The organism is Frateuria sp. sgz306004, from assembly GCF_057750885.1.
On the sequence record NZ_JBYLFE010000003.1, the window covers coordinates 514053 to 571723 of the forward strand.

Genomic DNA, 57671 nt, shown 5'->3' on the forward strand with positions numbered 1-57671 from the left:
CCAGCGCCACCACGGCCAGCACCAACGAGGCGGCCAGGGTGCGCAGCTCGGGCAGATGCCATTCGCGGCGCAGGCTGCGCAGCGACAGTCGCAACAGTTTCATGGCTGCGTCTCCGTCACGGCGTGGCAAGGCTGCGCGAAGCGGAGGCAGCCAGTACGCGGCCGTTGTCCAGCTCCACCTGGCGCGTGCAGCGCGCGGCCAGCCTGGGGTCGTGGGTGACCAATACCAGGGTGGTGCGATGGTCGTGGTTGAGCGCGAACATCAGGTCGCTGATGTGGTGGCCGGTGCGTTGGTCCAGGTTGCCGGTGGGCTCGTCCGCAAACAGCAGGCGCGGGCTGTGCACGAAGGCGCGTGCGATGGCGACGCGTTGTTGTTCGCCACCTGATAGTTGCGCCGGGTAATGGCGGCGGCGCGCGGACAGCTCGACCGCCTCCAGGGCTTCGCGGGCGCGGGCGCGCGCATCGTCGCGCCCTTCCAGCTCCAGCGGCAGCATTACGTTTTCCTCGGCGGTGAGGGCCGGCAGCAAGTGGAAGGACTGAAACACGAACCCCACCAACCGCCGCCGAAGGTCGGCGCGCGCTTCCTCGTCCAGGCTTTCCAGCGCGTGGCCGTCCAGCGCGATATGGCCCTGGCTGGGCGTATCCAGCCCTGCCAGCAGCCCGAGCAGGGTGGTCTTGCCCGAGCCGGACGCACCCACGATGGCGAAGCTCTCCCCCTCATGCACCTGCAACGACACGCCGCTGAGGATGTCCAGCCGCCCCTCGGGCCCTTGCACGGACTTGCTAACATCGACCGCATTCAAAAGTACATGGCTGGATAAAGCGGAGGCATTGCCACTCATGCGTCGTTTCCTGTGCTGGCCGGTGGTACTGGCCTGGGTCTTGTGGGGCGCCTTCGGTACCGCCCAGGCGGCTACGCCGAAAACCGTACTGGTGCTGGGCGACTCGCTCTCGGCCGCGCACAACATCCCCGTCGCTGCGGGCTGGGTAAGCCTGCTGGGGGATCGTCTTGCCAAGATGGAGCCGCCCTGGGCGGTGGTCAATGCCAGTATCAGCGGAGAAACCTCGCTGAGCGGGCGCAACCGGCTGCCCGAGCTGCTGGACAAGACCCGGCCGGCCGTTCTGGTGATCGAGCTGGGCGCCAATGACGGCTTGCGCGGGCTGCCGCTGCCGGCGCTGCACGACAACCTGGCGGCCATGGTCAGCGTGGCGCAGCAACGCAAGGTGCGCGTGCTGCTGGTGGGTATCGAATTGCCGGTGAACTATGGGCCGCAGTATCGGGACGGTCTGCGCGCCGTCTATGCCGACCTGGCGCGGGACAAGAAAGCCGCCCTGGTGCCCTTTCTGCTCGATGGCGTGGCACTCAAGCCGGAGCTGATGCAGGCCGATGGGCTGCACCCGGTGGCCTCCGCGCAACCCAAAGTGCTCGATACCGTGTGGAAGGGCTTGCAGCCACTGTTGCACTAGCGTGAATATCGCCCCAACCCATCGTGAATCCGGTCGTGAAATTTCACGCGATCCTCACGATGTGGGTCGTTAGCTGTTCACCTTTGTGAAGTCAGCTTCTGGAGGTAGGGATGAGCTCTCGAGACGAACAGGCAGGACTGATTCTTCTGGTCGAGGACAACCGCCAGATCGCAGAGATGGTAGGGGAGTTCCTGGAGCGGCGCGGTTACTCGGTGGATTACGCCGCCGATGGCGTTAGCGGCCTCCATCTGGCCGTTTCCAACAGTTACGACGTGGTGGTGCTGGACCTGATGCTGCCGGGCATGGATGGCCTGGACGTTTGCCGCAAGCTGCGCCGCGATGCCAAGAAATCCACACCCGTGCTCATGCTGACCGCCCGCGACACGCTGGAGGACAAGCTGGTGGGTCTGGAAGCGGGTGCGGATGATTACCTGGTGAAACCCTTTGAGGTGCGCGAACTGGAGGCGCGTCTTCGTGCGCTCATCCGCCGCGACCGCCGGCAGGTGTCCACCGAGGTGCTCACCGTGGGCGACATGACGCTGGATACCGCCACCTTGCGTTTGGTGCGCGGTGGTCAGGAGCTCACCGTATCGCCAATCGGCTTGAAGCTGCTGGCGATCCTCATGCGCGAATCGCCGCGCGTGGTCAGTCGCCGCGATATCGAGCGCGAGATCTGGGGTGACACGCTGCCCGACTCGGACACGTTGCGCTCGCATCTCTACAACCTGCGTCGGGTGATCGACAAACCGTTCGACCGCCCGTTGCTCCACACCATCCATTCCGCCGGTTACCGCCTTGCCGATCTCGAATCGGAGGTGGCCTCGGCCTCCCTGCCGGCGTAGTGGCGCACGTGATGAATTGATTATGTCCAGCAGGGGTAGCGCACAGTCCGCGCGGTTGTTGGGGCGCGGACTGTTTCATCGACGCTTGGCGATCATTTTTGGGCTGCAGCTGACGGCCATTGTGGTCGTGTGCCTGATGGGTTACTTCGACATCGCACCGGTGGGTGCGGTGATCCTGCTCATTGTCATCATCAGCATGCTGGCGTGGTTGGCGGCGCGTAAGCAGTGGGCGCCAGTGAGCCAGTTGGCGCGCGTGGTCAGCGATTGGGACGAGCAGTCGCTCGATCTCAACGGTTGGGGGCCTGAGCAGTTGCCCCGTCGCACCGACGCCGACGTCGCCACCCTGGCTAGCAGCCTCTACGGCTTTGCCAACCGCATTGCCGGCTACAACCAGCGCGAACGCAACTTTACCCGCGACGCCAGCCATGAGCTGCGCAGCCCGCTCACCGTCATCAAGATGTCGGCGGACATGCTGGCGGACGATCCGTCGCTGGGCGAGTTCGGCCAGCGTTCCGTGCAGCGCATCAAGCGTTCCACGCGCGAGATGGAGGCGCTGGTGGAGGCCTTGTTGATCCTTGCCCGTGAATCGGACAACGGCCTCACCGAGGAAGACTTCGTCGTCAACGACGTGCTGCGCCACGAGCTGCCCGATGTGCTGGACATGCTGGAGGGGCGGCCGATCAACCTGAAGCTGGATGAGCCCGCGCGCTTCACCCTGCACGGCTCGCCGCGCGTGTTCGCGGTGTTGTGCTGGCAGCTGATCCGTAATGCCTGCCAGCAGGCGGAAAGTGGCACGGTGGTGGTGACGGTGATGCCGGGCATGGTGACGGTGACACATCGTGCGGACACGTCGGCGGCCAGTGCCACCAATCGCCACGGCTTTGAGCTGGCGATTGCCCAGCGCATCAGCGAACGCTTCGCTTGGCCGCTGGAATTGCAGACGCGCGATGGCGATCACCATATCGCGCGTATCCGCTTTCCCGAAACGCATCTCGTGCCGGGCTGACGATACCCGCGCAGGTCGGTGTGAACGAGTGATGGCCGCGAGGGAGGACCCTCAGTGCGGCCTTACTGCGCGGTAGTGCTCACTACAAGCCGTATCCCCATCAATGCGGGGATACGGCAGCAGTGACTCTGTCGAGGCTCAGGCCTTCAGCGAATCGCTCACGGCGAAAGCGCAGCCGGTCTTGGACGTCACCTCATCCAGCGTCACGCCATCGTGCAGCTCGATCAGGGTGAGGCCCTTGCCCTTTTCCACGCTGAACACGCACAGGTCGGTGATGATCAAGTCCACGCACTCCTTGCCCGTGATGGGCAGGTCGCACTCGTTCTTGATCTTGGGCGTGCCGTCCTTCGCGGTGTGCTCCATCAGCACTACCACGCGCTTCACGCCGCTCACCAGGTCCATGGCGCCGCCCGGGCCCTTGACCATCTTGCCGGGCACCATCCAGTTGGCGAGATCGCCGGTGCAGGACACCTCCAGACCGCCAAGGATCGACAAGTCGATATGCCCGCCGCGAATCATCGCGAAGGATTCGGCGCTGGAGAAGAAACTGGAGCCGGGCAGGGTGGTGATGGTCTGCTTGCCGGCGTTGATCAGGTCCGGGTCAACGTGCGCATCGTCCGGGAACGGGCCGATGCCGAGCAGGCCGTTCTCCGATTGCAGGGTCACGTCCATGCCCGGCGGAATGAAGTTGGCCACCAGGGTGGGAATGCCGATGCCCAGGTTCACGTAGAAGCCGTCACGCAACTCCTTCGCCGCGCGCTGGGCCATGGCAGTACGCAGCGGGCTTTCCTTGCCGGTGTTGGCGCCGGCCACGGTGCGGAATTCGATGCGCTTTTCGTAGGACGGACCCTGGATGATGCGGTCCACATAGATGCCCGGCACATGGATGTTGTCCGGGTCGAGCGTGCCCACGTCCACCAGCTCTTCCACTTCGGCCACGCAGATCTTGCCGCAGGTGGCGATCATGGGGTTGAAGTTGCGCGCGGTCTTGCGGAACACCAGGTTGCCCAGGCGATCGCCCTTCCATGCCTTGACGATGGAGACGTCGGCGTGGATGGCTTCCTCCAGCACGTACTCCTTGCCGTCGAACACCTTGGTTTCCTTGCCCTCGGCCAGCTTGGTGCCAAAGGCCGTGCGGGTATAGAAGCCGGGAATGCCCGCGCCGCCGGCGCGCAGCTTCTCGGCCAGCGTGCCTTGCGGCACCAGGTGCAGCTCCAGTTCGCCGGCCAGCACCTGGCGTTCGAACTCCTTGTTCTCGCCCACGTAGGAGGCATACACGCGTTTGACCTGGCGCGTCTTGAGCAGCGGGCCCATGCCGAAGTCATCCACGCCGGCGTTGTTGCCGACGATGGTGAGCCCCTTGGTGCCGGCCGCCAGCAGCGCGGCGATCAGGTTCTCGGGAATGCCGCACAGGCCGAAGCCGCCCGCGGCGATGGTCATGTCGTCGAACAGCAGCCCATCGAGAGCTTGTGCCGCGCCTGCATAAACCTTGTCCATTGCGATGCCTTCTTACAGGGAGAGCCAGCTGCCTAGGATACGACGGAATGGTGACCGCTCATGCTGTACGAAGGTCGCAACGCGCCTTGACAGGGCCACAAACACCATCCGGATGAGCATGGAGGGCGGGCTGGCTATACTTTCCCTCAGTTTGCTGGGGAGTGCTCTTTGTGAAGTCCATCCGTCTTGTCGCCGCTGTGGCGGCGCTGGGGATCGTGTCCATGAGCCATGCGGCATCGCCTGTGCTGGTGATCCATGGAGGGGCTGGGGTCATCAAGCGGGAAATGAGCCCGGCCCGCGAAAAGGCCGTGCGTGCTGCGCTGACGCAAGCGCTGAAGGACGGTTACGCCCAGCTCAAGGCGGGCAAGACGGCTGTGGATGCCGTGGCCGCGGCCATCGTGGTGCTGGAGGACGACCCCAACTTCAACGCCGGCAAGGGCTCGGTGTTCACTCATGACGGCAAGAACGAGCTGGACGCCGCGATCATGGATGGCGCCACGCTGGACGCCGGCTCGGTGGCTGGCGTGCATCGGATCAAGAACCCGATCCTGCTGGCGCGGGCGGTGATGGAAAAGTCATCGCATGTGATGCTGGTGGGCGATGGAGCGGAAGAGTTCGCCAAGTCCGTGGGAATCGATTTTGTCGATCCCGCCTATTTCCGTACGGAAGAGCGTTGGCAGCAGCTTCAAAAGGCACTGAAGGAAGATGCCGAGCATGCCAAGCATTCGGACGTCGAGACGGCCAAACACTTTGGCACCGTGGGTGCGGTGGCGCTGGATGCGCAAGGCCATCTGGCGGCAGGCACCTCCACGGGCGGCATGACGGACAAGCGCTGGGGGCGCGTGGGCGACTCCCCCATCATCGGTGCAGGGACTTATGCCAATTCCGGCTGCGCCGTATCCGGCACGGGCTGGGGTGAGTTCTATATGCGCACGGTGGCCGCGCACGAAATCTGCATGCGCGTGACGCAGATGCGCGTGCCGTTGCGCCGCGCGGCGGCCGAAGTGATCAACCAGGAAATTCCGTCCATGGGCGGCAATGGGGGCGCCATTGCACTGGATGGCGAGGGGCATGTCACGATGCCCTTCAACACCGATGGCATGTATCGCGGCTGGATCGGTGCGGACGGCGTGCCGCATGTGGCGATCTATGGCGACGAGAACGACGGTACGGGCGAGCCGCTGCCGGCAGCCGCCGACAGCGCTTCACAACCCTGAGATTTGCAAACCGGCGCCAGGTCAACCTGAAAGGTCGGCCTGGTGCGGTGGCGCTCAATCGTCGCCGTCGGGACGCTCGCGCACCGGATGCTTGCTCAGCTTTCGCTGCAAGGTACGGCGGTGCATGCCCAGGCGGCGGGCCGTTTCGGAGATGTTGCCGTCACACTCGGTGAGTACGCGCTGGATGTGTTCCCACTCCAGGCGACGCAGCGCCAACGGGGCTTCCGGCGCATCCAGCACTTCGTCATCGGCGGCATGGGTATCCCCGTCGAGCAGGGCGCGCACTACGGCGTCGGCGTCCACCGGCTTGGCCAGGTAGTCGTGGGCGCCGCGCTTGATGGCTTCCACCGCGGTAGCGATGGAGGCGTAGCCGGTCAGCAGTAGCACGCGGATTTCCGGCACCAAGGCTTGCAGCTCGGGGATCAAGCGCAGGCCGTTCTCTTCGCCCAGCTTGAGGTCGAGCACGCAGTAGCGTGGCTGGTGGCGGCGAGTGAGGGCGCGGGCCTCGTCGGCGTTGCTGGCGGTGATTACCTCGAATCCGCGTGAACCCAGGGCGCGGGCGAGCACGCGGGCGAAGGTGGCATCGTCATCGACGATCAGGAGTTGCTGGTCACTCATGGGGTTCTCCAACGGCACGGAGCCGACTGCCGATATTGTCGCTTGGTGCGACAAAGCATGCACATGTGGCCTTCTGCCACAGGGGCCCTTCGCCACAGTGGCGCGCCGGTTCACGAACCCTTGCCGGCTCGCGCACGCCGCATCCACGCCCTCAGCCGGCGGCGATCACCGCCAGTGGCAGGCGCAGGATCATCATGGCGCCATTGCCGGTGTTGTCGGCGGTCAACTGCCCCTCCAGTCGTTCGGCGGTGGCTTCCGCCAGCGCCAGGCCAATGCCCAGGCCAGTCTGCTTCTGTGACTGGCCCAGCACGGCAAGTTCGCCCGTCGGTGTAAACCCCGGGCCGTAGTCGCGCACGATCAGCTCCAGCCACCCTTGGTCGCAGCGCGCGGTGAGCGACACGGCCTGGGACTGGTTGAGCGCGGAGGCATCCACGGCATTGTTCAGCAGGTTAATGAGCGCATGGCGCAGGCCGCGCGGCGTGCGCAGTTGCGTGCGCGCGTCGGCCTCGGTCATGACTAGCTCCAGGTCGGCCTCTGGGCGCAACAGCTGAAAGCGCTCTAGGCATCCATGGATGAAACTTGCCAGGGTGATTTGCTCGGGCACCTGCGAAAGCTGGGCTTTGCCGAAGGCCACCATTTCGCGAAGGATGGTGCGGCAACGATCCACCTGGCCTTCGAGCAGGGCCAGGTCGTCGGCCAGCGCGGCATCGTCAGCGTGTTCGCGACGCAGCTCCGGCAGCAGGGTGCGCATGGTCGCCAGGGGCGTATTGAGTTCGTGCGCGGCACCGGCCGCCTGGGTGGCGATGGCGAGAATGCCTTCATCGCGCAGGGCGCGTTCGCGCACACGCTGCATGTCGAGTTGCTGCAGGCGCACGGCGCGAGCGAGTCGATTGATGAAGAAGCCCAGCAACACCGCCATGATCACGAAGTTCACGCCCATGCCCAGCACGTGCAGCGAGAAGCCGCCGGTGGCCGATGCTGGGATGGGTGTTACGGGCAGGGGCACGTACCAGAACAGCAGCACGAGGTACGCCAAACCGACCAGCGCGGCAACGGCCAGCACCGCCCCAACGGATAGCGCCGCCGCGCTCAGCGCGATGGGAATGAGCAATAGCGTGATGAATGGGTTGCTGGCGCCCCCGGTGAAATGCAGCAGGTAGCCCAGTACCAGCGTATCCACACCCACATGCAGAATCGTCTCCCACTGCTTGATGGGCCAGGGCTGGGTGAGGCGCCATGCGGCGAACACCGCAAACACGGCGAGCAACCCGATGCCCACCATCAACGGCAGCAGCGGGATGTTCAGCTCCATCCATAGGGCGCACACCAGCACAGCGGTGCTTTGGCCGGCGATGGCACAGATGCGCAGCCAGGCCAGGCTGCGGAAGAGGGTGCGTGGGCCAATGCGTTGGCGACTGGTCGATGCTTTCATGGCCGCGATGCTAGCGGATTCGGGCACCTGAAATGCAGCGGGCCGGAGATCACGAGGATGCTCCGGCCCGCGAGTGCGCCACCTGAATCGGCGGCGCGGCGACACGATCGATCAGACTTCTTCGCTGTGCACGGCCGGCAGCGGCGTGTGCGCCTCAGCATGGCTGCGCGAGAGGCGGTTCATCAGCGGCAACATCACCAAGGCGATGACGGTGCAGGCAATGCCGACGAAGCCCAGCTTGTCGAACAGTCCCACGTAGATGTTGAGCGACTCGACCGGGCTGGAGATGTTCTCCGGCATGGCGGCGAAGTTCGCCACCACGCTGCCCAGGTACTGCGAAATGCCCACGGCCACGTAGTAGGCGCCCATCATGAAGCCGCCCATGCGAGCCGGCACGTAGCGGGCAATCATCGCGAGCCCCAAGCCGCTTACCAGCAGCTCACCCAGCGAGTAAAGGCCGTAGCCCCAGATCATGGTCCACGATGAAACCTGACCGTTCACGGCGCTCATCGCGCCAAAGCCGTACATGAAAAAGCCCAGCGCCACGGCGGCAAAACCCAGGGCGAACTTGGCGGCGACCGACGGGTCCTTGCCCACGCGGCCCAGGCCGTTGTAGATCGCTACCAGCACGGGGCTGAGGATCACGATCCAGATCGCATTGAGGTTCTGGTATTGCTCGGGAATCCAGGTGATGTGGAACTGGGTGAAGCCCAGGTTGAAGTCCTGTTGCAGATTCACGTTCTTCTGCGCGAACAGATTCAGCGAGGTCGCCATCTGCGCGTAGAAGATGAAAAAGAAGATCGTTTGCACGGTAAGCACCAGCGCGGCGATAAGGCCGGCGCGCTCGCTCTTTTCCGCGTTGCGGATCAAGTGCACGAAGATGCCGAGGATCACCACGCCTGCCAGATACACGCAAATCTTGGCGGCGAGCAGGCTCTGCAGGATAAAGGCGGCAACGGCAACGATCACCAGCGAAGCGACCACGAGTGCCAGCACGCGCTTGGCCTGGACAGGCTGCTCGTCCGGCGCCGAGCCGATGTGCGCCAGCGTGCGGTGCATCAGCGAATAATTGACCAGGCCCAGTACCAAGCCTACGGCGCAGGCGCCGAAGGCGGTATGCCAGCCCATTGCATCGCCGTAGTGGGCGCCCACGTAGTTGCGAATCCACGGCGTGGCGGTCATGGAGACCATCGAGCCGATGTTCACCGCCATGTAGTAAATGGTGAATGCGCTGTCGATGCGGGTGTCGTCACCCTCGTAGATCTTGCGCACGAGGTTGCCGGCGTTGGGCTTGAAGAAGCCGTTGCCCACGATGATCACGCCAAGCGCGGTGTACAGCAGTGTGGGGTTGTTGGAGGGAATCCACAGCATCGCATAGCCCAGGGCCAGCACCACGGCACCGACAACCATGGTGCGACGGGTACCGATGAGCTTGTCGCCGACCCAGCCGCCAATGGCGGGCGTGGCGTAGATCAGGGCGGCCGCTGCGCCCCACACCAGGTTGGCCTTGGTATCGATGAAGCCAAGCTTCTTCATCATGTAGGTGACCATCAACACCTGCATGCCGTAGAAGCCGAAGCGCTCCCACATCTCGATCAGGAACACCGTGCTGAACGAGCGGGTCTGGGAGACCGGTGGATTCTGAATTGCCATTCGATTGTCCGTACTGCGGTTCTGACAACGGCCGCGTTTGGCGACCGGCGGGTGCAACCCGGAACCGGGTCACAAAGTGGGCAAGGGTAACCCATCTGTCATTCAGGTGCCGTTGCACCGCCGCACGCAGGATCCTGCGCCTGCGGTGCTTGTGGCATCATGCGCGGCTTGTGCCCGCGGCCTTGAAGCCAAGTGGCTGGGCAGCGCGAACGAGGACACATCCATGGCCGCAACAGGCTTCCGCGGACCCCGACAAATCTGGAATGCCTTCAAGTGGTCGATGAAGGGGCTGCGCGCCGGCTGGCGCCACGAGGCCTCGTTCCGGCTGGAGGTATGCATCGCCGTGGTGCTGGTGCCGCTGGGGCTGTGGCTGGGCAATGGCCCGCTGGAAAAGATTGCCCTGGTGCTGCCGCCGGTGCTGGTGCTCTCGGCCGAACTGCTCAATTCGGCGGTGGAAGCCGTGGTGGACAAGGTCAGCCCGGAATTCCACGAACTCGCTGGCCGCGCCAAGGACATGGGGTCGGCGGCCGTGTTCCTGCTCTTGATGCTCACCGGCCTTACGTGGGGCCTGATCCTCTGGCCGCGCTGGTTCTGAGCGCCACCCCTTTCGCAAGATTGCGCCGGTAGCGGCGGAATGCTGCAATGGTGGCTCCACTGGATCGGAGCACCCCCATGAAACTTCTTCGTAACCTCGCATTGCTGCTGGTCGCTGCGGCGCTATCGGGCTGCGGCTACAACGCCATTCAGCGCCAGGACGAGGCGGTCAAGGCGGCCTGGTCCGAAGTGATCAACCAATACCAGCGCCGCGCCGACTTGGTGCCCAACCTGGTCAACACCGTGAAGGGTTACACCCAGCACGAGGAAAAGGTGCTCACCGAAGTGACCAACGCGCGTGCCAAGGTGGGCACGATGCAGTTGTCGCCCGACGCGCTGAACGATCCGCAGAAGCTGCAGGAGTTCCAGCAGGCGCAGGGTCAGTTGTCCAGCGCGCTCTCGCGCCTGATGGTGGTGAGCGAGAACTACCCCCAGCTCAAGGCGGACGGCCTGTTCCAGAACCTGCAGGCACAGCTGGAAGGCACCGAGAACCGCATTACCGTGGCGCGTAATCGCTACGTGCAGGCGGTGCAGCAGTACAACAGCATGATCCGCACCTTCCCGAACAATCTCACCGCCAAGATCTTCGGCTACCAGGTCAAGCCGAACTTTACGGTGGAGAACGAGAAGGCCATTTCCACGGCGCCGACAGTGAACTTCGGTGGCGCGCCAGCAGCGCCTGCCTCGGCACACTGACATGATGCGGCGCGTGGTGCGCCCGTGGCTGGTGTTGGCGATAGCGTTGCTGTCGTCAACATGGCTGCATGCGGCAGATGACACGCCGGCCGTGCCCACGCTCACGCGGCACGTTACCGACCTAACCGGCACCTTCACGCCACAACAGATCGATCAGCTCGATGCCCAGCTGGTGTCCCTGGAGAAAGCCAAGGGCGCGCAGTTGGTGGTGCTGATGGTGCCGACGACGCAGCCGGAAGACATCGCCGAGTACTCACTGGCGGTGGCCGAGGCCAACAAGATCGGCCGCAAGGGCACGGACGACGGCCTCTTGCTGCTGGTGGCCAAGAACGATCGGCGCGTGCGCATCGAGGTGGGTTACGGCCTGGAGGGCGCGGTACCCGACGCGGCCACGGCGCGCATCATCCGCGAGTACATCGCCCCCAAGTTCCGAACCAATGATTACTACGGCGGTGTCAGCGACGCCGTGGGTGCGCTGACGCAGCTGGTCAATGGTGAGTCGCTGCCGCCGCCGGTGGAGGGCGCGAGCCGCCGGCGTTCGGGCTTCCCGTTTGGCCAGGTGGTGCTGGTGGCGATCTTTGTCGGCATCTTCCTGCGCAGCATCTTCGGCAGTACCACGGTGTGGCTGCGCACGCCATTTGGTGCGGTCATTACCGGTGGCCTGATCTGGTTGCTCGCGGCGTCGACAGGGGCGGGCATCTTCGGCGCGTTGATCGGCGGCGTGATGATGCTGCTGCCGGGTGGCGGCGGTCGGTCGATTGGTGGCGGAGGCTGGGGCGGTTTTGGCGGCTTCGGCGGCGGTGGGTTTGGAGGCTGGGGCGGCGGTGGAGGCGGCGGCTTCGGCGGTGGTGGTGGATTCAGCGGTGGCGGCGGCAGCTTCGGCGGCGGCGGTTCATCGGGGAGCTGGTGACATGGCGCGCATGCAACGACTGCTGATGAACCTGTTCGACGGCTGGTTCCAGATGCGGCGCCGATTTCCCAAGGCTCTGCTGGATGACATGACGCAGGCCATCGCCAAGGGTGAGCGCGAGCATCGTGGCGAAATCTGCTTTGCCATGGAGTCGCGCTTGGCGCCCGGCGTGGTGCTGGCGGGCATGGATGCACCACGACGCGCCCGCCAAGTGTTCGCCCAGTTGCACGTATGGGATACCGAGCACAACAGTGGCGTGCTGTTCTACCTGCTGATGGCCGAGCACCGCGTGGTGATCGTCGCCGATCGCGGCATTGCAGCCGTGGTGGAACAAGCTGAGTGGGATGCGATTCGCGACCATATGCTCGCCCATTTCGCGCGAGGCGAGTGGCGCGAGGGTTGCCTGGAGGGCATTGCCGAAGCGCATGCCCTACTCAAGCGCCATTTCCCCGGCAACGACAAGGCCAATCCCGACGAGTTGCCGGATCGGCCAGTGTTGCTGTAATAACCACTGCGCCCGGCGATGTTCTACGCGCCGGGCGCAGTCAAAGCGCTCTATCAGGCTTGGCCGCGCACTTTCTTCGGCGCGCGGCGCCGGAGTATCCATCCGGCCAATACAACCAAGCCAGCCATGCTTACTTGTGCAGCCAGCGTGGCGACCTCTTCGCGTGGCGCGAACCACGGACGCACGGCGCCATCGTTCACCATCAAGCCGCCCGCAATCCAGCCAAGCAACGCTGCGCACAGCCCGACAATGGCGGGCAGGCGGTCCATCACGTAGAGCACCAGGCGACTGCCGTAGACAATGATGGGGATGCTGACCAGCAGGCCGAAGGTAACCAACGGAATGTGATGGCTGGTACTCGCCGACTGCGCGGCACCGGCCACCGCAATCACGTTGTCCAGGCTCATGACCACGTCGGCGATGACGATGGTCTTGATCGCCTGCAGCAGTTGCTTGGAACCCTGCACATCTTGTGCGTCGTCGTCCCCGGGTGCCAGCAGCTTGATGCCGATCCACGCCAACAGAAGGCCGCCGACCAGCTTGATGCCGGCGACATCCATCAGTACGACGGCGACCGACACCATCGCGAGTCGCAAAACGATCGCACCGGCGGTGCCCCATGCGATGGCGCGATTGCGCTGCGCCGCCGGAAGATTCCGGCAGGCCAGTGCAATCACCACCGCGTTGTCGCCGCCTAACAGTAGATCGATCAGGATGATCTGAAAGAGAGCACCCCAGGGTAGGGCGGCGAGCATTTCGATCATGTCAGTGGCCCTTCATCCAACGGACTAGCTCGCCCGCGCTCGCATACTCGCGGAACACGGCCTGATAACCATCGAAGCGGCTCTGCACTTCGCTCATACGGTTACCGTAGTACTCGCTTTCGGCAATGAGCACGTCCAGCAACGTGCGACGACCCAGGTGATACCACTGGTCAAAGAACGCCTTGCGCACCGTATCGGTTTCGGTGGACAAGTTGGCGTAGAGGCTCGCGCGGCCGAGCAGCGACTTGGCGTCGTCATGCGCGGCGCGGATTGCGGTTTCGATATCGAGACGCTGTTGGTCCAGCTTGTGCTCGCTGGCCTCGGCGTGCTGAATGGCCGCCAGATGCGCCGCGCGCGCCGAGCCACCCTGGAATGCGTTCCAGTTGAGCGTGAGCATCGTCTGCACGCCTTGTTGGCGACCATAGATATCCCGGCCGGTAGCCTTGCTTACCTGCCAGTTCAACGCGGGGAGTGCTGCAGCCTTGACCGCTCCGGCATACAGGCGCGCAGACTCGGCTTCGGCGTGAGCCTGCAGCAGAGAGGGGTGGTCGTCCATCTTGCCCAGCAAGCTATCCACAGGCGCCTGGGTGACATTCCACACCGTGGATGCGGGCAGCGAAAGCGGGCGGTCGCCGATCAGCTTGCGCAGGTTGATCTCGACATTGCGAGCCTTGGCCTGCGCGTCATCGCGCATCGCCTCGGCCTGCAGCAGACGTGCCTTGGCTTGGGTCAATTCGCTCGCGCGACCCTTGTCGACCTGCACGATATCGCCGAGCATCCTCACCAGCTCAGTCATGCGGGTGACATATTCTTCGCTGATCGACACGAGTTGGCGCTGCTTGGCCAAGTCGGTCATGTACGAAGCCACCTGATATGCCGTGTTGTCCATCTCGGCGTTGTAGTGCTGAAGACCAGCCTCCACGAGCTGCGAGCGGCTGCCTACCAGTTTGCTCACGCGCCCCCAGTCGTACACATTGGTATTGATATTGATGGCCATCTGGCCGCGGTTGCTGGCTGTATCGTCCTTGGGGCCGCCCACGGTGACGGCGTTCGTCTGAGAGCTGATCTGTACTTGCGGCCAGCGCTGGCCCTTCACTTCGCTCACGTCCGCCTTGGCGGCGCGGTATTCCGCATCGGCCTGAAGCAGGCCAGGGCTGCGACCGATGGCGGCCTCCATGGCGCTAAGCAGCGCCGGGCGAGGATCGACGGCGACGACGTTGCCCGTTGCCGAAGTGGCAAGAGGCATGCGGGCGGTTAGTGAATTGCGCGCAGCGGACGCCGGGACTTTGGTGTTGAGTGGTGCAGCGCCGGCGGGTGCGCCTTGGCTCGGTTTGGTTTGCGCACTGGCCGAGGCGGTAGCCAGGGCAATGGAGAGTCCGATGATTGCAGTGAGCGGGCGCTTGATGAATGCAATTTTGGTGGAGGCGTTGCCACGCTTAGGCGTAGCGCGAAGGGACGGCATGGTGTGCATGACTGAAACCATCAAAGGGCAATTGAAAAATTAAACGGGCCAGCATGGCGCTGAATGCGCGCATCGTGCTGTCCGTGTGGGGCGCCAATGATGGGTTGGATAGTCAGACCACTCTGTCAGACAAGGATGAAATAGTTCGGTACCTTGTCGCATTCATTGCGTCGTGTCTTGACCCGCAATGTCGAGAGAGCGCGGAGCATGACGGGCATCGCGACCTGGCGGTGGCGATAGCGACATTTGGCTGGCGACAAAGGTCAGCGATTAATCCCGTGACCTCTTCTCTGTATGTCGATCATGTCTCAATTGATCAAGTGCCAGCGAAATCTCACATTTCTTCAGGCCATATCCTTCACTTGGATCGCCGTGCGGTGACGCGCAAGCAGGCGGAAGGTTGATCGGGAAGTGCCCGATACTGCAACAGTGGCCGCTGTAGCCCCGGTCCCATGTCGAGTGATTTAAGAAAGTTCTTGCTCGCCTTACCGGCAAGTGAGCGCCATTCATGCTCAGGCAAAGACCAAGAATTCTCCGATGGAGATCGCTCTTCGCTGCGAGCAAGATCGCGGCCCGCGGTTGCTGTGAGTTGTCATGTTCGCAAGGCCCGCCGTGTTTATAACGCTGGTTGGCCTGCCCTTTGAGGAGTAAGACAAAGCTCGTTGAAATGTCAGACCTGTCCTACTGGCGATGCGCCGATTGGCTAGAAAAATCGCAGCTTCGACAAACCCGTACAACTCGTTTCGTCCTGGTTGGGCGTGACGAAAAGCAATGCTTGTTTCATCGCGGCAGTGCGTTTGGCTCAAGAACACGGGCACACGCTCGGCCTTGAGATAACCAAAAAACCTATGGCTATGGCGTCCTTCTCGATCTCGTCGATGGTCTGTGTGTAATGAAAAGAATTGCAAAGGTGGTGAGTCACGGCGACGGCTGTCCGGCACGTGAGCATCCCAGTAACAGGAGCGACGCATGGGTCAGGGGGCTCATGTGTCGCTTTATCTGTAGTTCGGGATTGGAGTTCAACCCGGTTTGCTTAGAGCAAGAGCTGATGTTGTAACCGATTTTGTCGGCGCAGCGTTTGATCGCAATGCGCCGTTTCCGCATTTGAAAACAGACGGGGATGTCGCCCGTCATCGAAATTATCCCCTTCAGGAAAGACCCTCGTGATCGATCAGACCGTAAAGCTCGTTGTCGTTGACGGCCAGCGTGTAGTTCAAACCCTCGACCTCCGCGCCGGCAAGCCGGGGCAGCCCGTGCACTTGAAGGCACTTGCTCATGGCAAGTACGTGCTGATGGCCGGTGAGCATGGCTTTGGCCCCCAGAACATTACGGTCAAGCGTGTGGGCAAGGATCTTCATGTGATCCTGGAGGGCGGTTCGGTCGATGATCCCGAACTCGTCATCGACGGCTACTACGAAACCAACGACGAGCAGCTGATCGGTCTGGGCGAAGACGGCCAGTACCACGCCTACGTAGCGAGCGATGCGGAAGATTCGCACCAGATTGCTGCGCTGCTGAACGACGTGGACGCAGCGCAGGTATTGGGGCGCGATGCGGTAGCTGGCGTGCCGCTGGCCCTGCTCGGTGGCGCGATGGCGGGTGGCATGAACATGCTGGGTCTCGGCGTGATCGGGCTGGGGGCACTGGGTAGCGTTGGCGCTGGCTTGATCCAGGGTGGCCATGGCGGCGTGAAGCCCAAGCCGCAACCTCTGCCGCCGGCCAAGGAAGTCGAGAATGAGGTACAGCAGCCGAGCATCAACCAGATCATCGACAACGTTGGCGACAAAACCGGATTGGTCGAAAACGGCCACTCCACGGACGATACCCGGCCAACCCTGGGCGGCAAGGGCAACCCGGGCGACACCATCACCATCATCGATAACGGCAACGTTATCGGTAGCACGGTGGTGGACGAGAACGGCAACTGGACGTTCAGGCCGGAAGAGCCGCTCACCGAGGGCGAGCACAAGCTCGAAGTGATCGAAACCGATCCGAACGGCAACAAGAGCGAGCCAAGCGAGCCGATCATCATCATCGTGGACACCACGCCGCCGGCCAAGCCGGAAATCGGCGAGGTGATCGATCACGTGGGCGACAAGACGGGTCCGCTCACCAACGGTGAAGCAACCGACGACAACAAGCCCACGATCAATGGCAAGGGCGACCCGGGCGACACCATCACCATCATCGACAACGGCAACGTGATCGGCACCACGATCGTGGACAAAAACGGCAACTGGACATTCACGCCGGAAACGCCGCTGCCCGATGGCGAGCACAAGCTGGAAGTGATCGAGACCGATCCGGCGGGCAACAAGAGCGAGCCGAGCGAGCCGATCATCATCATCGTGGACACCACGCCGCCGGCCAAGCCGGAAATCGGCGAGGTGATCGATCACGTGGGCGACAAGACGGGTCCGCTCACCAACGGTGACGCAACCGACGACAACAAGCCCACGATCAATGGCAAGGGCGACCCCGGCGACACCATCACCATCATCGACAACGGCAACGTGATCGGCACCACCGTGGTNCAACAAGCCCACGATCAATGGCAAGGGCGACCCCGGCGACACCATCACCATCATCGACAACGGCAACGTGATCGGCACCACCGTGGTGGACGAAAACGGCAACTGGACGTTCACGCCGGAAACTGGGCTCCCCGATGGCGAACACAAGCTGGAAGTGATCGAGACCGATCCGGCGGGCAACGAGAGCGATCCGAGCGATCCGATCATCATCATCGTGGACACCACACCGCCGGCCAAGCCGAGCATCGACGTGGTGACCGACAACGTGGGCGACAAGACTGGCCCGCTCAACCGTGGCGATGTGACCGATGATGCCCGTCCGGTGATCAGCGGCAAGGCGGACCCCGGCTCGACGGTGAACGTGTACGACAACGGCAAGCTGATCGGTTCGACCACGGCCGGTCCGGACGGTACCTGGACGCTGCAGCCGAGCACGCCGCTGAGCAACGGTGGTCACGAACTGACGGTGACGGCGACCGATGCGGCCGGTAACAAGAGCGATCCGAGCGATCCGTTCGACTTCACGCTGGATGCGGGTGGCGTGCCGAGCGCGCCGGCCATCACCGGTGTGATCGACCACGTGGGTGCGATCACCGGCAACATCATGCCCAACGGCGTGACCGACGACGCACGTCCGGAGATCCAGGGCACGGCGAAGCCGGGCCAGACCATCTACGTGTACGACAACGGCGACAAGCTGCTGGGCACCGCCACGGTGGGCCCGGATGGCAAGTGGAGCGTCATCCCGACCGAAAAGCTGACCGACGGCCAGCACACGATTACGGCGCAGGCCGAAGACGCCACGGGCAACAAGAGCGTGCCGTCCGGTGGGCACCCGTTTGTGGTGGACACCGTGGCACCGGATGCGCCGAGCATCACCGATGTGATCGACGCCGTCGGCCAGGTTACCGGCCCGCTGCACAAGAACGATACGACGGACGATGCCAACCCGACCCTCTCGGGCAAGGCGGAGCCGGGCTCGACAGTGACGGTGTACGACAACGGCGAGCCGATCGGCTCGACCACCGCCGACAAGGACGGCAACTGGACGCTGCGTCCAGCAAAGCCGCTGACCGATGGCAACCATAATCTGGAAGTGACGGCGACCGACGCAGCCGGTAACGAGAGCGAGAAGAGTGCGCCGTTCCCGCTGGTGGTGGACACCTCCGGCGTGGCGATTGCGCTGAACCAGGTCGTGGACCATGTGGGCTCGGTCACGGGTGCGCTGATCTCGGGGCAGAGCACGGATGACAAGCGTCCGGAAATCACCGGCAAGGCCACGCCGAACGGCACGGTGACCGTGTACGTGGACGGCCAGTCGGTCGGCTCGGTCGTGGCCGGCGCCGATGGCAAGTGGAGCCTCACGCCGAACGTCGACCTGACCGAAGGCAAGCACACCATCACGGCAACGGTGACCACCCCGGTGTCGGGCGAGAGCGCACCGACGGCAGGCTTCGAGCTGGTGATCGATACCACCGCCCCGAGCCAGCCGCATATCGGCGACATCCTCGACAACGTGGGCGACAAGCAGGGCTCGATCCCCGATGGCAACTCCACCGACGACACCACGCCGGTGCTGGTCGGCAAGGGTGAGCCGGGCGACCTCATCACCATCATCGATAACGGCAATCCGATCGGTAGCGTAGTGGTCGACGGCTCGGGCGAGTGGTCGTTCAAGCCGACCACCCCGCTGCCGGATGGTCCGCATAAGTTCGAGGTGACCGAAACCGACCCGGCCGGCAACGTGAGCGAGAAGAGCAAGCCGTGGCTCGTGATCGTGGACACGGTGCAGCCGGCGAAGCCGGAAGGCGTCGAGGTCATCGACAACGTGGGCGACGTGACCGGCCCGGTCGGCAATGGCGAATCCACCGACGACAACACCCCGACCTTGAATGGCAAGGGCGACCCGGGCGACACCATCACCATCATCGACAACGGCGAGATACTCGGCACTACCGTGGTCGACGAAAACGGCAACTGGACGTTCACGCCGGAAACTGGGCTCCCCGATGGCGAACACAAGCTGGAAGTGATCGAGACCGATCCGGCGGGCAACGAGAGCGATCCGAGCGATCCGATCATCATCATCGTGGACACCACACCGCCGGCCAAGCCGAGCATCGACGTGGTGACCGACAACGTGGGCGACAAGACCGGCCCGCTGAACCGTGGCGATGTGACCGATGATGCCCATCCGGTGATCAGCGGCAAGGCCGAAGCCGGCTCGACGGTGAAGGTGTACGACAGTGGCGAGCTGATCGGTTCGACCACAGCCGATCGGGACGGTTCCTGGACGCTGCAGCCGAGCGAGCCGCTGAGCAACGGTGGTCATGAGCTGACCGTGACGGCGACCGACAAGGCGGGCAACGTCAGCCCCGAGAGTACCCCTCCGTTCAATTTCACGTTGGATGCGGGCGGCGCGGTCCTGCCGGTCATCATTGAGGTGATGGACGCCGTCGGATCGGTAACGGGCCCGCTGAAGGACGGCGCGACTACTGACGACACCAAGCCGACCCTCTCGGGTACTGGTAAGGTCGGTGCCACGGTGAGCGTGTTCGACGGCAAAACGCTGGTGGGCTCGGCCATCGTCGATGGCAATGGCCAATGGACAGTGTATCCGAGCGATCCGCTGGCCGATGGCCCCCACACGCTGAGCGTGCAGCAGGAGGACTTGGCAGGTAACACGCAGAGCGGCAACAGTTGGAACCTCACCGTGGAATCGGTGATAACCACTACCGCCCTGATCGACACCATTGGCAAGGACAGCGGTCTCTCCTCCACCGACTTGTTGACCAACGACGGTTCGGCCGGGCGTCTGATCACTGGCCACTTGTCGCGCAGCCCGCAGGCAGGCGACAGGGTGCAGGTGAGCACCGACGGTGGTACGACGTGGGTGAATGCCACGGTCAACGCCAATGGCACGTGGTTCGTCACCGACCCGAATGCCCATAGCAGCGACTGGGTGGTGCAGACGCGTGTCGTCAGTGCCTCGGGCCTCAGTGGCGGGTTGGAAACGCAGGCGATCGTGTTGGACACGACGCCACCGAGCACCCTCACGGGCATGGATACCGCCTGGCGCGACAATGGCTCGATGACCGTCACCGTGTCGCTGGCGGCTGGTGGTGCGAAGGCCGGTGACGTGTTGATGGTCTGCGCGGCTGGCAAGACGTTCCAGCACACCCTCACGGCGGCGGACATCGCCTCGGGTACGGCGAGCCTACTGGTGCCGCAGGCGCAGGCACCGGTAGCCACGGGCCTCATGGCCTATGTGGTGGACCAGGCCGGCAATGCATCCATGGGCGTGACCACGGCGACGCAGTTCTACGACTTCGAGGGCCTCAGCACGAATGGCTACCTGAAGAAGGGTGACGTGTTCGACATGGGTGGCCTGCGCATCACCGCCGTGACCGACTCGCCGGCTGGCGTGGCAACGGGTGTGATCTCGGGTGACACCTCGGGCAATGAGAAGAACGACACCTCGCGCCTGCTGGTCAGCGGTACGGCCAGGATCGACCTGCTTGCGGGTCCGGCCTCGTCCATCGCCTTTGACCTGGGTAACCTGCAGTCCCAGGGCTTTGGCCCCACGATCGTCACGTTCTTCGACCAGAACGGCCAGCAGGTGGGCAAGCTGACGTTGAACGACGACCGCTTCGAGGCGCATCGTATTTCGTATGCGACCCCGAATGGCGAGCTGTTCTACTCCCTGACGATCGCTACCGGCCGGGGCGTCGACGGCGTGACGTTCGACAACATCCAGTTGAATGGCGTGCTGAGTACGCAGGCGCAGGCGACGACGCAGAGCGTGGTGGCCGGCTCGGGTGACTATTACGGCAGTAACAGCGACACGGTGTTCACTGTGGCCGATCCCAGCCTGTTGGGCACGTCGGGTGTGCATGGTGGGTCGGGCATCGACACGCTCAAGCTCACCGGTGCGGGCCAGGTGCTGGATGTCACCGCACTCAACAGCGGTGGCGTGCAGAAGCTCAGCGGCATCGAAGTGATCGACATCACGGGCACGGGCAACAACACGCTCAAGCTCGCGATCGACGACGTGTTGAACCTGGGCAGCATCAACGCCTTCCGCGCGGATGGACACGTGCAGTTGATGGTGAAGGGCGATGCCGGCGACGTGGTGAGCCTGTCGGGCCTGGCCATGGGTGGCGCGGGCACGTGGACGGGCGCGGGCACGGCCACGGTGGATAGCGTGAGCTACAACGTCTACACCAACGACCTTACGGGTGGTGAAGTGCTGGTGCAGTCGGGCGTTACGGTGAACGTGGCACCGTCGGCGTTTGCGATGCCGGCGGAGGCGATGCAGGTCAGCACGATGGTCGAGCACGAGCCGGCCGCGAATGGCTTGGCACCGCACCATGGCGGCATCGACGCGTTGGTCTTTGCGGACACGCATCAGGTGCTTGACTTCAGCGCATTGGCTGGCAAGGCAAGTGCGGCGGTGATCGACCTGAGCGCTGAGCATGGCAACACGTTCAAGCTCACGGCAGGCGATGTGCTGGACCTGGGCGGCAAGGACTTGTTCGTGGCCGACCACGCCACGCAGATGCTGGTGAAGGGCGACGCCAGCGCCACGCTGGAGCTGTCGCACGTGCTCAAGGACGGCACGGATGTCGGCCCGTGGACGCAGGGCGGCACGGTGGCGATGGATGGCGCCTCCTACACCGTCTATCACAACGCGCTGCTCAACACCGACGCGTTGGTACAGCAGGAGATCCACACGCACCTCGTGTAATACCCAAGGCGCTGTGCCCGGTGAGTTCACCGGGCACAGCACGCACACGTCGGAACGAGCCTTACCGTTCGGCCGCCATCGTTGTCCATTGATCGAAAACCCCGCGCAGTTCCTTTTTCTTACCCGCTTTTTTTGGGGTGCCCCGTCCGTGGCACCCGCCCCAATTCATTCTTGTGGATATATTTGTCGTGACTACCTCCTCCCTAAAGCTCATCGTCGTCGACGATCACCTGACCCCCTGGACCTTCGATCTGGGTCTTACCCGTCCGGGCATGCCTCTGCAGTTCACGGCCTTCCCGCAAGGCCGCTACGTGCTGGCCGATGGCCGGCAGGGTCACGGTCCCTCATCGCTGCTGCTCAAGCGGGTGGGGCAACAGCTGCATGTAAGCGGCCATGGCAAGGCGGATGATCCGCAACTGATCATTCACGACTACTACAACCATTCGCCTAGCGCACTGCAGGGTCTGGATACGGATGGCCAATTGCACGCCTACGCCGTACCGGCCGAGGTGAGCCACCAGGCCTCGGCATCGGAGGCTGTATCCTGCGTACTGGCGCCGGAAGTGGTGAACGATATGCCCGCCCGTGCGCTGGAAGAGCTGCGCGTGGCCTCGCAAGCGCCGTCGGTGACCCATCGCGGGATCGACCCCGTCGCGAAGGCCGAAGCGATTCTTGCGGCCAGCGAGGCGTCCGAAGAGGTGGTCCTGCAGGAAGCCGCAGGGACGACGCCCGTCGCGTCCGCACCCGTGACCATTGCGTCCACGACTGCGCCGAGCCATGAGTCGCAGGCGGACGTTGCGACGACGATGGCGCCGGCGCTGGCCGTGGCGACCGCGGCCCCCGGCGCGCCCACTATCGATACGATGATGGACTATTCCGGTCAGCGCCAGGGGGCCATGAAGGACGGCGATATCACCGATGAAGCTCGCCCGGTGCTGTCCGGTCATGGTCCAGCTTGGAACCTGATCCTGATCTTCGACGACGGCGCGGTCGTCGGTATCGTCGTTGCCGACGGAGAGGGCAATTGGCAGTTCTCGCCCTCCGAACCGTTGGCGGACGGCCCGCACAGCATTCGAGTGGGCAGCATGGACCCGCTGGGAAACAGCGGTGGTTTAAGCGATCCATGGGCTATCGTCATCGACAGTCAGCCGCTGGGCGTATCGCGCATCACCGCCGTGCTGGACGCGGTGGGCTCGATGAAGGGCCCCGTGCTCGACCACGGTGTCACGGACGATAACAAACCCAAGCTCGTGGGTACGGGTAAGGCCGGCGCCACAGTGAACGTGTATGACAACGGAGAGTCGATGGGGTCGGTCGTAGTCGATTCCACCGGTCATTGGACCTACGAGATCAGTCAGCCACGGGCGGATGGCTGGCACGAGTTCACGACCAACCAGACGGACCTCGTCGGCAACACCAGCCCGGTCGGTGATAAATGGTCGATCACCATCGATACCGCCGGCGCTGTGCCAGCGATCACCCAGGTGCTCGATCAGATCGGTGTGGAGACGGGTGCCGTGCTCGACGGTGGCGTAACCGACGACGCGAGGCCTTTGCTCTCGGGCACCGGTAAGGCTGGCGCCACCGTGAGCATCTACGAAGGAGACACCCTGATCGGCAGAACCATCGTGGAAGACGATGGCACGTGGGAGTTGCCGGTGAGTCGCACGCTGAGCAATGGCCTCCACACGCTGACGGTGCAGCAGAAGGACCTGGCGGGCAACGCGCAGACCGGTAACAGCTGGAGCTTCACGATCGACGCCGCTAGCACGGCCCCGGCCATTAAGCAGGTGCTGGACCAGGTGGGCGCAGTGACGGGCGCGGTAGCCAATGGCGGCACCACGGACGACACCAAGCCGATCCTCTCGGGCACCGGTAAGGTAGGCGCCACAGTGAGCGTGTACGACGGCGCCACGCGGGTGGGCTCGGCCATCGTGGATGGCAGCGGCAACTGGACGGTGCATCCGAGCGCGCCGCTGAGCAACGGCAGTCATACGCTAGTCGTGCAGCAGAAGGACCTGGCAGGCAATACGCAGACCGGCAACAGCTGGAGCCTCAACGTGGTGGACACCGTCGCTACCGCGCCGGTGATCACCAGCGTCAACGACGCGGTGGGCAGCATCACGGGTCAGGTGGCCAACAACGGTGTCACCGACGACACCAAGCCGGTGATCAAGGGCACGGGTGAAAAGGGCGCGACGGTGACCGTGTACGACAACGGCAAGGCGCTAGGCACGGCGATTGTGCAGACCGATGGCACCTGGTCATACAACGTCACCACGGCACTGTCGGAAGCCAAGCACGACTTTACGGCCTCCCAGGTTAGCCTGGCGGGTAACACCAGCCCGCTGAGCACGGCCTGGACGGTGACGGTGGACTTGACTGCACTCGCACCGGTGATCACCGGCGTCATCGACGCCGTAGCGGGCGGTATCGTGGGTGCGATTGGTAACAACGGTCTGACCAACGACAACAGGCCGCTTATCAAGGGTACCGGTGAGAAGGGTGCCACGGTCTCGGTGTACGACAACGGCGGCTACCTCGGCACGGCAACGGTACTGTCCGATGGCACCTGGTCGTTCCAGCCCGGTACGGCGCTGAACGAGGGTTCGCACGTCTTTACCGCCAAGCAAGTGGACCTTGCTGGCAACACCAGCGAACTGGGCGCGTCGTGGACGGTAACGGTAGATAGCGTCATTGCGCAGCCTACGATCACCAGTTTCGTGGATACTGTGGGCAAGGAGCAGGGGATCTTTGGTAATGGCGCTTCGACGGATGATACGAAACCCAGACTGATGGGCAAGGCCGAAGCCGGTTCGGTGGTGGTCGTCAAGGACGGTTCCATCGTGCTGGGCAGCACCAAGGCCAATGCTTCCGGAGACTGGCAGTTCACTCCGCAGAACGATCTGGTCCTTGGTGGCCATGCGTTCTCTGTGACAGCCACCGATGCAGCCGGCAACTCGGCAACTTCAACGGCCTTTAACATTACGGTGGTAGCGGCAAGCACATCTGGCTTTGAGTCATTTGATACGGACTACAAGAGACAGCTGGCTGTAGGGGAGTCATTCACCTATGCATCTGGCGTGAAACTCACGCAGATTACGCAGGGCCCCATATCTCAAAAAATTGCTCCGACGATAGGAGTAACCGGTCTCTTTCTTTCTTGCGATAGCTCTTACAGATTCACAATGACTTCGGGCCCCACCAACGCGATTTCATTCACTTATTTGGATTTCCATGGCAAGGTGGCGACGGACCCTAATCTCATTGATTTTTACGATCAAAATGGCGTCCTCTTTGCTACTCAAGCGATTGCGCCCGACAGTCATCTTGGCGGCCGTTACACTTTTCTTGCCCCTGCGGGCCGCCTGATTACCTCTTTCATAATCCGTATGGGCTATGAAAACACTGGTGGTACTGCTGGTGACGCCGGAGGAAATCTTTTTGATCTCTGGTGGGGCGACGAGGCCATGAAGTACGCCACGACCCCGTTCTCGGCCCAAGTTATGGAGCCGATGAGCGAGCCGATGATCGATGTGGTGCCTGGGCTTACGGTTGATCACTCGGATGATCCGGTATCGTCGGCGGAGCACCGTCCGGCAATGGCAGAGGCGCCGTCGGCATCGCAGCCGGGAGATGGCGCAGCGCCGGCCGCGGACAACGCGCATGCGGTTTCGCCGGATTCAGCGCAGGTGTTACCGGGCGTCATGCAGGAAGGTGTTGCGCCTGCGCCGTCAGTGCAGACCATCCAGGTGACGGCACATGTAGCGGCAGACGGCACGGATGGCAATGACACCATGACGGTGGCGGACGTCCACACGCTTGATGGCGAAGGCACCCGCATCGACGGCCATGGTGGCATCGATACGCTGGCGCTCACGGGCACGCATCAGGTGCTGGACTTCTCGCTGGTGACCGGCAAGGTCAGCGGCGTGGAGGTGATCGACCTGGGGAAGGAGGGCGGTAACACGCTCAAGCTCACGGCCGGTGACGTGCTGGACCTGGGTGGCAAGGATCTGTTCGTGGCCGACCACGCGACGCAGATGCTGGTGAAGGGCGATGCCACCGACACGTTGGAGCTGTCGCACGTGCTCAAGGACGGCACGGATGTCGGCCCGTGGGCACAGGGCGGCACGGTGGCGATGGATGGCGTTTCCTACACCGTCTATCACAACGCGCTGCTCAACACCGACGCGCTGGTGCAGCAAGACGTGCAGGTGCATCTGGCTTGATGAGTTTTGCGGTCAACGGCTCGGCGTTGTGTCGAGTCGTTGCTCGACAGCACGTCGGCCCTTGTACGGTATGGAGTTCCGAGCGACGGGCGGCCGTGCGATTGGTAGGTGTGTGCTGATTCGACTGCGCACCTGCACAAAGATAGCTCTCTGTCGGTAATCAAGCGAACAAAAAAAAGGCGGGCCCGAGGGCCCGCCTTTTACGTTTTCGGCTCGTTGGAGCTTAGAACTTCTGGTTGTACGACACGTAGAAGTAACGGTCGATGTCGAACGCCGGGTTGTACGGCGAGCTGCCGGTACCCGAGGTGGTCACCGCGTAGTAGAACGGACCCTTCTTGTTGAAGATGTTGTTCACGCCTACGGTGAACACGCCCTTCCACGGTGCGGTGTAACGGAACTGCGCATCGTTGAACGCCACCGAACCCTTCTGGCTCATGCCATAGGTGCCCCACCAGGGGTTGGTGTAGCCAGGCGAGCTGCACTCGACTTCTGTACCGGGGGTGTTGTCGTAGCAGATGTCCTTCAGGCCCGAGTAGTAACGGACCGTCCAGCTTGCGCCGAACTCGCGGTAATCCCAATCCACCTGCAGGTTCGAACGCAGACGGTACATGCCGTCTTCGCCGGACATGAAGCCAACCGGGGTCTTGGCCGTGGCGCCCGGGCCGCTGACCATCTCGTACTTGGTCAGGTAGGTGCTGTCCGAAGCGATGCGGAAGCGGCCGAACGAGGTTTCCGGCAGGCGGTAATGGATGCCGACATCGTAGCCTTCGGTCTTGAGCGTGCCGAGGTTGTACAGGCTCTCGTTCAGCTGATTGACGGTACCTACCGCCACGCCCGTGGCGGGGTTGGCGACGGTGGCGCGCTGGAAGTTACCGCAGAACGACGGATCGTTCTGGATGTAGCAGTAGTTCAGCGTGTCCTGCGCGTCGACCGCGGTGATGATGTTCTTCACGTAGACGTTGTAGTAGTCGACAGTGAAGTCCAGGCCATCAACCTGGTGCGGGCTGTAGACCAGGCCCAGGGTACGGGTGATCGACTGTTCCGGCTGCAGGTTCGGGTTGGAGCTGGAGATGAACGGCACCGGGGTCTGGCTGCCGTTGTTGTTGGTGATCGGCTTGCCGGAGGTGTTGTTCACCTGCTGGTAGCCGGTCGGCACGCCGTGGCCGATGCTGGCGCAGCGGGCTGCCACGGTGCTGCTGGTGGCGGCGGCGCCGTACACCGAGTCGCACGGGTCGAGGAAGGTCTCGAAGCTCTGCGCATCGCCTGCATACAGGTTGTCGAGCGTCGGCGCGCGGAAGCCGTGCGCGAACGTGCCGCGGACCAGCAGGTCGGCGAACGGACGGTAGCGGAAGCTGTACTTGTTGTTGGTGGTGCTGCCGAAGTTGCTGTAGTGCGAGTAACGGCTGGCGATGTTAATGCCCAGTTCCTGGGCGCCCGGCAGGTCACGCAGCAGCGGCACGTCGAGTTCGGCGTACGCTTCGTTGGTGTTGTACGCACCGCTGGTCGGCGCAGCCGCCAGGTCGGTGGTCAGGCCAGCGGCCACGTTGGCGTCGGGGTTGAAGCTGCCCTTCTCGCCGCGATGCTCCACGCCCACTGCCAGGTTCACCGTACCGGCCGGCAGATCGAACAGGCCGCCGGACACGTTGGCGGTCCAGTCGTCGGTCGTACTCTTCTGGCGGTTGGTTTCGATGTAGTTGATGTAGTTCAGCACCGACTGCGGAGTGGCGCCCGGACCAGCCAGGATGTTCCACGGCACGCAACCGGCAGCACGCGCCGTAGCGTCGGCGCAGACCAGCTGGCCATTGACCATGGTCGTCGGACCCAGCGCGTTCTGCGCATTGACCAGATTCAGGTTGCCCGAACCGATCTGGCGGATCTTGTTCTGCGAGTAGGTGTAGTTCGCGTCCCAGCTCCAGTCGTGACCGAGGAACTGGAAGTAACCTTCCGCACCAACGTCGATATGGGCGAGCTTGGAGTTGCCCCAGGTAATGCGCGGCAGCTCAACCGTACGGCGATAGAAGTTGACGTCCTGACCGGGGAATGGGTTATAGGCGTTCTGGCCACTCAGCACCACGCCGGTGCCGCCGCTGGAGAACGGATAGCCCGAGAGTTGGCTGGAGGTATCGCGCGTGCTGTAGCTGGCCATGCCGTGCAGCGTGATGTTGTCGGTCAGCTTGTAGCGATCCTGCAGGAACAGGTTCTTCAGCTTGGAACCGGCGCGGAACGTCATGTCGTTCTGCGTGTTGTACTTGTCGGCGTTGCTGGTGCCGTCGTACAGGTGATAGTTGCCCAGGTCGTTGGTGCCCGTGGAGCCGTGATTGATCACGTACTGGTTCGGCACCCACTTGCCCTTGACGTACTCACCGGCGCCGGCGGTGCCTGCAGCGCGCGGGTCGATGATGCGGCCGTAGGGCGCGGTGGCGCTCCAGCCGTCTTCCGGATGACGCGGGCCGTTGGCGTAGTCGGTTTCGCTACGCTCGCTGTTCCACATCGGGTCGGTGTTCTGGTACGACGCGCCGACGATCAGCGAGTTCTTCTCGGTGCTGTGGCCCCAGGTGAAGTCGTAGTTCGTGGTGGTGCCGTCGCCCTTGCCGTTCTGGCCGAAGTAGACGTTGGCTTCCGCGCCGTCGAACTTTTCCTTGGTGATGATGTTGACCACGCCGCCGATGGCGTCGGAGCCATAGATCGAGGAGGCGCCATCCTTGAGGATGTCAATGCGGTCGATCATCGACACCGGAATGGTCGACAGGTCGGTCAGGCCCGACAGGCTGGTGCTCCAGCGGCGGCCGTTGACCAGCACCAGGGTACGGTTGGAACCCAGGTTGCGGATGTTGACGTAGCGACCACCTACATCGGCGCCGGAGGACAGGGTGTCCTGCGGGGTGATGTCCGGAGTGCCCGCCGACGGCATGCGAGCGATGATGTCGTTGACGTTGGTCAGGCCCGTGGCCTGGATGGCGGCACGATCCATGGTGAAGATCGGCTGCGAGGTCTCAACGTCCACGCTGCGGATGCGCGAGCCAGTGACAGTGACGGTTTCGAGGCTCTTGGCCGTGCCCTGGTCAGCCTGGGCGGGTGCGGCATCCTGTGCGGCCACCGACCACGTCTGCAGCACGAGCGCTGCGGCGATGGCAGTAGCCAGCAGTGTCTTTTGCTTCATTGTTGTGGAACTCCGAACAAAAAATAGCCATCAGCCAGCGCGCTAGCGGCTGGACCTCTGGATATTGGGGAAGGCACGTCACGCCCTGGGGAGGGGCTGGCGCGCCACGGCATCGCCAGGCTTGGGGGACAGGCGACGTAATCCCGAAGTTAAAACAAAGTGACGCCAGCGTGCAACCTAGCTGTCACGCTTATCAGTTACTCATGAAACTATTTGCATGGTCTTGACTTACGAAGAGGGCGCCGAAGCGCCCTCTCGTTGTTTCACGGTACCGCGGCCGCTTGCGGGCCGGCTCCTGCGCCAATATGGCGATCCAGGAAGGCGGCCAACGCGTTGTAGAACTCCGCGGCGTTTTTCTCGCTGTAGAAGCCGTGACCTTCGCCGGGCTTGGCGATCCACTCGTAAGGCTTATGTGCGGCATCCAGGGCGGCGCGCATGGCCTTGGCCTGGGCGAACGGTGCGCGCTGGTCGTCTTCGCCGTGCACCAGCAATACCGGCACGTCGATCTTGTCGGCCAGCTTGGTGGGCGAATTGGCCGCGAGGGCGGCGTCGTCCTTGCCAATCACATTGCGCAAGTAGCTGCGACCGTATTTCTCTTCTTTGATGTCGCCCTTCTTGTACATCATCGCCAGGTCGTAGATGCCGGCGTAACCCACGGCGCACTTGAACAGGCCGGGAGCGCGAATGGTCGTCATCATGGCGGAATAGCCGCCGAAACTTGCACCGTACACACAAACCCGCTTCGGGTCGGCGTATTGCTCCTTGATGGCCCACTGCACGCCATCGATCAGGTCCTGCTGGATGGCGGTGCCCCATTGCAGGTAGCCCGCTTCTTGGAACTCGCGGCCGCGACCGGTGGAGCCTCGGTAATTCACTTGGAGAACGAGGTAGCCGCGACTGGCGAGAAACTGCGCGTCGTTGTCGAAGAACCAGTCGTCACTCACGCCATGCGGGCCGCCGTGCGGCAACAACACCATCGGAAGCATGCTCTCGCCGCGTTCGCGCGGCATCGTGAGGATGCCTTCCAGTTCGGTGCCATCGCTGGCTTTGAAGCGTATCGGGCGGCGTTCGGCCATCTTGGCCGGGTCGAGCCAGGGATATACGCTGAACAGCTTGTGCACTTTGTAGCTGTGCGTGTCGATCAGGTAGTAGCTGCCCGGGTCGCGATCGCTGGATACCTTGAACATCAAGGTGCTCCCGTCTTCGCTGAAGTCCACGAAATCCACGTACGTGCCCGGAAATTTCTGACTGATCGCCATGTGGAGCTTGGCGGTGGGCAGGGTAGGGTCCAGGTACGTGGGCTTGGGCACGCCGGTACTCGCCGTCACCGCAAACGGCTGACGCGGCGAAGGTGTCCACTGAATGTCGCCGATGCCGCCGAAATCCATCTTGGCCAGCACCTTGCGGTTGCCGCCATTTTCGTCCTGCTCCACCAGCATTGATGGCCCGTTGCCTGCGTTGTAGTACGCGTAGATGCGTTGCTTGTCCGGCGCATAGGTAATCGGCTGGAAAGTCGCGCCTATCTGCTCATGGCTCAAAAGGGCCCAGCCGTTGGCTTCGCGGTGGTACACGACATAGTTGTCCTCGTCGTTGCTACCGTAGGCGAAGTGCGCAAGGCCGTCGGCGCCGATCATGAAGTCCATGCCGGTTTCGTTGATCTGGCCGATCAGGCGCCGCGTGTTTTTCGTCGCGTCCACGTCGTATAACGAGTACTTGCCTCGACTGTCCCAGGCTTCGGCACCCATATAGAAGTGGCCGTTGGCTTGCTCCGGCAGGCCGACGACGTAGCCCCAGCCTCGGTCGGTGGCACGGGTGGCTGAGCGGGTGCCGCCACCGTCGTAGCCGAAGATATAGTCCTGATGCTTGCCGTCCAGGTCCGTGGCAAGTAGTTCGCCGTAGTAGACGGGTTTGTCGAGCGAGCCTTGCTGGCGCCCCTTGGCGACGACCAGGCGGGTCGGGCTGACCCAGGTGATGCCCATGGGCAGGTCGTACTTGGGCATGCGCAGCATGCTCACGGGCTTTTGCATGTCCGTGACCGCGTAGATCATCAGTGCATGCATGTTGCCTTCGTTGTCATCCATGCGAACGGCGACGTATTTGCCATCGGGCGACAGCTTCGGATGCGAGATAGGCGCATGCCGGGCAAAGTCTTCGGTGGGTATCAGGTCCGCCGCAAGGGTGGCGGCAGGCAGCAGCAAGCTAACGGACAGCGCAGTCCGTGCCAGTCGGTGAAGCATCGATGTTCCCCCAGAGTGCTCCGGACGCAAGCCGAACGGACCGTCCGGAGCGCGCCGGGCCGTTCCTTGTCTGAAGAGCTTGTTCACACTTTCCGGGTGGCCCGCGCCGGCCCGAAAGGTTGCGCTGGTGTGCCCGCCAGGAATCGGTGTGCGGCTCGACCTGACCGCCAGTCAGGCGCTATGCCACACGCCGCTCCACCAACACAACGCGGGCTAAGCGGAGAGCGTGAACAGGCTCCAAGGACCATTCGTCACCCCCCTCTAGGTGCCGCATGGCCGCCGATCGCGGCCCTTTCCGGGCCCCATACGGCGAGGAGAGTGTAGCGGGGGCGCCCAATCTGCTGGAAGGCGGGGAGGGGAGATCGTGCGCCGGAGCCAAGCCGGCTAAACTTGGCCTTTGCCGCTTGCCCCAAGTCACCGATGACGCAGCCCTTCACCGTCGCCTTCGATCCTGTCGCGTTCCATCTTGGGCCGCTCCAAATCCACTGGTATGGCCTGATGTACCTGGGCGGTTTTCTCGGCGCCTGGCTCCTGGCCGAATACCGCCGTCGCCGCGGACGCTTGCCGGTGTCGCATGATGCGCTGGGTGATCTCGCGTTCTACGTCATGATGGGCGTGATCGTGGGCGGACGCGTGTGGTACATGCTGTTCTACGCGGATATCCACTGGATCTGGACCGATCCGCTGGCCTTGCTGCGGGTGTGGGATGGTGGCATGAGCTTCCACGGCGGCCTGCTTGGCGTGCTCACGGCCGGTTGGTGGTGGTCGCGTCGCCACGGTATGCCTTTCTTCGATACGGTCGATTTCGTGGCGCCCCTGGTGCCGATCGGCCTTGGCCTGGGGCGCCTGGGCAACTTCATCAATGGCGAGTTGTGGGGCAAGCCCTCGGATGTGCCCTGGGCCATGATCTTTCCCAATGCGCCGGATCGCTTGCCGCGTCACCCCTCGCAGTTGTACGAGATGCTGCTGGAGGGCGTGGTGATGTTTACCGTGCTGTTCCTGGTGTCGCTCAAGCCGCGTCCCCGTTACCTGGTCTCGGGCCTGTTCGCTCTGATGTACGGCTGCTTCCGCTTTGCGGTGGAGTTCGTGCGCGTGCCTGATCCGCAGCTGGGATATCTGGCCTGGGGCTGGCTCACCATGGGGCAGATCCAGTCGCTGCCGTTGATCGTGATCGGCCTTGTGCTGCTGGTCCTGTCGCGCAAGGCGCCCACCTTGCAGCCAAAGCCCGCCGCCGCGGCGGACAAGGAGTGAGCTGATGCGTGCCTATCTGGATCTGCTGCAACACGTGCTCGACCACGGCACCGTCAAGGCCGACCGTACCGGCACGGGCACGCGCAGCGTGTTCGGCTGGCAGATGCGCTTCAACCTGGCCGACGGTTTCCCGCTGGTCACCACCAAGAAGCTGCACCTGAAATCGATCATCCATGAGCTGATCTGGTTCCTGCAGGGCGACACCAACACCGCCTACCTGAAGGAGCATGGCGTAAGCATCTGGGACGAATGGGCCGACGCCAACGGTGAGCTGGGTCCGGTGTACGGCCGACAGTGGCGTGCCTGGCCCACGGCCGATGGCGGCGTGGTGGACCAGATCCGCTGGGTGGTAGACGAGATCAAGCGCAATCCCGATTCGCGCCGCCTGGTGGTGAGTGCGTGGAATGTCGGCGAACTGCCGAAAATGGCGCTGATGCCCTGCCATGCGCTGTTTCAGTTCTACGTGGCCGACGGCAAGCTGAGCTGCCAGCTCTATCAGCGTTCGGGCGACATTTTTCTGGGCGTGCCATTCAACATCGCCAGCTATGCCTTGCTGACCCACATGGTGGCGCAGGTGTGTGGCTTGGGCGTGGGCGATTTCGTGCATACCCTGGGTGACGCACACCTGTACAGCAACCACATTGAGCAGGCGCGCTTGCAGCTCACTCGCGAGCCGCGTGCCTTGCCCAAGCTGGTGCTGAATCCGGACGTGCGGTCTATTTTCGATTTCCGCTACGAAGATATTGCGATTACCGATTACACGCCGCACCCGGCCATCAAGGCGCCGGTGGCGGTGTAACACCGGGGCCACCATGGCCCGTGGATGCGCCCTCGCATCCTGCTAAGATCGGCCGCGCGGCGCCATCGGCCGGCGACGCGAGCCGTCCCACTGTCGATGAACCAAGGATTGCCATGGCTATTTCGTTGATCGCCGCGCTGGATGAGAACTTCGCCATTGGCCGCAAGGGACAACTGCCCTGGCACCTGCCCGACGATTTGCGCTGGTTCAAGCAGCTCACCCTCGGCAAGTACGTGTTGATGGGCTACAAGACCGCCGTGGCCGTGGGCCGCGCGCTGCCGGACCGCACCAATTTGGTACTCAGTCGCAAGCATGAGGCACCGTTCCCGGGCCAGGTCACCGTGCGTTCGCTGCCCGAAGGGCTGGCCCGTGCGGGCGGCACCGGCCTGATGGTGATTGGCGGCGGCGAGATCTATGCCGAAGCCTTGCCGCAGGCCAAGCGTCTGTACCTGACCTGGGTCAACGCTGCCGTAGATGGCGCCGACACGTTTTTCCCCGGCGTGCATTTCAGTGACTGGACCGAAGTTTCCCGCGTGCATCACAAGAAAGACGCCGAGCACGCCTATGACTTCGACATGGTCGAGTACATCCGCAACGACTGAGCGGGCGGCCTCCTTGTCTTCACATCCGGCAACGGCCATGCATGTCATGGCCGGTGTCATGATCGACAGCGAGGGCCGCGTGCTTCTCGCTCAGCGCCCGCCCGGCAAGCATTTGGCTGGGATGTGGGAGTTTCCCGGCGGCAAGTTGGAGCCCGGCGAAGCGCCGCTGCCGGGCCTGGTGCGAGAACTGCGCGAAGAACTGGGCGTGGAGGCGACCGTCGCCGAGCCATTGATCCAGGTGCCCTGGCGCTATGGCGACCGCGAACTGATGCTGGATGCCTGGATGGTGCGCCAGTGGCAGGGCGAGCCAACCTCGTTGGAGGGCCAGGCATGGCAATGGCTGCCCCCCTTGCGGGTTGATTTGGAACAGCTAGCCCCGGCCGATCGACCCATTTTGCGCGCGCTGCAATTGCCATCGCGTTACCTGATGACGCCAGCCGATGTCCCACCCGAGGCGTTTAGCGTGTGGCACGCGCGCATCGAGCAAGCGCTGCTGGCGGGCGAGCGCCTCGTGTTGCTGCGCCTGCCATTGTGGTCGGTGGAGCGTGTGCGAGAGCTCGCCGCCGCTCTGCAGGGCTCGGCGAGCGAGGTTGGCGCGCAACTATTGCTCAGCGGCGACGTGGAAGGCGCGCGAGCGCTGGGCGCTTCCGTTGGTGTGCAGCTCAAGGCGGCACAACTGGCCACGGTGCTGGAGCGACCGTTGCCGCTGGCGCAATGGGTGGGCGCCAGTTGTCACCATTCCGCGGAACTGGCGTTGGCTCAGGGTGTGGCAGATTTCGCCACGCTGTCACCCGTAGCCGCCACTGCGACGCATCCGAATGCGCAGCCACTGGGCTGGTCCCAATTCCGCGCATGCGTGGCCGGCGTGGCGTTGCCGGTCTTTGCGTTGGGCGGTATGACAAGGAAAGACGTATCGACCGCTCGCGAGGCGGGCGGGCAGGGCGTGGCAGGTATTCGCGGTTTTTGGTGAACCCTTTAGCGCTTGGCTTGGGCGAGCGCGAGGTACTGGCGATGCAAGGCGGCCACCGCGTTATCCAGTTGCGTCTCCTCGCCGCTGTTCTCGATCACGTCATGGGCCAATTGCAGGCGCTGGGTGCGCGTAGCTTGGCGAGCGATCATCTGTCGTGCGAGCGATGCGTCGATGCCGTCGCGTTGTACCAGGCGTTCGAGCTGCACGGCTTCGGGCGCATCCACCACCAGAATGCGATCTACCCATGCGTAGTGGGCGATATTCTCCGCCAGCAGCGGAATGGCCAGTACGCAATAAGGGCCCTGGTCCGCGAGCGCGCGCTCACGCAACCAGGCGCGCACGCGTGGATGGGTGATAGCCTCCAGCGCTCGACGTTCGGCATCGTTACCGAACACGCGCCGGCGCATGGTTGCGCGATCGAGTGTTCCTTGCGCGTCGAGTACGTCGGCACCGAAGTGCGCCACCACGGCTTGCAAGCCTTCACTGCCGGGCGCAATGACTTCGCGTGCTGCGATGTCGGCGTCGTAGACATGAACCCCCAACGCTTCGAAGCGTCGCGACACGGCACTCTTGCCGGAGGCGATACCGCCGGTGAGGGCCACAACGAAACGAGAAGCCTGGTTGCTCATCGCAGTCCGGTGAGCTGCATGTAGTGCAGCAGCAACCAATCACCCGCCATGAACCACACCCAGCCAGCGGCGGCGATGAAGGGGCCGAACGGCATGGGCATCTCGCGCTGATGCTTGCGCAGCAGGATCAAGCCGCCACCCAGCAGCGCACCGATAAGTGAAGACAGCAGGATGATCGGTAGCAAGGCCGTGGGCCCCATCCAGGCGCCAAGCGCGGCAAGCAGCTTGAAGTCGCCATAGCCCATGCCTTCCTTGCCGGTAAGCAGCTTGAACAACCAGTACACGCTCCACAGGCTGAGGTAGCCGATCGCTGCGCCGACGATGGCCGCCGATGGCGTCACGAACATCGGTAGCAGGGCGAGCAGCAGACCTATCCAAAGCAAGGGATAGTTGAGCTGGTCTGGCAAATACTGGGTGCGAAAGTCGATGCCGGACAGTGCAACCAGCATCCAAGTGAACACGAGCCCCGCCAGCGCCGGCCACGTGGGGCCGAACTTCCACACCACGGCGGCACTGAGCAGCCCCGTCAGCAGCTCTACCAGCGGGTATTGGATGGAAATGGGTGCCTTGCAGTAGCGACAACGGCCGCCGAGCAGCAGCCAGCCGAGCACAGGAATGTTGTCGTGCGCAGCAAGTGGGTGGCGGCAATGTGGGCAGTGCGATGGTTCGCGCACGATGCCCGGCGGCATGGGCTGGTTATCTGGTTCCAGGCCCAGGGCGTCGAACGCGTCGAGTCGCCATGCGGCCTTCATCCGCTCCGGCAAACGCAGGATGACGACGTTGAGAAAACTGCCGACCAGCAGGCCAAGCACGCCGGCGGCCACAATCCAGGCCCAGTGCGGGAGTTCGAGCATGTCGGTTCCGAGACGATAAAAAAGGCCCCTCTCCCGGCGGGAGAGGGGCCCGGATGCCTGAGCTTACACTGTGCCGGCGAGCTTGAAGATGGGCAGATACAGCGACACCACCATGCCGCCCACCAGCACGCCGAGGATCACCATGATCAGCGGTTCGAGCAGGGTGGACAAGGTATCGACCTTGTTGTTCACCTCTTCCTCGTAGAACTCGGCGACCTTGAACAGCATGTGGTCGAGCGCACCCGACTCCTCGCCGATCGCGGTCATCTGCACCACCATGTTGGGGAACAGGCCGGTTTGGCGCATGGAAAGCTGCAACTGGTGGCCCACAGCCACGTCGTCACGCATCTGCCGCACCGCATCACCGTACACGATGCTGCCGGTAGCGCCGGCCACGGCGTCCATGGCTTCCACCAGCGGCACGCCGGCCTTGAAGGTGACGCCCAGCGTGCGCGCGAAGCGGGCAATGGCCGACTCGCGCAGGATGCCACCCATGACCGGCAAGCGAAGGGCCACGCGATCCAGGAAATGGGCGAACTTGGGCGAGCGCTTCTTGCCCATGACGATAGCCACGACGGAGCCAACGATGCCGCCGATCACCACCCACCAATACGACTTCATGAAGTCCGAGGCGCTGATCACGAACTGGGTGGGCGCCGGCAGCTCCGCGCCCGCGTCTTTGAAGGTTTGCGCGAACACCGGCACCACGAACAGCAGCAGAATCATGCTGACCAGAATCGCCACGCCCAACACCATGATGGGATAGAACAAGGCCTTCTTGATCTTGGCCTTGATGCCCTCCATGCGCTCCTTGTAGGTCGCCACGGTATCGAGCACCGTGTCGAGCACACCGGCCGATTCGCCGGCATGCACCAGGTTGCAGTAGAGCTCGTCGAACTGGACCGGGTACTTTGCAAGGGCCTCGTGCAGCGCCGAACCGCCTTCGATGCTTTGCTTTACATCGGTGAGCATGTTCTTGAAGCGGATGTTCTTTTGCCCGTCCGCGATGATCTCGAAGGACTGCACCATCGGCACGCCCGAGGCCATCATGGTGGCGATCTGGCGGCTGAAGACAGCCACGTCACGTGGCTTGACCGTGCTGCCGGCGGCGCCGAACAGTGGCTTGGCGCGTTCGCGCACGGTCTGGGGGTTCATGCCCTGGCGGCGAAGCTCCGCCTTGACCAGCGAGGCGTTCTTCGCCGGCATTTCGCCTTTCATGCGCTTGCCGCGCTTATCCAGCGCGACCCAGTCGTACATGGTCAGCTTACTGACCTCCGCTCGCTGGTTGGCGAGCCGGCTGGTGTTCTTGGCGGCGGTGGCCGTGGCCATGGCGATTCCCCCTGCTGGTCCGGTCAGGCCGCCTCGGATGGGCGACCGTCCTTATAATTTCGCAGCTTAAGCGATTTCAGACTGACAATTCGTGTCACCCGGCGCAAGTTGGGTGTGATGAACTGCCCCCTCACGGCAACAACCCGTCCGGGTCGGCGCCGGTCAGTCCTTGGTAACGCGGTCGATCTCGGCCAGGCTGGTGACGCCTTTCTTGACCTTGAGCAGTGCCGAAGCGCGCAGATCGTTGATGCCAGCCTTACGGGCTACTTCGGCGATCTGCAGTGCGTTGCCGCCCTGCAGCACGATCTTCTGGATGTCCTCCAGCATGGGCATGACCTGATAGATGCCCACGCGACCCTTGTAGCCTTCGTTGCAGTTGTCGCAACCCACGGCCTCGTAGAGCGTCAGCCCGGCGTCGATGTCCGCCTGGGTAAACCCGGCGGCCAGCAACGTCTGGGGCGGCAGCTCCATTGGGCGCTTGCAGTCGTGCAGGCGGCGAGCCAGGCGCTGGGCGATGACCAGGGTGACCGACGAGGTGATGTTGTAGGGCGCAATGCCCATGTTCATTAGGCGCGAGATGGTCTGCGGCGCGTCGTTGGTATGCAGGGTGGAGAGCACCATGTGACCGGTTTGCGCGGCCTTGATGGCGATCTCGGCGGTTTCCAGGTCGCGGATTTCGCCGACCATGATCACGTCCGGGTCCTGGCGCAGGAACGAGCGCAGGGCGGCAGCGAACGTCATACCGCGCTTGGTGTTCTGCTGAACCTGGTTGATGCCCTCGACGCGGATTTCCACCGGGTCTTCGACCGTGGAAATGTTGCGTTCGGCGGTATTGAGGATATTGAGCGCCGTGTACAACGACACCGTTTTACCCGAGCCCGTGGGGCCGGTGACCAGCACCATGCCATACGGCTTGTGGATGGCTTCCAGGTAGAGCTTCTTTTGCTCGTCCTCGTAGCCCAGTGCGTCGATGCCCAGCTTGGCGGCCGAGCCATCGAGGATACGCAGCACGATCTTTTCGCCGAACAGTGTCGGCAGGGTGCTCACGCGAAAGTCGACCGCGCGGCTCTTGGACAGGTTGAGCTTGATGCGGCCGTCCTGCGGCACGCGACGCTCGGCGATGTCCAGGCCGGACATAACCTTCAGGCGCGAGGAGATGCGCGCGGCCAGCTTCATGGGCGGACTGGCTACGGCACGCAGCATGCCGTCCATGCGCAGGCGCACCCGGTATTGGGTCTCGAATGGCTCAAAATGGATATCCGAGGCGCCACGTTTGATGGCGTCCACCAGGATCTTGTTGACGAACTTCACCACCGGCGCGTCGTCATTGGCGTTGGCGTCGATGCCGGTGCTTTCGGCTTCCTCGTCGCCGCTTTCCAGCGCCAGTTCGTCCAGGTCGCCGCCACCCAGGTCCGGCACGGTGTTGCTCAGGGCGTTGAGCGTTGTCTCGATGATGCGCAGCAATTGGCTGCGCTCCACCAGGATCGGCTCCACCATGCAGTTGGAGTGGAACTTGATCTCGTCCAGGGCATGCGACTGCATGGGGTCGTAGATACCCACGAACAGGCGCTTGCCACGCTTGAACAGCGGCAGGGCATGATGCTTGTTGATCAGCGCCTCGCTGATCAGGTTGGTGGGCATCATCGCCGGGAGCAAGGCGCTGATGTCCATCATGGGCATGCCGAACTCGTCCGAGGCGATGCGGGTGAGGCGGGCACTGTCGACCAGGTTGTGGTCCAGCAGCCAGGCAGCAAGTGTGGCCTTGTGTTGCAGCGAATCGGCCACGGCCTTACGCACGTCGGCCTCGGGCAGAACATCTTCCGATACCAACCTGCGTGCCATGCCTGACAGGCCGGCCAGCGAGGGTTGCATTAGCGTTGACATAGCGATACTGGCTCAGCCCCCTGATGGGATGGAATTTACTCCAGATGGACAGGTAGGTCACCCGCCGCAGGCGGCGGATGGCCGCCGGGGTGACGCGATCCACAGATCGGCGCCATCCTGGCGCAGAAAGCCATGCAACAGGCATGCCTTGGATCGTGGACGGCACCGACGGGGTAGGGTAGAAATACGCCTTTCGTCCAGAAGCAGCCGTCGTGTCGCAGCCTGAATTGCCTCCCTTCCTGGTTTTCGGTGCACCCCGTATCGAGGAGCCCGAGATCGCTGAAGTCGAGGCCTGCCTGCGTTCCGGCTGGTTAGGCACCGGGCCGCGGGTAGCCCAGTTCGAGCAGGATTTTGCGGCTTGGCGGGGCGTGCAGCCTTCCCAGGTTGCCGCCGTGAACTCCTGCACCGCGGCCCTGCACGTCAGCATGGTGGCGGCCGGTTTGGAGCCAGGCAGCGAGGTCATCACCACGCCGCTGACGTTTTGCGCCACCGTGAACGCCATTTTGCACGCGGGCCTGACCCCGGTGCTGGCCGATGTGGACCCCGACACCCAGAATATCGACCCCTCGGCCATCGAAGCGGCCATTACGCCCCGGACCCGAGCCATCTTGCCGGTCCACTTCGCCGGTCGCCCGTGCGCCATGGACCGCATCATGGCCATGGCCGAGCGGCACGGCCTGGTGGTGATCGAGGACTGCGCCCACGCGATCGAAACGGAGTATCGCGGGCGACCGGCAGGCACTTTTGGTGACTTTGGGTGCTTCAGCTTCTACGTCACCAAGAACGTGGTGACGGGTGAGGGCGGCATGATCCTGGGGCGAGACGAGGAGCACATCGCGCGGGCGCGCATCCTTGCCCTGCACGGCATGAGCAAGGATGCCTGGCATCGCTTCGGCGACAAGGGCTACCGCCACTACCAAGTGGTGGAATGCGGCTTCAAATACAACATGATGGATGTTCAGGCGGCTATCGGCATCCATCAGTTGGCGCGTGTGGAGCAAAACTGGCAGCGCCGCCGGCAACTTTGGCAGCGCTACGACGAGGGGTTGGCGGGTCTGCCGATCACCTTGCCAGCCCCGCCGGAAGCCAATACCCGCCATGGCTATCACCTCTACACCATCATGGTGGATGAGGCCCGTTGCGGCCTGAGTCGCGATGATTTTCTAGAGGCCATGAACGCCGCGCGCATCGGTACCGGCGTCCACTACCTGTCTGTACCTGAGCACCCGTACTACCAGCAGCGCTTTGGCTGGCGACCGGAACAATGGCCGCACGCCATGCGACTGGGGCGCCAGACGGTGAGCCTGCCGCTATCACCAGCCATGTCCGACACGGATGTGACGCGCGTAATCGACGCCGTTCGTGGCTTGCTTGGTGCGTGACCCAGCAGTGTTGCCGGGTAAACGCCTAGTCCGCCACAGCCAGCTCTTCGCCCGCACGGTATGATGCCCCCTCACCATCGGGGGAGCGCTCTTGAATCGCCTTAGCATCGTCCTGCCAGCCAAGAACGAAGGGCCGGCCCTCAAGAACTTGTTGCCGCGCCTGAAGGCGGCCCAGCCCGATGCCGAGATCATCGTGGTGGACGACGGCTCCACGGACGACACGCCGGCCATTTGCGCGCAGAGCGGCGTGCAATGCCTTTCCTCGCCTTACTCGATGGGTAATGGCGCGGCCATCAAGCGCGGTGCGCGCGCTGCCGAGGGCGACATCCTGGTGTTCATGGACGGCGACGGCCAGCACGATCCGGCGGATATCGCCCGTCTGCTCGACAAGCTCGCCGAAGGCTACGACATGGTGGTGGGCGCCCGCGATTGGGGCAGTCAGGCCGGTGTCGGCCGCGGCGTCGCCAACACTATCTACAACTGGCTGGCCACGCGCATGACGGGCCATGTGGTGGCCGACCTCACGTCAGGCTTCCGGGCTGTGCGTGCGAACAAATTCCGCGAGTTCCTGCATCTTCTGCCGAACGGCTTTTCCTATCCCACCACCAGCACCATGGCGTTCTTCCGTAGCGCATACCCGGTGGCATACCTGCCCATCAAGGCCGCGCAACGTGTGGGCAAGAGCCACATCAAGCCGCTCAAGGATGGCATCCGCTTTTTGCTGATTATCTTCAAGATCGCCACGTTGTATTCGCCGTTGAAGTTGTTCGTGCCGGCGAGCGTGCTGTTCTTCCTGCTGGGGTGCGTCAATTACGCCATGACGTTTCTACACGACGGCCGACTCACCAACATGAGCACGCTGCTATGGAGTGCCTCGGTGATCGTGTTCCTGATCGGTCTGGTGTCCGAGCAGATCACGGCGTTGACGTATCGCCGCAATGAGTGATGCCTTGAGCCGACTTCCGCATGCAGCGCTGGATCTGGAAGGCCGCATGCCAAAGGCAGAGAAGATTCGTCAACTGCTAGCGTTGTCTGCGGATCGGCCGGTGAAGTTGCTGGAGATTGGAACGGGTTCCGGAGCGATCGCTTATTACTTTTCGCGGAAATCAGGGCTGTCTTGCGACGCTCATGCCGTGGATGTGCTCGATCAACGCCAGGTCAAGGAGGGCTATGCGTTTCGCTTGGTAGATGGCGTGCAATTACCCTACGCAGACGAGACGTTCGATGCGGTCATCAGTAACCATGTCGTCGAGCATGTCGGTGCCAAAGATGCTCAGCGCATGCATATTGAAGAGATCGCGCGGGTACTTCGGCCCGGCGGGCGGGCATATCTCGCGACGCCAAGTCGCTGGCAACTGGTGGAGCCGCATTACCACCTCGCATTCCTCAGTTGGTTGCCGCGCAGCTGGCGTACCCCCTATCTAAAGTGGCGGGGAAAGGGTGACGCTTACGATTGCGACCCGCTGGAGATGACGGAAGTCGAGGATCTGTTACGGCGGGGGCGGCTTGAATTTCGCAATGCGTTCGTTGCCGCTATACATTTGATGATTAGCACGGAAGCGAAACCCTCACGGGTACTTCGTGGCGTGAGTGCTTTGCCCGAGGGCGTTCTTGAGCTCCTGAGGCATTGGAGTCCCACGCACGTATATTTGCTCGAGAAACCTGTCCAAAAGCCATGAGTTGCTCATCGATCGGCAGGCAGACGGTGCTTGTGCTCGCTTCCACGTATCCCCGCTGGAGCGGCGATCCCGAGCCGGGATTCGTGCATGAGCTATGCCGCCGTCTATCTTCAAGGTTTGACGTCATTGCCGTGGTGCCCGATGCGCCGGGGGCGGACCCGAGTGGCGTGATGGACGGGGTGAGCGTGGTTCGCTATCGCTATGCGCCGCGCGCCTTGCAAACACTTGTCAACAATGGCGGTATTGCTGCGAATCTCAAACGATATCCGTGGAAGTGGCTACTTGTACCGACATTTATTGTCGGACAGTGGCTGGCGACTAGACGCGTCATGCGTGGGCGTAGCGTTAGTGTCATTCACGCACACTGGCTTATCCCTCAGGGGGTGATTGCTCGTCTTATTGCCAGTTGGAGCGGAGTCCCTTATGTGATTACGTCCCATGGCGGAGACTTATTTGGCTTTCGTGGTCGTGCACTCACGGCGGTTAAGCGTTGGGTGGCGCAAAGAGCAAGCCAGATGACGGTCGTAAGTTCCGCCATGGCCGTGGAAGCCGCGCGGCTAGGGCTGGCTGGCACTCCGCCGAAGGTCGTGCCTATGGGGGTGGATCTCCAGCAGCGATTCAGGCCCGATATGAACGTTAAGCGCGAGCAGGATCGGCTGCTTTTCGTCGGCAGGCTAGTTGCCAAGAAGGGGCTGACCTACTTGCTTGACGCCATGCCTACGATAGTTTCCACGCGCCCAACGGTTGTGCTGGACATCGCCGGCTTTGGCCCAGAGCTTCACCTGCTGCAAGAGAAGGCGCGTGCGCTGGGTTTGCAAGATCACGTGAATTTTCTTGGCGCTATGCCGCAGGGTGCACTGCCTGATCTTTATCGCAAGGCGACCCTTTTCGTGGCACCTTTTGTGCGAGACACCTCTGGTGATCAGGAAGGGTTGCCAGTGGTCCTCATGGAGGCCATTGGTTGCGGATGTCCCATTGTGGTGGGGCGCGTAGCGGGCATTGACGATTTGCTTGGAGAAGCCCTGGTGGATGTTGCAGTGGATGCCGAGCAGGTCAGGCAACTTGCGAGCCGCGTTATCGAGGCGCTAGAAAACCCTGAGCGAGAACGGCAAATCGCCGAACGGCTAAGGAGTGTTGCTGCTGAGGTCATCGATTGGCAAGGGGTGGCGAGCCGTTATGGCGATCTGCTTGAACAGGTGGCAGGCGAGTCTTCGGTTTAGCGCATCAGGCCCTTTGCGCCAACTCTTGGAGCCGGGACTCGAGCGATGACATCAAACCGCGCCAATCAACAACCGGAATGTCCACATGCCGTTGGTGTTTGAGTTGGCGTGAAACACATTGGGCGAGGTCTGCCGAGTTGCCGCTCTTGAAAAGGCACTCCGGATTCTCGGCGAACAGCTCCTCCATGGCGCCAACATTCGCAGCAACCACGGCGAGCTGGCACGAGAGCATTTCATACGCTTTTTGAGGGAAGCAGTAACGCCCGAAAGGCGTGTCGAGAATGCTTATGACGCCCACATCCAGTGCACAGAATAGCTCCGCCACTTTCTCATGGGGGAGTTGGCCCAGGTAGTGGACGCGCTCCCCTGTGGGGATGGGAGTGGATGCTTCAATGGGGCCAGCGAGGACCAAATGGGCATCCGGGTGCTGATCACGCAGCACCGGCCACGCTTCATAAAGGGCGGTAATGCCCTTTTCGCGATAAAGCCCTCCGGCTGTCCCAATCAGTTGGGCATCCAGTGGGAGCCCCAGTCGCTGACGGCATTGTGCTCGATCCCGCGGGTGGAACACGGTCTTATCAACGGAACTGGGCATTGCAATCACCTCGCCGCTTGGAGCGTAGGTGCTGCGAACCAGCTTCCGAAGTGGCTCGCTCGTCGTAACTACCAAGTCAGCCTTGCTAGTCGAGTGGCGCAGCAGCGAGACCATTCCGGGGAACTTAGCTTGACCAAAGCCTTCGAAATTGTCGTAGAGATCCGCTACCCATGGCTTTTTCAGACGCTGCGCTAGCCAGGCGCCGAGAGCGATGTGTGGAATGTCGGAGGCCGCAATAATCACGTCTGGATTGAACGCACGCAGCGCCCGAAGCACGCTCCAGGGATAAGAGAGTAGTGAAGGCAGTATCGCCCGTCCCAGCGAGCGGGATGTCCAGCTCAATCTCCCAGGGGCGGCATCATGTTCCCATTCACCCTCTCCCTGTCTTTGATAGGCCAGGCAATAGGCCTCAACGGTATGCCCAAGGAGCGCAAGCTGATAGGGGATTTCGTAGAGCCTGGCGTAACGATCAAGGATCACATCCTTGCTCATGTACTGCCTTTTACACAGGAATGCGATGCGCATCGTTCAACCAATCAGATTCTTGGCAGCCGCTAGAGCGGCCCCAACGACTTGGTCCATGTTGTAGTAGCGGTACTGCGCAAGACGGCCCACGAAGGTTACATTTGGCTCGCTCTTGGCCAATTCCTCATACCGCTTGAAAAGCGCCTCGTTCTCCGCGCGCGGAATGGGGTAGTACGGATCACCCTCGGCCTGCGGATACTCGCGCACGATGGACGTGCCGGTATGAACCTGGCCCGTGAGATATTTGAACTCCGTAATGCGTGTGTACGCGTGGTCGTTGGGGTAGTTCACCGTGCCAGTGGATTGGTAATGCTCGACGTTCGGCAGGTGCTCATGCTCAAAGCGCAGAGAGCGATAGGGCAGTGCACCAAAGCAGTAGTTGAAATAAGCGTCGATGGGGCCGGTAAAGACGATATGGTCAGAGTTAATCGATGAACGCAGCTCAGCAAAATCGGCACTGAGCTCCACAGAAATGTTCGGATGATCGAGCATGTTCTCAAAGAGCTTGGTATAGCCATGCTTTGGCATGGCCTGGAACGTGTCCGTGAAATAGCGATCATCGCTATTGGTTCGCACGGGGATACGCGCCGCCACACCGGCCTTTAGCTCAGACGGGTCGAGTCCCCATTGCTTGCGGGTGTAGTTGAGGAAGAACTTCTCATACAAGTCCCGGCCCACGCTGTTGAGCACTACGTCTTCGCTCGTGGCGACCAAATTGCGGGGCTCCCTCACTCGTTCAAAGTACTCCGCAGCACCGGCTTCATCCAGCGACAGTCCGTATAGTGCGTTGAGTGTGTCGCGATTTATGGGGAATGGGTATTCCTTGCCGCTCACTACGCCGCGAACGCGGTGTTCGTAGGAATGCCATTCGGTGAAGCGAGAAAGATACTGGAAAATGCGCTCGCCATTCGTATGGAAAATGTGCGGGCCATAGCGATGAATGAGAATCCCGTGCTCGTCATACTCGTCATAAGCGTTACCAGCGATGTGTGGCCGTTTGTCAATCACCTTGACTTGGTGGTTGGCGTCGGCGAGTTCGCGTGCTACGACGCTGCCGGCGAAACCGGCACCCACAACGAGGAAGTGTTTCTTGCGATCCATGATCTTTGCGCGTCAAAGTAGAGTTACGGATGAATGCCCCACCAGGTGTGCCGCTTACCCTTGATACCAAGCAGGCCATCAATCATGCCGGCACAAAAGGCCCTCAGCTGCGCCCATCTCCTCGGTTCGCGCAGGAGTGCAGCAAACAGACGGGCAAAGGAACCGGGTATTGTTTGAGTAAGCAGCTGGAAACCGTAATACTTTCGAGCGATAAGTAGGCGGTTTCTTGTGTCGTAGTATCGCTTCCATGGCGGAAGGGTGAGACAGGTGATCGAGCGCCAGGGAAGTTTTACCGTATAGCGGATGGACATAGGGTGCTCGATCCGGCTGCTTCCGCAGATATATATTTCCGCGCCGTGGCGTTCCGCTCTCATGCAATACTCAATGTCATCTGCGGCTATGAAGTACCCACCTTCCGGCAACCCCATCGTCTCGACGAGCTGGCGATGGATAAAGAATCCAAGGAAGGGAACTGTTTGAACGCGAGCCAGCTCTGGGATGGCATCGCAATCGTCCACGACCCGAGATTCCGTTCCATCCAGTAACGTGGTGAGCCATGACGTGGTTTTGCCTTTGACGGCAAGGGATGCGTACACGTCATTTGGGCTCTTCGCTACGAGGACAAGCTCTTCGAGCGCGTTCTGGTGAGGGGCGGCATCATCGTCCATTAACCAGAACCAATGACTCCCCATGGTCATGGCAAGCTCAAGCCCCTTTGCGAAGCCTCCCGCTCCTCCTAAATTCTCACTGAGCCGATGGTAGACAATGTTGCTCGCGGAATGGTTTGGGAGCGATTTAAGCATGCCAGGCGTGTCATCGGTGGATGCGTTATCGATGATCAAAATAGTGCCGGGTGGTTGGCTCTGCTTCTGGAGCGATTCAATGCATTCGCGCAGCAGATGCTTGCGATTGTAGGTCACCACGATCGCGGCAATGTCTTTGGTATTAATCATGGTAGGAGCGCGGTCGCAGCGAGCTATTCATTGGGCGGTGGCTTGTCGGTGGCGGCTGTGCTGAAATGATAAATGTGATTGAGTTTTTCGGCGCGAGCTAGATATCCATGTAAGCCAGCCACTGGGAACGGCGATTCTCGCCAAGCTTCCGGAAGTGATGCGGAAGAGGGAGGGCGCACTGTCATGCTGACGGCCCTTCGTATTTCGAAGGTACCTGTGACTGCTCCTATAAGTGCAACCCCGAAAGCTGCGACGGCGAGCCTGGGTTGCAATAGTCGGTCGGCAAAGCACCAAGCGAAGCCCATCGCAAGTATCGCCAATGCAGGAATTGAGGCACGCATGACGAAATCCTTACTGTCTCCCAGTCGGAAGAACGGGATGATCATGAGCGTTACGATGGCTGTGACGACCGTTTGCTTGAATGCGCCTGGAAGATTCGACGCCAGGCAAATATAAGCGGCGGGAAATACTTCGATCAGTATGAGTGCGCTGTACTTCAGTAGGAATGTTCGGTCGATGGTGTTGATGGCTAGCCCAAAGCCGGAGGCATCTGTCTGGAGATAGATAAATGTTGGTGCCGCGAACAGAGTGAAGGCTACAAATAGTGCAATAGGCAGTCGTAAAGCTCCTTCTCGCCACTCCTTGATGGCCGCCATCATCATGAATGGTATTGCTCCCATGGCAGCGAAAGGTGTCCAAAATGGGAGTAATGGGCACAGTGCAGCCAAACACCAGAAAGGTACCTTTCCGAGCCTCCATTGAACGAGGAGTATTGAGAAGAACCACGCTGGCAGCGCATGAAGAGGGACCCAGAACAGCAAGGTGACGTTGGAAGAATACTGAAATGGGGCGTCCCACCATTCAAGGTGATCAGGCAAAGATTGCGCCGTAAGGGCCGCTTTAGCTGCGCTGGGGATGATATCTAGTCCGCTGAAGAAGACGAAAAGCATCAGCATCAAAGGCCGCCTTTGATGCGATAGTGATGCAATCATCGCGAAAAGTAGTCCAGTGATAATCGCATTCTGAAGAAGCAACGCGATGTAAGCAGCATTGAGGCCAAATGCTTTTCCGGCCAATGCTGGAAGGATGTACATTCCCAGTGGTGCTCTCAGGACGTATCCCTGGCTGGCTATGTTGTAGACGGGGAGCCAGCCTTGATTAACCAAGTCGGCCAAGACCGCATTCCGTATGATCCAGTCGGTGTTTGCATAGAAGAAATTGCCTTCTCCGCCCAACAGGCAAAGCACCATCGCAATCGCGATAGCTCCTAGGGTCAATCCGGAAGAAGTTTCATCGGTTTGTTCGCCTATGCGGAGTTTCCGCCATGTGATGGCGAGACTCGCCAATGGGATCACGCAGAGTGCCAGCACGAAGAGGGGGCGGCTCGCAACAAGGTAAAATGCTTCAAGCGAAGCGAATAGAATTGCAAGCAGTGCCCAGCGCAGCCGATTCTGGCTAATGGGCAGGCTTGCCATTTGAGCAAGGCTCTTCCGTTGTTGAGGATGGATTGGGTTATGGGCCATGGATGTTCGAAGTTGAGCTTGCCGCCAGCCGCCTTAGATGGCCTGTCCGCCACAGGGCAAGCAGCATCTGAGTGGTAACTACGCATTCTGTGATCAAGATGGCGAAGGCCGCCCCTGTTGCCTCGTAGAGATACGCCAAAGGCCCGAGAAGGATCAAGTTGAGCAAGCCGGCGAAGAGGAGTATTCGGCTGAAAGATCTGTTCATCCCTAGTGGAAGCATGAGCTGTACGCCGAGAATATTGGATAGCCGAACCAGAACGGGTACGAATGCCAGAATTCGCAGGACAGTAGCTGCTTGTGCAAATTCAGGTCCTAAGATAACTCGGACAAGTAGCGGCGCCAGCGCGTAAGTGGCAAGTGAAAGAGCGATGCTCAGGCCACCCTGTGTATAGAGCAAAAAACGAACCAACCGCAGTGCCTCTGTCGGCGCGCGAGCCATCAACGCGTTGACTCTGGGATAAGCCGCGATCGATAGCGGATCGAGTACGTTCTGGGCCGCAACGCGAATCTTGTCAGCGCCGGCATACTGGCCAACAGCTGCGGATCCACAAAGGACGCCCAGAAGTACGCTAGTGGTGCTTGTATACAGGCTGATGGATATGGTCGAGAAGAAAACGTGGCGTCCATCTTGAAGCGTGCGCCAGATTTCAGCAATGCTGGGGACGCAATACTGAATCAGTCTTTTGTGATGGATGTACATCAACGCACAAAGACCGGCGATTACAGGGGTAATCGCATTGAGGAGGGCCGCAATCCATGTGTCGTCGGGGGTGTGGACTAGGATGAATGTGGGGGGGATGGTCAACAGTCGGCTGCAGATCGTGCAGGCAGAGAGCACCGAGATTCGTTCAACGCCCTGAAAGAACCACTGCGGCAACAGCACGGTACCTACAACGAGCGGAGTGCTAGCTACAAGAAGGGGCCACAGCGCATGCAATTGGGGAATAAGCAAATACACGGGTGCCAGTGCCAGCGTGCTTAGCACTGCGAGCACGCCTTTGGCGGCCATTACTGCACTAAACGTGCGGGAAATTGCTTGAGGGTCTTCTCGTCGTATGGCGATCTGCCGCGTTGCTGACAGGTTGAAGCCATAGTCTGTGAAAAGCACGAGATAGGAGATGCTCGCTTGGGCTAGCATCAGCATGCCGAAGTGAGCAACGCCAAGACATCTTACGAGATACGGGAAGGTGACCCAAGGCAGCACGAATCCCATTGCCTGTATGGCAAGCAAGGACAGCGTGTTGTGCCAGATCGTCTTATCCATCGTTGATGCGGCTCTCTGGGCTGCATGGGCAAAGTGGGTGTGGCGAAATCACTGCAGGGTAGTGGTTGCGCTAGTGCTGGAGCTGGATCCGGGCCAGGGCTTTGGGGGTTTGGTTTCTGTCGAGTTCGACCGCAATTTTTCGGTCAAGGTCTCAATTTGCTTGTTCAGCGATCCGCCGTAATTCAGCCGGGACAGCGCGGCTAGATTGTCTTGTGCAATTCGGGTGTGGCCTAAGGCGAGAGCCTTGTTGATAAGGCCGATTCGGTAGGCTGGCTCATCTGGACGGGTAGCTACTGCCTCTGACATTAACCGTTCGCTGAGCGCACCATCCTGGAGGCTGAACCAGGCGTAGTCACTATAGGTGGCTAGTAGGCGTGGGCTAGGACTAGGGTGAGACATAGCGGCAAAGAATGCCTTCATCATGGCGACTTGCGGCAAATTGCATAGTCGCTCCCGGTCGCATTGGGCCAGTGCCTCCAGCGAGCTTTCGTCCTGAACCCCCGGACGATGGTCTTTGAGCTTGTTCGTCATGCTCTCCCACCAGGCATCCTTGAGTGGCAGGTGCATTCGAGAGTTCATGAAGATCAACGCCTGCTCGGCGAGGATGGACGACTTGGGCAGCGCAGCTGAGCGCTCGAGTGGCGCATAGGCCATCTTGGTAAAAGGTGAGCTTGGGTCGTAATGCGAAAGTATGATGTACGTACGCCCCAGCTCGTACTGGGCTCGTGGCGACTTGGGTGCACGTGCCGCCAACTCCTCGGCGAGCCGAAGAGGGCTGCTCCAAGCCAGCGCGGTCAGCAGGGTGCCGCTGGCCCACACCAGCATGAGAGCAACAAACATTAAGTTGCGTGGGAAGGAGGGCATGATTCGCTGGTTGATGGAGCGCAGTATGGTCGCCAACGCAATCAGCAGGCCCAGACTCGCAAAATAGTTGCGATGCTCGTATACGAGTTCCAGCGGCAGAATGGTTGCCGTAAGCAGGTGCGCGCCCAGAAACAGGAATAGGCCCAGCGCTACCAGCGGAAGGCGATGGCGTAGCAAGAACGCAACGGCTGCCAGCGCGGCAAGAAAAACGATGCAGGCGAGGGTTGTCCAGGGAGACAGAACTCCTTGCGACACGATGAAGTCATCGTGATAGAAGCTGAGTGCGTGAGGTGACGGCAGAAGCGACCACACGATGTAATCGCAAACAATGCGTGCTTCGCTAAGGAGGCGGGTTTTGAGTGTGAAGTCGCGTGTTGCCCAGGCGCCAGGCTTAAGTAGACCGGGCAGTAACCAGGCTAGCCCCACGCAGAAGGGTAGTGCCAGGACAACGAGGTAGAACGCGACGAGAAGTTTGTCGTATCGCCCGGTTCTCTGGCGGAATCCGAAAAGAATCCATTCGGCTAGGCCGGCGTACAGCGGAAGCATGACCGCGGTCTCCTTGGCCAACAGTCCAAGCACGGTGCACGCGCATACGCTCGCGATACTGATTGCCAGGCCATGACTGTAAGAGGTGCCTTCGCTGAGCATGCGCTGGCGGCCTTTCAGATAGCCGAGAAGCCCCGCCAGCACGAATAGATTGGCAAGGCTCTCCATGCGCTGCACGACATAGAGCACCGCCGTCAGGTTGATGGGCAGCAACAGCCACGCCGCGCAGATGAGGGCCGCAAGGAAATCATCTTGCCTGTCGTCATCATTGGCATACCCCGTGGCGCGGGTTCGACGCAAGGCTCGAAAAATCTCACGCGTCAACAGAAATACGAGCAAGCCATTCAGCAGGTGAATCACCAGATTGGTGAGTTTCATGCCGAACGGATCGAGCCCACTGACCAGATAGTTAGCGGCAAAACTCAACGAGGCGAGCGGACGCTTGAATTCACTGGAAGGGGAAGACAGCGCGGCGCCAATCAGCGCCGGTAAGCTGGAGTCAACAGGCTGCACACCACGGTTGTCGACGATATTGGGGTAATCGTCGAACAGGTACCCACCTTGCAGCCCAGGTGCATAGATGACCATGGTGGCGACCAGCGCCGCCAGCAGCGTCCATAGTCCGAGCCGGCGAGAGGGGGTGACTAGGTTCATGAGTGCGAGGGGGGCTGTCTGGCTGCGTCTTGACGCAGTGTAGCCTGCAGGCGGGTTAGCTCGCGGTCCCAGTAATGCTGGCGATCGAGCACCCATTGATGGATGGCCGCCATGCCTGAATCTGGCCGGTACTCCTGGCTCCGCACGTGTTCATAGTGGGCAAGGTGCGACAAGGCCTGCGCAGGGTATCCGGCGCTGCCGAGTAGGGCGGCCTGTTGGAAGGCAGCAGAAGCGCGAACCTGCTGGTCAAGCGCCTCATTGAAGAACGCCAATGTCTCGTCTGGGGAGTGCCTGGCGAGGGCCGCCTGGCCCCTCATGGAGTAAAGGTCCTGGAGTCTGCCTGGCTGTTCTTGAAGCCGGGGATTCGAGAACGCGGCATCCAGTAGAGATTCAACTCCGGTCAGGTTCAGTTGCGGGCAGTTCGGGTGTTGCGACTGGGCGATGGCACGCCCAAACCAACTGCTTAGTAGCGTGCCTGAGTCCCGTGCCGTGGCGAGAGCATGTTTGGCAGCCTCTAGGTGCCCGCCCTCTACGTGGCCCATCTGGCATTCGGCAGCGACTAGGTTGACGGCAAGCTGAACTTCGCCGGGCGCTTGATCGAGGGCTTTGGTGAGACGCTTGGCGGCAAGATCGGGTCGTCCGGAATGCATCTCCGACTGAGCGGCATTGACCTGTGCACGAGCTGAATCAGGGTTGATGGCTGCCCACAGCAACGCTTGCTCGCGGCTGTTGCCCCATAGGCTGGCCGCGGCGTGAGTCATGCAAGCCAGCGCCAGCACGAGGACTCCCGCGAGGGCGTATCTGGCGCCCTGCAAGTTGCTCGTGCGCCCTTGGGCGGGAAGCGGCGCCTTTCCAGGAGAACTTGCACCGCATAGCCAAAGCGCCAGAGGCCAGAACATGAGCATGGCGGGCAGGTAATTGCGGTGTTCGAAATACAACTCCAGGGCGACCGTGCTCGACTCCAGCGACTGTCCCACCAGGTAGAACAAGATGGTCACCGCAAGGATGGGATGCCGAGAGCGCACACGCCAGCCAATTGCAGCAAGGCCTAGAATGGCGAGCAATGCAGGTAGTGTGGTCCAGGGCGTGAGCAACGAGGTGGATACCTCGATGTGGTCGTTAAAGAGACCGCGTGAGTAAGGGTGGGGCACCCATAGTTGCCACAGATAATCGATCAGTACTCTGGGCTCAGTGAGAAGACGCTGTGTCAGCGTCCACGGCCGCACGGCGGAAATGCCGTAAACAATCCCTCGCCAACCCTCGTAGCCAAGATAGGCGAGCACGCCAAGGGTCGGCAGCACGGCGAGCGGGATCATCCAGCGCTTGTATGCGCGAGGCGGTTGGTCAGACAGCGCCTCGACAGGGCGGAATAATGTGTACTCGATGGTCAGCGCAAGCGGAGGAAGCAGAATGCCGTTGGCCTTGCTCAGGGTGCCAAGCAGGGTGCATCCCGCTAAGCCGAAAATCATCCATGTCAGTCCGCGGCTGGTTTTGAGCTGCTTGTACAGCAGTCGTCCGTGTAGCCAAGCCAGGAGGCCAAGCAGGACGAAGGTAGTGGAAAGCATCGCCTCGCGCTGCACGACATACAGCGTTGTGGAGACGAAGAGTGGATGCAGCGTCCATAGGGCGGCGGCCAGTACGGCCCCCAAGAACGGACGAAGGTTGTTTGAATTTGACGCGTGCCGCTGAGCGTGTGCAGCGCCTAGTCGAATCAGCAACCAACCAAGCAGGCAGCCGTTGACAAGGTGCAGAAGAAGATTGGTTCGCTTAAAAGGAAATGGATCAGCGGGCCAATCGTGGGCATCGAGGAGAAAGCTCAATAATGCAACGGGCCGTCCAGTGGGGTCGGCCGTGCCGGAAGTGATGTAGCGCCAAAAGGCCGGCCAATCTCGAATGGGGCCATTGGCGCCCAGACTAGGCAGGTTGGCGAAATCGTCGAACAGAAAGGGCCCGCGCAATCCCGGTACATAGGCGATGACGGTGATGGTCACCAGTACGGCAATCAGTGCTGGCAACAGAATGGCGCGTCGATACATGCGTGTTCCAAAAATAAAGGGCCGCCCGTGGCGGCCCTTTACGCAGTCTAGCCAGTGCTGGCTATTAGCGGCACGAAGACGGCAGGTACTTCGAGGGCAGGGTCGCAGCGCTCTGCGCCTTGCAGGTCCACTGAATGCTGCCCGAGTTGGTGATGGCCGACAGAATCAGCACCGCCGGGCCAGACGACAACTTGGTGTTGGCCTTCGGACCCTGGTAGGTCACCTGGATCTGACCGGCCGTGGCACCGCCATCAACCGAAGAAACGTAGTTGCCCTTGATGCTGGTGTTCTGGGCGAGGCCAGCCGAGGCATTCGAAGTCGGGAACGAGCCCTTGTTCGAGTAGTACTCAGCCAGCGCCGTCTTGGCACCGTCAGCCAGCGACAGACCTTCCGACACTTGCGAGCGGATGGTGTAGTCCTGATAGGCCGGGATAGCGATAGCTGCCAGGATCGCGATGATCGCCACGACGATCATCAGTTCGATCAGGGTAAAGCCCTTCTGCACGTTCTTCATGATGGTTCCTCTATCTTGGTTAGCTAACCGTAGTTACTGCCCCCTGAGCCCCAGCCCCGAATCCCCCTAGGCGGGATTGGTCCCCAATACTTGCGGTCGGAACGACCAGGAAGCTCGCGGCATCTTCAAGCAGTTTGCATGCCATGGATGCCGTTCCTATATTCCCGCATATTCACGAGAAATTGGATTGTGCACGTCATCACGAATGGCTACAAGAACACCGCAGCCTGCGTCCTCAGCCCTGAATTCGTGATGCAAGCAGCATCTTGCGTGGCTGTCGCCAAAGGGCATGAAGTGACGCTGTTGGTCACTTCATGAGCGGCAGCGTGCTGAAACTTGCTTTGTTTGAACGGTTACTGGCGGCAAGTGGACGGCAAATATTTTGCAGCCAAAGTACTTTGAGTACAGGTCCAAGTGATGCTGCCCGCAGAAGTTACCGGCGACAGGATGAGCTGCTGATTCTTGATTGCCACGTTGGCCTTGGCGCCCTGGTAGGTAACCTTCACTTGGCCGCCAGTGGCATCCACACCGGAAACGAAGCTGCCGCTGATGGAGCTGGCGGAAACCAGGCCTGCGGATTGATTGTTCGGCGGATAGCGCCCCGTATTGGACACGAAATCCCAAACGGCGGCCTTTGCCTCGGTAGCCAGGCTAATACCCTCACTAACCTGCGCGCGAATCGTGTAATCCTGGTACGCAGGAATGGCAATAGCGGCAAGAATGGCGATGATCGCCACCACGATCATCAGTTCGATCAAGGTAAAGCCGGCGGAAAGTCGCTGGCGAAACATAATGGGTCCCCCTGGGTAGTCTCACCCCTGGCTGAGGCATTTTTTATACCAAGCGGGGCCGGCAACTTGAGGGTGGGCAAAAAGTTGCCCGTTTCGTGATCTAGGCCGCGCTTGGCGTGTGCGGGGAGCCCGAATGTATCGGGTTAGGGGCGGGTTGTGCCGCCCATCCAGCGCTTCATGAGTGGCGCCAGCAGCAGGGCGGCGGCAGCCGAAGCGAGGCCAAGCCAGACCATATGCTGGAACAACTGCCCATATTTGGCAGTCGCCACAGCCATGTCGATCTTGCCGTCGGCCGGCAGGTCGAGAGCGGCGAACTTGCCGAAGATGGAGGCGAGCTGCTCGGAGAACGAGGTGCCCAGCCACCAGGCGCCCATCATCAGCCCTGCCACCTGCGGCACCGACAGTTGCGTTACCGCCGAAAGGCCTATGGGGGCGAGGGCGACCTCGCCGACCTCGATCAGGAAATAGGCCAGTACGATCCACCACACGCTGCCCAGGGCATCGGGCGTCACGGTCTGGTTGCCGATCAGCAAGGGCACGAAGGCCAGGCCGGCGAAGGCCAGGCCGATAGCGCTCTTTACCGGGGTCGAGGGGTTGAGGCCGTGTCGGTCGAGGAAGGGCCAAAGCCAAGCCATCAACGGCGACAGCAGTACGATGAAGAGCGCGCCCAGGTAGGTCAGCGAGCTGGCGGTCTGCGGGAGCACCAGGCAGTCGCGAACAATTAGCAGCAGGCCCATGGCGGTGAGCCCGCCGAGCAGCAGGGCCGGCAGGCGCTTGCCGCGAAGGCGCAGGCCTAGCGCGATCACGAACGGGCACAACAGCAAGGGCAGGGTAGACCACGGCACCGGGTGTCCTTCGCGGATCACCAGGGCAGGGAAAAGGTCTTTGGTCAGCATGCGGTCGTTGAATAGCACCCATGAGCCGTAGGTCTGCTCATACAGCGAAAAGAACAGCAGGCAGATAGCGGTAAAGAAGACGCACGCCAGCATCTGGCGGCGCTGCACTGGCGTGCAGCGCGTCGTGACGTACCAGCCGAGCCAACCCAGCCACGACGCCAGCGCCAACACTTGTAGCCACAGCACCGCATTGCCCAGCTGCATCAAGGCCCACAGCACCGGCAGGGTCAGCGCGGCGCACAGGTAGATCGACCACTCCAGCGTCAGCGGGCCCAGTACGCGTCGGCGCAAGGCCAGGGCGTTGGGCGGCTCGGCGTGGCCTTGCAGGTATTTCTGGCCGGTAAGGAACACCGCAAGGCCGGCGAGCATGCCGATGCCGGCCGCGCCAAAGCCGTAGCCCCAGCCGTAGGTGTCGCCGAGGTAACCACAGATCAGTGCGGAGAACAGGGCGCCGACATTGATGCCGGCGTAGAACAGCGTAAAGCCCGAATCCAGGCGCGGGTCGTTCTCGGGATACAGCTTGCCCACCACGGTGGAGATATTGGGCTTGAGGAAGCCCACGCCGCTGATGATCAGCGCCAGCGAAAGGTAGAACACGCTGAGGGCGAACGTGTCGCGATGCACCACGCCGTCCGGGCCCAGGGTCGCCGCATGGCCCTCCACCGCCATGCCCAGGTGACCCAGGCACAGCAATATGCCGCCCAGGGCCACCGCCTTGCGCATGCCCAGGTAGCGATCGGCCAGCAGGCCGCCCAGCAGGGGCGTGGCATACACCAGGCCACCGTAGGCGCCGAGCACCGAAAGACTCTCCGCGTCGGAAAAGCCGTGGTGCTTGATGAGGTAAAGCGCCAACAGGGCCTTCATGCCGTAGAACGAAAAGCGCTCCCACATTTCGGTGAAGAAGCACACGTACAGGCCCTTGGGGTGCCCGAACAACTCATCGTGGTCGGCGGCACGGGCCGGCGTGGCGGGGAGGGCTACAGCGTCGGTCATGGGCAAAACAGGCGGGCACAAAGCGCTGGAGTATAGCGAGGCTGATCCATGGCTCTTGAGGCGGTGCAGCATGGGCTGTGCGGGATGGGACGATTCTCCAGCGGCCTGGCCATGGCTTGCGCCAGGCGGCCGGGGCTCTTACCGTCAGTGCTTTCGCAACACCCTGGGACCCATTCGATGAAATCCTTGCTTGTCGGGCTGGCGCTTGCGCTGGCTGGTACCTCCGCCGTGGCGGCCGAGGTCG

General features: G+C 61.9%; 45 protein-coding genes and 1 pseudogene (2 of these 46 cut by a window edge). 21 read left to right on the forward strand and 25 right to left on the reverse strand.

All coding sequences use genetic code 11. The features are described 5' to 3' along the window. Together AC3G2C_RS08535 and AC3G2C_RS08540 are read right to left on the reverse strand one after the other, a co-directional pair. Positions 1-103 carry the beginning of an ABC transporter permease gene (locus AC3G2C_RS08535; protein ID WP_488384197.1) on the reverse strand. Its footprint begins 2381 nt before the window's first position, so only the first 103 of its 2484 coding nucleotides appear in the window; its start codon is at positions 101-103; the stop codon falls past the left edge of the window. Between the two features lie 13 nt (positions 104-116). Continuing rightward, entirely contained in the window at positions 117-842 is a 726-nt protein-coding gene (locus AC3G2C_RS08540; protein ID WP_488384198.1) for an ABC transporter ATP-binding protein, read from the reverse strand. On the opposite strand from AC3G2C_RS08540, the gene AC3G2C_RS08545 reads away from it, so the two are divergent. The 3 genes from AC3G2C_RS08545 to AC3G2C_RS08555 all read left to right on the forward strand — a co-directional run bounded on the left by AC3G2C_RS08545 (position 841) and on the right by AC3G2C_RS08555 (position 3315). Continuing rightward, positions 841-1467 (forward strand): arylesterase, encoded by a 627-nt coding sequence (locus AC3G2C_RS08545; RefSeq protein ID WP_488384199.1) that lies wholly within the window; start codon positions 841-843, stop codon positions 1465-1467. The genes AC3G2C_RS08540 and AC3G2C_RS08545 overlap by 2 nt on opposite strands. 110 nt (positions 1468-1577) lie before the next feature. Then, positions 1578-2309 (forward strand): response regulator transcription factor, encoded by a 732-nt coding sequence (locus tag AC3G2C_RS08550; protein ID WP_488384200.1) that lies wholly within the window; start codon positions 1578-1580, stop codon positions 2307-2309. A gap of 22 nt (positions 2310-2331) precedes the next feature. Beyond that, a complete protein-coding gene (locus tag AC3G2C_RS08555) occupies positions 2332-3315 on the forward strand; it encodes a sensor histidine kinase (protein WP_488384201.1) in 984 nt (327 codons plus the stop codon). 138 nt (positions 3316-3453) lie between these two features. On the opposite strand, the gene AC3G2C_RS08560 is transcribed toward AC3G2C_RS08555, so the two are convergent. Continuing rightward, positions 3454-4812 carry a 3-oxoacid CoA-transferase gene (locus AC3G2C_RS08560; RefSeq protein WP_488384202.1) on the reverse strand — a complete coding sequence of 453 codons (1359 nt, stop codon included), beginning with the start codon at positions 4810-4812 and terminating at the stop codon, positions 3454-3456. A gap of 221 nt (positions 4813-5033) precedes the next feature. Between AC3G2C_RS08560 and AC3G2C_RS08565 the strand changes: the two genes are divergently transcribed. Then, on the forward strand, positions 5034-6029 hold the full coding sequence (locus AC3G2C_RS08565) for an isoaspartyl peptidase/L-asparaginase family protein (protein WP_488384284.1): 996 nt from the start codon (positions 5034-5036) through the stop codon (positions 6027-6029). A gap of 54 nt (positions 6030-6083) precedes the next feature. Here the strand turns inward: AC3G2C_RS08565 and AC3G2C_RS08570 are convergent, their stop codons facing one another. The 3 genes from AC3G2C_RS08570 to AC3G2C_RS08580 all read right to left on the reverse strand — a co-directional run bounded on the left by AC3G2C_RS08570 (position 6084) and on the right by AC3G2C_RS08580 (position 9732). Next, complete coding sequence (locus AC3G2C_RS08570) at positions 6084-6647, reverse strand: response regulator transcription factor (protein WP_488384203.1); 564 nt, start codon at positions 6645-6647, stop codon at positions 6084-6086. Between the two features lie 151 nt (positions 6648-6798). Beyond that, complete coding sequence (locus AC3G2C_RS08575) at positions 6799-8079, reverse strand: ATP-binding protein (protein WP_488384204.1); 1281 nt, start codon at positions 8077-8079, stop codon at positions 6799-6801. A 111-nt stretch (positions 8080-8190) separates the two neighbouring features. After that, the gene (locus AC3G2C_RS08580; protein WP_488384205.1) at positions 8191-9732 is read right to left on the reverse strand and encodes a peptide MFS transporter; all 1542 of its coding nucleotides are present in this window, start codon (positions 9730-9732) and stop codon (positions 8191-8193) included. A gap of 223 nt (positions 9733-9955) precedes the next feature. On the opposite strand from AC3G2C_RS08580, the gene AC3G2C_RS08585 reads away from it, so the two are divergent. From AC3G2C_RS08585 to AC3G2C_RS08600, 4 genes are all read left to right on the forward strand, one after another. Beyond that, entirely contained in the window at positions 9956-10327 is a 372-nt protein-coding gene (locus tag AC3G2C_RS08585; RefSeq protein ID WP_488384206.1) for a diacylglycerol kinase, read from the forward strand. 77 nt (positions 10328-10404) lie between these two features. Beyond that, positions 10405-11022 carry a LemA family protein gene (locus AC3G2C_RS08590; protein ID WP_488384207.1) on the forward strand — a complete coding sequence of 206 codons (618 nt, stop codon included), beginning with the start codon at positions 10405-10407 and terminating at the stop codon, positions 11020-11022. Position 11023: 1 nt separating this feature from the next. Continuing rightward, positions 11024-11932, forward strand: a complete 909-nt coding sequence (locus AC3G2C_RS08595) for a TPM domain-containing protein (RefSeq protein ID WP_488384208.1) — start codon at positions 11024-11026, stop codon at positions 11930-11932. A gap of 1 nt (position 11933) precedes the next feature. Next, a complete protein-coding gene (locus AC3G2C_RS08600) occupies positions 11934-12437 on the forward strand; it encodes a TPM domain-containing protein (RefSeq protein ID WP_488384209.1) in 504 nt (167 codons plus the stop codon). Positions 12438-12490: 53 nt separating this feature from the next. Here AC3G2C_RS08600 and AC3G2C_RS08605 read toward each other — a convergent pair whose 3' ends face one another. Further along, a complete protein-coding gene (locus tag AC3G2C_RS08605) occupies positions 12491-13201 on the reverse strand; it encodes a TerC family protein (protein ID WP_488384210.1) in 711 nt (236 codons plus the stop codon). 1 nt (position 13202) lies between these two features. Next, positions 13203-14672, reverse strand: coding sequence for a TolC family protein (locus AC3G2C_RS08610; RefSeq protein WP_488384211.1), 1470 nt, complete (start codon positions 14670-14672; stop codon positions 13203-13205). A 44-nt stretch (positions 14673-14716) separates the two neighbouring features. Here AC3G2C_RS08610 and AC3G2C_RS08615 point away from each other — a divergent pair, with 44 nt between their 5' ends. Beyond that, positions 14717-15067: a hypothetical protein gene (locus AC3G2C_RS08615; RefSeq protein WP_488384212.1), complete on the forward strand. Its 351-nt coding sequence runs from the start codon at positions 14717-14719 to the stop codon at positions 15065-15067. 744 nt (positions 15068-15811) lie between these two features. Here AC3G2C_RS08615 and AC3G2C_RS08620 read toward each other — a convergent pair. Further along, the gene (locus AC3G2C_RS08620; RefSeq protein ID WP_488384213.1) at positions 15812-15940 is read right to left on the reverse strand and encodes a hypothetical protein; all 129 of its coding nucleotides are present in this window, start codon (positions 15938-15940) and stop codon (positions 15812-15814) included. Positions 15941-16273: 333 nt separating this feature from the next. Between AC3G2C_RS08620 and AC3G2C_RS08625 the strand changes: the two are divergent. The 3 genes and pseudogenes from AC3G2C_RS08625 to AC3G2C_RS08635 form a co-directional block, all read left to right on the forward strand. Continuing rightward, a pseudogene (locus tag AC3G2C_RS08625) lies at positions 16274-17008 on the forward strand (Ig-like domain-containing protein); the annotation flags it as partial. A gap of 241 nt (positions 17009-17249) precedes the next feature. After that, complete coding sequence (locus tag AC3G2C_RS08630; protein ID WP_488384285.1) at positions 17250-21944, forward strand: Ig-like domain-containing protein; 4695 nt, start codon at positions 17250-17252, stop codon at positions 21942-21944. A 311-nt stretch (positions 21945-22255) separates the two neighbouring features. Further along, a complete protein-coding gene (locus AC3G2C_RS08635) occupies positions 22256-26176 on the forward strand; it encodes an Ig-like domain-containing protein (protein WP_488384214.1) in 3921 nt (1306 codons plus the stop codon). 223 nt (positions 26177-26399) lie between these two features. Here AC3G2C_RS08635 and AC3G2C_RS08640 read toward each other — a convergent pair whose 3' ends face one another. Then, positions 26400-29336 (reverse strand): TonB-dependent receptor plug domain-containing protein, encoded by a 2937-nt coding sequence (locus AC3G2C_RS08640; RefSeq protein ID WP_488384215.1) that lies wholly within the window; start codon positions 29334-29336, stop codon positions 26400-26402. A gap of 263 nt (positions 29337-29599) precedes the next feature. Beyond that, entirely contained in the window at positions 29600-31573 is a 1974-nt protein-coding gene (locus AC3G2C_RS08645) for an alpha/beta hydrolase family protein (RefSeq protein WP_488384216.1), read from the reverse strand. A 420-nt stretch (positions 31574-31993) separates the two neighbouring features. Between AC3G2C_RS08645 and lgt the strand changes: the two genes are divergently transcribed. The 4 genes from lgt to AC3G2C_RS08665 all read left to right on the forward strand — a co-directional run bounded on the left by lgt (position 31994) and on the right by AC3G2C_RS08665 (position 35195). Next, on the forward strand, positions 31994-32824 hold the full coding sequence (lgt, locus tag AC3G2C_RS08650) for a prolipoprotein diacylglyceryl transferase (RefSeq protein ID WP_488384217.1): 831 nt from the start codon (positions 31994-31996) through the stop codon (positions 32822-32824). 4 nt (positions 32825-32828) lie between these two features. Continuing rightward, complete coding sequence (locus tag AC3G2C_RS08655) at positions 32829-33623, forward strand: thymidylate synthase (RefSeq protein WP_488384218.1); 795 nt, start codon at positions 32829-32831, stop codon at positions 33621-33623. A gap of 113 nt (positions 33624-33736) precedes the next feature. After that, complete coding sequence (locus AC3G2C_RS08660; RefSeq protein WP_488384219.1) at positions 33737-34225, forward strand: dihydrofolate reductase; 489 nt, start codon at positions 33737-33739, stop codon at positions 34223-34225. Between the two features lie 37 nt (positions 34226-34262). Further along, on the forward strand, positions 34263-35195 hold the full coding sequence (locus tag AC3G2C_RS08665; RefSeq protein WP_488384220.1) for a Nudix family hydrolase: 933 nt from the start codon (positions 34263-34265) through the stop codon (positions 35193-35195). 5 nt (positions 35196-35200) lie between these two features. Here the strand turns inward: AC3G2C_RS08665 and coaE are convergent, their stop codons facing one another. From coaE to pilB, 4 genes are all read right to left on the reverse strand, one after another. Then, positions 35201-35824, reverse strand: coding sequence for a dephospho-CoA kinase (gene coaE, locus AC3G2C_RS08670; protein WP_488384221.1), 624 nt, complete (start codon positions 35822-35824; stop codon positions 35201-35203). After that, complete coding sequence (locus AC3G2C_RS08675; RefSeq protein WP_488384222.1) at positions 35821-36678, reverse strand: prepilin peptidase; 858 nt, start codon at positions 36676-36678, stop codon at positions 35821-35823. The genes coaE and AC3G2C_RS08675 overlap by 4 nt, the downstream gene beginning before the upstream one ends. Positions 36679-36741: 63 nt before the next feature. After that, positions 36742-38007: a type II secretion system F family protein gene (locus AC3G2C_RS08680; protein WP_488384223.1), complete on the reverse strand. Its 1266-nt coding sequence runs from the start codon at positions 38005-38007 to the stop codon at positions 36742-36744. 162 nt (positions 38008-38169) lie between these two features. Further along, entirely contained in the window at positions 38170-39891 is a 1722-nt protein-coding gene (gene pilB / locus AC3G2C_RS08685) for a type IV-A pilus assembly ATPase PilB (RefSeq protein ID WP_488384224.1), read from the reverse strand. A 212-nt stretch (positions 39892-40103) separates the two neighbouring features. Here pilB and AC3G2C_RS08690 point away from each other — a divergent pair, with 212 nt between their 5' ends. The 4 genes from AC3G2C_RS08690 to AC3G2C_RS08705 all read left to right on the forward strand — a co-directional run bounded on the left by AC3G2C_RS08690 (position 40104) and on the right by AC3G2C_RS08705 (position 44172). After that, positions 40104-41273: a DegT/DnrJ/EryC1/StrS family aminotransferase gene (locus AC3G2C_RS08690; protein ID WP_488384225.1), complete on the forward strand. Its 1170-nt coding sequence runs from the start codon at positions 40104-40106 to the stop codon at positions 41271-41273. Between the two features lie 91 nt (positions 41274-41364). Continuing rightward, entirely contained in the window at positions 41365-42219 is an 855-nt protein-coding gene (locus AC3G2C_RS08695) for a glycosyltransferase family 2 protein (RefSeq protein ID WP_488384226.1), read from the forward strand. Beyond that, entirely contained in the window at positions 42212-42952 is a 741-nt protein-coding gene (locus tag AC3G2C_RS08700) for a class I SAM-dependent methyltransferase (RefSeq protein ID WP_488384227.1), read from the forward strand. The genes AC3G2C_RS08695 and AC3G2C_RS08700 overlap by 8 nt, the downstream gene beginning before the upstream one ends. Then, a complete protein-coding gene (locus tag AC3G2C_RS08705; protein WP_488384228.1) occupies positions 42949-44172 on the forward strand; it encodes a glycosyltransferase in 1224 nt (407 codons plus the stop codon). Before AC3G2C_RS08700 ends, AC3G2C_RS08705 begins: the two co-directional genes overlap by 4 nt. Before the next feature lie 4 nt (positions 44173-44176). Here the strand turns inward: AC3G2C_RS08705 and AC3G2C_RS08710 are convergent, their stop codons facing one another. The 10 genes from AC3G2C_RS08710 to AC3G2C_RS08755 form a co-directional block, all read right to left on the reverse strand. Then, the gene (locus AC3G2C_RS08710) at positions 44177-45259 is read right to left on the reverse strand and encodes a glycosyltransferase family 4 protein (RefSeq protein ID WP_488384229.1); all 1083 of its coding nucleotides are present in this window, start codon (positions 45257-45259) and stop codon (positions 44177-44179) included. 36 nt (positions 45260-45295) lie between these two features. Beyond that, positions 45296-46393: a UDP-galactopyranose mutase gene (glf, locus tag AC3G2C_RS08715; RefSeq protein ID WP_488384230.1), complete on the reverse strand. Its 1098-nt coding sequence runs from the start codon at positions 46391-46393 to the stop codon at positions 45296-45298. Positions 46394-46416: 23 nt separating this feature from the next. After that, a complete protein-coding gene (locus AC3G2C_RS08720) occupies positions 46417-47346 on the reverse strand; it encodes a glycosyltransferase family 2 protein (protein WP_488384231.1) in 930 nt (309 codons plus the stop codon). A 23-nt stretch (positions 47347-47369) separates the two neighbouring features. After that, on the reverse strand, positions 47370-48821 hold the full coding sequence (locus AC3G2C_RS08725) for a hypothetical protein (RefSeq protein ID WP_488384232.1): 1452 nt from the start codon (positions 48819-48821) through the stop codon (positions 47370-47372). 37 nt (positions 48822-48858) lie between these two features. After that, the gene (locus AC3G2C_RS08730) at positions 48859-50133 is read right to left on the reverse strand and encodes a flippase (protein WP_488384233.1); all 1275 of its coding nucleotides are present in this window, start codon (positions 50131-50133) and stop codon (positions 48859-48861) included. 48 nt (positions 50134-50181) lie between these two features. Continuing rightward, the gene (locus AC3G2C_RS08735; RefSeq protein WP_488384234.1) at positions 50182-52197 is read right to left on the reverse strand and encodes a hypothetical protein; all 2016 of its coding nucleotides are present in this window, start codon (positions 52195-52197) and stop codon (positions 50182-50184) included. Further along, on the reverse strand, positions 52194-54233 hold the full coding sequence (locus tag AC3G2C_RS08740) for a tetratricopeptide repeat protein (protein WP_488384235.1): 2040 nt from the start codon (positions 54231-54233) through the stop codon (positions 52194-52196). The genes AC3G2C_RS08735 and AC3G2C_RS08740 overlap by 4 nt, the downstream gene beginning before the upstream one ends. A gap of 64 nt (positions 54234-54297) precedes the next feature. After that, positions 54298-54747, reverse strand: a complete 450-nt coding sequence (locus AC3G2C_RS08745) for a pilin (RefSeq protein WP_488384236.1) — start codon at positions 54745-54747, stop codon at positions 54298-54300. A gap of 353 nt (positions 54748-55100) precedes the next feature. Beyond that, a complete protein-coding gene (locus tag AC3G2C_RS08750; RefSeq protein ID WP_488384237.1) occupies positions 55101-55538 on the reverse strand; it encodes a pilin in 438 nt (145 codons plus the stop codon). Between the two features lie 143 nt (positions 55539-55681). Next, entirely contained in the window at positions 55682-57427 is a 1746-nt protein-coding gene (locus AC3G2C_RS08755) for a peptide MFS transporter (protein WP_488384238.1), read from the reverse strand. 177 nt (positions 57428-57604) lie between these two features. On the opposite strand from AC3G2C_RS08755, the gene AC3G2C_RS08760 reads away from it, so the two are divergent. Beyond that, positions 57605-57671, forward strand: the beginning of a protein-coding gene (locus AC3G2C_RS08760; RefSeq protein WP_488384239.1) for a dipeptidyl-peptidase 5. It continues 2012 nt past the right edge of the window; 67 of the gene's 2079 nt are visible here — the first part of the coding sequence; its start codon is at positions 57605-57607; its stop codon lies beyond the right edge, outside the window.

Excerpts from the sequence above, each read along its gene's own strand:
- AC3G2C_RS08545 (WP_488384199.1), top strand. The coding sequence starts at position 841 with ATGCGTCGTTTCCTGTGCTGGCCGGTGGTACTGGCCTGGGTCTTGTGG.
- AC3G2C_RS08540 (WP_488384198.1), bottom strand. The coding sequence starts at position 842 with ATGAGTGGCAATGCCTCCGCTTTATCCAGCCATGTACTTTTGAATGCG.
- AC3G2C_RS08550 (WP_488384200.1), top strand. The coding sequence starts at position 1,578 with ATGAGCTCTCGAGACGAACAGGCAGGACTGATTCTTCTGGTCGAGGAC.
- AC3G2C_RS08555 (WP_488384201.1), top strand. The coding sequence starts at position 2,332 with ATGTCCAGCAGGGGTAGCGCACAGTCCGCGCGGTTGTTGGGGCGCGGA.
- AC3G2C_RS08560 (WP_488384202.1), bottom strand. The coding sequence starts at position 4,812 with ATGGACAAGGTTTATGCAGGCGCGGCACAAGCTCTCGATGGGCTGCTG.
- AC3G2C_RS08565 (WP_488384284.1), top strand. The coding sequence starts at position 5,034 with ATGAGCCATGCGGCATCGCCTGTGCTGGTGATCCATGGAGGGGCTGGG.
- AC3G2C_RS08570 (WP_488384203.1), bottom strand. The coding sequence starts at position 6,647 with ATGAGTGACCAGCAACTCCTGATCGTCGATGACGATGCCACCTTCGCC.
- AC3G2C_RS08575 (WP_488384204.1), bottom strand. The coding sequence starts at position 8,079 with ATGAAAGCATCGACCAGTCGCCAACGCATTGGCCCACGCACCCTCTTC.
- AC3G2C_RS08580 (WP_488384205.1), bottom strand. The coding sequence starts at position 9,732 with ATGGCAATTCAGAATCCACCGGTCTCCCAGACCCGCTCGTTCAGCACG.
- AC3G2C_RS08585 (WP_488384206.1), top strand. The coding sequence starts at position 9,956 with ATGGCCGCAACAGGCTTCCGCGGACCCCGACAAATCTGGAATGCCTTC.
- AC3G2C_RS08590 (WP_488384207.1), top strand. The coding sequence starts at position 10,405 with ATGAAACTTCTTCGTAACCTCGCATTGCTGCTGGTCGCTGCGGCGCTA.
- AC3G2C_RS08595 (WP_488384208.1), top strand. The coding sequence starts at position 11,024 with ATGATGCGGCGCGTGGTGCGCCCGTGGCTGGTGTTGGCGATAGCGTTG.
- AC3G2C_RS08600 (WP_488384209.1), top strand. The coding sequence starts at position 11,934 with ATGGCGCGCATGCAACGACTGCTGATGAACCTGTTCGACGGCTGGTTC.
- AC3G2C_RS08605 (WP_488384210.1), bottom strand. The coding sequence starts at position 13,201 with ATGATCGAAATGCTCGCCGCCCTACCCTGGGGTGCTCTCTTTCAGATC.
- AC3G2C_RS08610 (WP_488384211.1), bottom strand. The coding sequence starts at position 14,672 with ATGCACACCATGCCGTCCCTTCGCGCTACGCCTAAGCGTGGCAACGCC.
- AC3G2C_RS08615 (WP_488384212.1), top strand. The coding sequence starts at position 14,717 with ATGGCGCTGAATGCGCGCATCGTGCTGTCCGTGTGGGGCGCCAATGAT.
- AC3G2C_RS08620 (WP_488384213.1), bottom strand. The coding sequence starts at position 15,940 with ATGAGCAAGTGCCTTCAAGTGCACGGGCTGCCCCGGCTTGCCGGCGCG.
- AC3G2C_RS08640 (WP_488384215.1), bottom strand. The coding sequence starts at position 29,336 with ATGAAGCAAAAGACACTGCTGGCTACTGCCATCGCCGCAGCGCTCGTG.
- AC3G2C_RS08645 (WP_488384216.1), bottom strand. The coding sequence starts at position 31,573 with ATGCTTCACCGACTGGCACGGACTGCGCTGTCCGTTAGCTTGCTGCTG.
- lgt (WP_488384217.1), top strand. The coding sequence starts at position 31,994 with ATGACGCAGCCCTTCACCGTCGCCTTCGATCCTGTCGCGTTCCATCTT.
- AC3G2C_RS08655 (WP_488384218.1), top strand. The coding sequence starts at position 32,829 with ATGCGTGCCTATCTGGATCTGCTGCAACACGTGCTCGACCACGGCACC.
- AC3G2C_RS08660 (WP_488384219.1), top strand. The coding sequence starts at position 33,737 with ATGGCTATTTCGTTGATCGCCGCGCTGGATGAGAACTTCGCCATTGGC.
- AC3G2C_RS08665 (WP_488384220.1), top strand. The coding sequence starts at position 34,263 with ATGCATGTCATGGCCGGTGTCATGATCGACAGCGAGGGCCGCGTGCTT.
- coaE (WP_488384221.1), bottom strand. The coding sequence starts at position 35,824 with ATGAGCAACCAGGCTTCTCGTTTCGTTGTGGCCCTCACCGGCGGTATC.
- AC3G2C_RS08675 (WP_488384222.1), bottom strand. The coding sequence starts at position 36,678 with ATGCTCGAACTCCCGCACTGGGCCTGGATTGTGGCCGCCGGCGTGCTT.
- AC3G2C_RS08680 (WP_488384223.1), bottom strand. The coding sequence starts at position 38,007 with ATGGCCACGGCCACCGCCGCCAAGAACACCAGCCGGCTCGCCAACCAG.
- pilB (WP_488384224.1), bottom strand. The coding sequence starts at position 39,891 with ATGTCAACGCTAATGCAACCCTCGCTGGCCGGCCTGTCAGGCATGGCA.
- AC3G2C_RS08700 (WP_488384227.1), top strand. The coding sequence starts at position 42,212 with ATGAGTGATGCCTTGAGCCGACTTCCGCATGCAGCGCTGGATCTGGAA.
- AC3G2C_RS08705 (WP_488384228.1), top strand. The coding sequence starts at position 42,949 with ATGAGTTGCTCATCGATCGGCAGGCAGACGGTGCTTGTGCTCGCTTCC.
- AC3G2C_RS08710 (WP_488384229.1), bottom strand. The coding sequence starts at position 45,259 with ATGAGCAAGGATGTGATCCTTGATCGTTACGCCAGGCTCTACGAAATC.
- glf (WP_488384230.1), bottom strand. The coding sequence starts at position 46,393 with ATGGATCGCAAGAAACACTTCCTCGTTGTGGGTGCCGGTTTCGCCGGC.
- AC3G2C_RS08720 (WP_488384231.1), bottom strand. The coding sequence starts at position 47,346 with ATGATTAATACCAAAGACATTGCCGCGATCGTGGTGACCTACAATCGC.
- AC3G2C_RS08725 (WP_488384232.1), bottom strand. The coding sequence starts at position 48,821 with ATGGCAAGCCTGCCCATTAGCCAGAATCGGCTGCGCTGGGCACTGCTT.
- AC3G2C_RS08730 (WP_488384233.1), bottom strand. The coding sequence starts at position 50,133 with ATGGATAAGACGATCTGGCACAACACGCTGTCCTTGCTTGCCATACAG.
- AC3G2C_RS08735 (WP_488384234.1), bottom strand. The coding sequence starts at position 52,197 with ATGAACCTAGTCACCCCCTCTCGCCGGCTCGGACTATGGACGCTGCTG.
- AC3G2C_RS08740 (WP_488384235.1), bottom strand. The coding sequence starts at position 54,233 with ATGTATCGACGCGCCATTCTGTTGCCAGCACTGATTGCCGTACTGGTG.
- AC3G2C_RS08745 (WP_488384236.1), bottom strand. The coding sequence starts at position 54,747 with ATGAAGAACGTGCAGAAGGGCTTTACCCTGATCGAACTGATGATCGTC.
- AC3G2C_RS08750 (WP_488384237.1), bottom strand. The coding sequence starts at position 55,538 with ATGTTTCGCCAGCGACTTTCCGCCGGCTTTACCTTGATCGAACTGATG.
- AC3G2C_RS08755 (WP_488384238.1), bottom strand. The coding sequence starts at position 57,427 with ATGACCGACGCTGTAGCCCTCCCCGCCACGCCGGCCCGTGCCGCCGAC.